This window comes from Rhodococcus sp. IEGM 1307 (assembly GCF_030056915.1).
Lineage (GTDB): Bacteria > Actinomycetota > Actinomycetes > Mycobacteriales > Mycobacteriaceae > Rhodococcus_F > Rhodococcus_F opacus_D.
In genome coordinates this window covers 1-57542 of the sequence record NZ_JASHKW010000014.1, presented here as the reverse complement: position 1 = coordinate 57542, position 57542 = coordinate 1, and the positions used below count along the sequence as shown (strand labels likewise).

Genomic DNA, 57542 nt, shown 5'->3' with positions numbered 1-57542 from the left:
TCGGTCCCGTGACCGGGTTCGTCATCACTTCGAACACCTCCAAAACCCCGGTGCAACCACCCCGCCGGGCGTAGTCAGGTCGTGAGTTCGGGGGCCGGCGATGCTCGCTTCCCTCGAGCATCGCCGGATCCCCGCTATCGAACATCTGTTCGACCTATTCAATATAGCTGGACCCACCGACACGTCGTCAAGAGAAAGGTGAGACCGGTCGACACGAACGCTGACCAGACTCCGCTCGTGGTCGAACTCTCGGCCACCGAGTTCCGCGACCGCCTGCACGAGGCGCTGTCGATCTACGTCGCCGCCATGGGCTATCCCCACGGCACCGAATACCACCGGGCGCCGATGTGGAACGAGCACCTGCAGCGTTCGGGGTGGCGGGGCGTCGGCGCGCTCGTCCCGGCCGGTGACGGATCCACCGACAACGGGGCCGCCCGGCTCGTCGCCGTCGCCTACGGCTACCGCGGGGCGCCCGAACAGTGGTGGCACCAGCAGGTCCGTTCGGGTCTGCGCCACACGGGGTGGACCCGGGACCAGATCGACGTGATCCTCGGCAACTACTTCGAACTCACCGAACTCCACGTCCACCCGGACGCCCAGGGACACCGGCTCGGCGAGACCCTGCTCCTCCGCCTCCTCGAACGCAGGCCCGAACGCGGGGTGCTGCTCTCCACCCCCGAAGTGGCGGACGAGGACAACCGCGCCTGGCGGCTGTATCGCCGCCTCGGCTTCAGAGACGTCCTGCGCCACTTCCGATTCGCCGGGGACAACCGGCCGTTCGCGGTGCTGGGACGCGGGCTTCCCCTGTGATCGACGCGGTGGTGGTGGGGTCGGGACACAACGCCCTCGTGTCGGCGTGTTACCTCGCGCGATCCGGCTGGTCGGTCAAGGTGATCGAACGCGACACCGTGCTCGGCGGCGCGGTGTCCACGGTGGAACGCTTCCCCGGGTACAAGGTCGACCGCGGGTCGTCCGCGCACATCATGGTCCGTCACACGGGGATCGTCGAGGAACTCGATCTCGGTTCGCACGGACTGCGGTACCTCGACTGCGATCCGTGGGCGTTCGCCCCCGCCCCGGCGGGTACGGATCGGCCGGGCATCGTGTTCCGCCGCAGCCTGGATGCGACGTGCCGGTCCATCGAGGAATCCTGCGGCGCCGCGGATGCCGACGCGTACCGCCGGTTCGTGGCGGTGTGGGGTCCGCGCAGCGCACGCGTCATGCGCGCGTTCTCGAACCCGCCGACCGGGCCTGCGCTGCTCTCGTCGTTCTGGGGGCTCGACACGGGCGGCGGCGGCAGCGACCTGTCCCGGCAGTTCCTCGGTTCCGGCGACGCGCTGCTCGACGAGTACTTCGACGACGAGCGTCTCAAGGCCGCCCTCGCATGGTTCGGCGCCCAGTCCGGTCCGCCGATGTCGGAGCCGGGGACGGCGCCGATGGTCGGATTCGCGGCGCTGATGCACACCATTCCGCCCGGCCGTGCCGTCGGCGGCAGCGGAGCCCTGACCGCGGCTCTCGCCGCGAGGCTGCGGGCCGACTCCGGGACCGTCTCGCTCGGCGACTCGGTGGTCTCGTTGAGCCGCGACGGCGACTCCTGGACGACGCGGACGGCGTCCGGGCGGGAGATCCGCTCACGGGCCGTGATCGCGGGCTGTCACGTGCTGACCACACTCGGCCTGCTCGAGCGCGGCGGGTACGACGCGCAGACCCTCCACCGGTGGCGTCGCCGGATCCGCGTCGGCCCGGGGATCGGGATGGTGGTGCGGTTGGCCACCGACGCCCTCCCCGCCTATCCGAGTGCGCCCGACGCCTCGGTCACCCACGGGCTCCAGTTACTGGTCTCGGATCGCGCGCACCTGCGGCTCGCGCACGGCGCGGCGCTCGCCGGGGAACTCCCGCCGCGGCCCGCGGTGCTGGGAATGAGCTTCAGTGGCCTCGACCCCACCATCGCACCCGAGGGCAGGCACCAGGTGACCCTGTGGTCGCAGTGGCAGCCGTACCGGCTGAGCGGCGGCAGGCGCTGGAGCGACCTCGCCGGACCGGAGGCCGATCGGATCGTCGCCGAGATCGACGCGCTGGCACCCGGTTTCGGTCAGTCCGTCCTCGACCGGCACGTGCAGTCGCCGCAGGACCTCGAAGACGAGATGGGGTTGCTCGGCGGCAACGTCATGCACGTGGAGATGTCGCTGGACCAGATGATGATGTGGCGTCCCCTCCCCGAACTGTCCGGGCACCGGGTGCCGGGCGCCGACCGCCTGTACCTCACCGGCGCCTCCACCCACCCGGGCGGCGGGGTGTCCGGCGCGAGCGGTCGCAGCGCCGCACGCATCGCGCTCCACGACGACCGGCGGGGCCTGGGACGCCTGCGACGCCGGCGATGACCTCCCGCCTGCCCCTGATCCTCGCGGGCGCGGCGGTCGCGGCGCAGATCGTCTACCCGCTGGTGCACGGCGGTACCCGCGACGTGGTCACCGTGCTCGTCGTCGCGCTGCTGGCCGCGGCGTCCGTCACCCACGCGGCCGTGACCCGGGGTGCCCGCTGGACGGTGGGTCTGGTGCTCGTCACCGCAGGGCTCGGTCTGTGCTCCGAGGTCGTCGGCACGGCCACCGGCTTCCCCTACGGCTGCTACGACTACAGCGTCGACCGGCTCGGGCCGGCACTCGCGGGGGTGCCTCTGGTGGTGCCGTTCGCGTGGACGGCCGGGTTCTATCCGGTGTGGTGTGTGGCGTCCGTACTCGCGCGCGGTCCGCGTCGACGGCTGACGCGCATCGCGCTGACGACGATCGGGGTGGTCGGCTGGGACCTGTACCTCGACCCGCAGATGGTCGCGGACGGGCAGTGGTGCTGGTGCGTCACCGACGCCGGCCTGCCCGGTATCGAGCACATTCCGCTGACCAACTACGCCGGGTGGTTCGTCGTCGCGGCCGTGATGGCCGTCGCCGTGGACCGCATCGACCGTCGACTGGACGCCGGGACCCGGCACCGTGACGGTGTCCCGATCGGGTTGTTCCTGTGGACGTGGCTCGGTTCGGCGCTGGCCCACTCGGTGTTCCTGGGCGCTCCCGAGTTGCGGTATTCGGCGATCTACGGGTGGTTGGCGATGGGAATCCTGGGAGTTCCGCTGCTCGTGTCGCTGCTTCGGCCGCGCGCCCGGCGACCCGGGACCCACGACACGCACCCTCACGCCTGACACCGATCCACTCCCCTGGCACGATACGACTGTGCAGCCGCCCTCAGTTCCGACCTCGACCCGCTCGCGGAGGGCTTTGTCCCTCGCGGCCCTCGGGCTCCTCCTCGTGCCCCTCCTCGCGGGATGCCTGCGGGTTCAGGTGTCGATGGGGGTGTCCGCCGACGACCGGGTCTCCGGCCAGATCGTGGCCGCCGCCGTGCCGGCGAACGATCAGGACAAGGGCCCGCAACTCACTCCGCCCGACTCGCTGTCGGACAAGGTGCGCGTCCAGGAGTACAAGAAGGACGGGTACGTCGGCAGCCAGGCGTTCTTCAGCGACCTCACGTTCGGCGACGTGCAGCAGCTCGGCACCATGTCGGAGCAGGCCAACGGGAGTTTCCAGATCTCGCTCCAGCGGACCGGCGACCTCGTGACCCTCGACGGGAAGGCCGATCTCAGTTCGGTCCCCGCGCAGGGCACGGACGTGCAGTTCACGATCGCCTTCCCGGCGCGCGTCGCCACCACCAACGGCACCCGCGAGGGCGACTCGATCGTGTCGTGGAAACTTCCCGCCGGCGACACCTCGACGATCCGCGCCGAGGTGCGCTACTCGGACCCGAGCACCCGCAGCTTCGCGGGCTGGGCGGGCATCATGGCCGGCGTGACGCTGGGCGTCGCCGTGATCGTCGGTGCGCTGGCCTGGATGGCCCGCAACAAGGATCCGGTGATCGGCAGCGGTCGCGCACGGGACCACTCGGAGGTGTGACCTCTCGCCCGATCGAGCGGGTCGTCCGGATCGGCTCCCTGATCTCGGTTCTCGGACTCGCCACCACCGTCGTCAACCTGTGCCGCGCCCCGCGCCTCCCCACGGCGGCCCGCCCGGTCACCGAACCCGTCACCGTCTGCATCCCGGCCCGGGACGAACGTGACCGGCTGCCGGACCTGATCGGTGACCTGCGAGAACAGCGAGGCGTCGACGATCTGCGGGTGTTCGTCTACGACGACGCCTCCACGGACGGGACCGCCGACGTCGCGGACGCTGCGAGCGGCGCGGACCCCCGCTTCTCCGTGGTGCGGGGGACCGCGGAACCGCCGCCGGGCTGGGTGGGCAAACCCGCGGCCTGCCATCGGGTGAGTGAGCACGCCTTCGCCCGGGGCCGCGGCGACGGCGGGATACTCGTGTTCCTCGACGCCGATGTGCGGTTGCGTCCGGGTGCCCTGAAGGCCGCCTGCGCCGCACTGCGCGAGTCCGAGGCCGCGCTGGTCTGCCCGTGGCCGTTCCAGCAGGCGGGGTCGGTGACCGAGGCGCTGGTGCAGCCGCTGCTCGCGTGGTCGTGGGCGGCGACGCTGCCGATGCGCGTGGCAGACCGGTCTCGGCGCCCGTCGACGGCGGTGGCCTGCGGGCAGTTCATGGTGTTCGATTCCGCCGCGTACCGCAGAGTCGGGGGTCACCGGGCCGTCGTGGGCAGCGTGACCGAGGACCTCGACATCGCGCGACTGCTCCGCACTCGGGGTCACGCGACCGCACTGGTCGTGGCCGGCCGGTCGGCGTCGTGCCGGATGTACGAGGACGCCGGCGCGCTGCGCCGCGGTTACGACCGCTGGCTGTGGACGGCATTCGGCTCCCGCCTCGGCGCCGCGGCGGTCCTCGGTGCGGCGAGTGTGGCGTACCTCGCGCCGCCGGTCGCGTTCGCGGCCGGACGGGGACGCGTGCGCCGGTGGGGTGCGGTGGGATATCTCGCGGCCACGACGTCGCGGCTGTGCGCCCGGGCACTCGAACGCGGTGGCCGCCTCACCGCCGCCGACGTGGCCGGGGCGGTCGCGCACCCGCTGTCCGTCGCCGCGGTGACGGCACTGACGGTGTCGTCACACCGCAATCACCGCCGCGGGCGCACCCGGTGGAAGGGGCGGAGCCTCAGCTGACCCGCGCCGGGGTGACCGCGGCGGGATCCGCCACACCCGACCCGACCTTGTCGCCGAGCCGGGCCAGCACCTCGCTCGTGGCGCGCGCGAAGTTGAGGGTGATGAAGTGCAGGCCGGGTGCGCCCTCCGCGATGAGGCGTTCGCTCATCTCGGTTGCGACGTCGATGCCGATCTCGCGCACGGCGGCGCGGTTCTCCTCCGGACCGTCCCCGGCAGCCGCGGCGAGACGGTTCTCGAGGTGCGCCGGGAGACGCGACCCCGACAGTTCGAGCACGCGGCGGACCGACCGCAGCGACGTGATCGGCATGATCTCGGGGATGATCGGCTTGGCGCCCTGTTCGGGGTCGTACGCCGACACCCGGTCGCGCAGCCGCAGGTAGTCGTCCACGTCGAAGAACATCTGGGTGATCGAGTACTCGGCGCCTGCCCGCAGCTTCGACACCAGGTACCGGGTGTCGTGCGCGAGATCGGGCGCCCGGTAGTGGCCTTCCGGGAACGACGCGACGCCCACATGGAAGTCGCCGAGGTCGCGAACGAGCCGCACGAGGTCCTCGGCGTACTCGACTCCGTCCGGATGCTTCTCCCACTCGCCCAGCGGGTCACCGGGCGGGTCGCCGCGCAAGACGAGGACGTTGCTGATTCCGCGGTCGGCGTAGGCGCCGACCATCGACCGCAGTTCGTCGACACTGTGCGACACGGCCGTGAGGTGCGCGACCGGCAGGAGTGTGGTCTCCTCGGCGAGCTGCCCGGTGACGCGGACCGTGCGGTCCCGCGTCGACCCGCCCGCACCGTAGGTCATGGACACGAAGGCCGGACCCATCCGCTCGAACTCCCGGACGGCACGCCACAGGCGAGCCTCGGCGGCCTCGTCACGCGGCGGCGAGAACTCGACGGAAAAGGGGACCCGTCCGTCGCTGGACGACCGGATCCGGTCGACGATGGACGGAGTGCGGGTCACCCAACCTTCGCTGGCCCGCCCCCTGACGGAATCGAATGTCACCCGTCCAGCATAGGTAGTGCCCGGGGCAATGCACCCACTGCGTCTGCGCGGGCGGCGGGATCCGGGTATCCGGCCACCCGGGAGGGCGCCCACTATGGTGGTGTCGACGCCTGTCGCCGGTCTCGGCGCGCACGCGAGAATTCGATCCTGGAGGCAACACTGTCCGTTGGAACGCGCCCCGCCGCCCTCGCGGCCGAGGTCGAAAATGCGCTTCGCGACTTCTTCACCAGCCGGCAGGACCTCGTCGACTCCGTGGGTGGTGGTTACCGCGAGGCCGTGACCACGCTCGAAGACTTCGTCCTGCGCGGAGGCAAGCGGGTCCGCCCGGCCTTCGCGTGGACCGGCTGGCTCGGGGCGGGCGGCGACGCGCGCGGCCCCGACGCCGGACCCGTGCTCCGCGCCTGCTCTGCGCTGGAACTGGTTCAGGCCTGCGCGCTGGTCCACGACGACATCATCGACGCCTCCACGACGCGCCGCGGGTTCCCGACCGTCCACGTCGAGTTCGCGGAACAGCACCGCGCCGGGGCGTGGAGCGGTGATTCCGCTCACTTCGGCGAGAGCGTCGCGATCCTCCTCGGCGATCTCGCGCTGGCCTGGGCCGACGACATGATCCGCGACTCCGGCATCACCCCGGACGCGTCGGCCCGCATCTCCCCCATCTGGTCCGCGATGCGCACCGAGGTGCTCGGGGGGCAGTTCCTCGACATCAGCAACGAGGCCCGGGCGGACGAGTCGATCGACGCCGCCATGAAGGTGAATCGGTACAAGACGGCGGCGTACACCATCGAGCGGCCCCTGCACCTCGGCGTGGCGCTCGCAGGCGCCGACGACACCCTGGTTTCGGCGTACCGCCGATTCGGCACCGACATCGGTATCGCCTTCCAGCTCCGCGACGACCTGCTCGGCGTGTTCGGCGATCCGGCCGTGACGGGGAAACCCTCCGGCGACGACCTCCGGGCGGGCAAACGAACCGTCCTCTTCGCGATGTCGCTGCAGCGCGCCGACGCCGAAGACCCCGCGGCGGCCGAACTCCTCCGCGAAGGCATCGGCACCGATCTGTCCGATTCGGACGTGGACACCCTCCGGACCACGATCACGTCGCTCGGCGCGGTCGCGGACGTGGAGAAGCAGATCGAGGAACTCGTCGGGAACGCGCTGTCGACGCTGGCGGCGAGCACCGCCACCGCCGAGGCGAAGCAGCAGCTCACCGAGATGGCCGTCGCCGCGACGCGCCGCGACTACTGAGGGTCCGGGGATGGCCCGCGCGCTCCGGACGGTTCCCGGCCGCACCGATCACGTCGTGGTCGTCGGTGCGGGTCTCGCCGGTCTCTCGGCCGCTCTGCACCTCGCCGGATCGGGCCGGCGGGTCACGGTCCTCGAACGGGAGTCGTCGCCGGGCGGCCGGGTCGGCACCTACCGTGGTCCCGGCTACGACATCGACAACGGTGCCACCGTCCTCACGATGCCCGAACTGGTCGGCGAGGCCCTCGCCGCCGTCGGCGCGGATTTCGCGTCCACCCGGCCGCCGCTCGTCCTGGAGCGGCTGGCGCCGGCGTATCACGCGCGGTTCGCCGATGGTTCCTCGCTGGACGTGCACTCCGATCCCGACGCGATGGTCGCCGAGGTCAGCCGGGTGTGCGGGCCGGAGGAGTCGGCCAGGTACCTGCGGCTGCGGCGCTGGCTCGGCCGGATCTTCGATGCCGAATACCACCGGTTCATGGATGCGAACTTCGACTCGCCGCTGGATCTCGTCTCGTCCCCCGCGGCCGCGCGGGATCTGCTGACGCTCACCGCCCTGGGCGGGTTCGGCAGGCTCGGCGCCCGCGTCGACCGCACGATCACCGATCCGAGACTCCGCCGGATCTTCACGTTCCAGGCCCTGTACGCCGGGGTCGCGCCCGCCGACGCCCTCGCGGTGTACGGCGCGATCGCCCACATGGACACCTCGCTCGGTGTCTACTTCCCCCGCGGCGGGATGCGCTCGATCGCGCTCGCCCTCGCCGATGCCCTCACCACAGCAGGTGGCGAGATCCGGTTCGACACCGAGGTCGCGGCACTCGAGCGAACCGGCGACCGCGTCGGCGCCGTCGTCACGGCGGCGGGTGACCGCATCGACTGCGACGCGCTGGTGCTCACCCCGGACACCGCCGTCGTCGACGCACTGCTCCGCCCGGTGACACGCCGGACCCCCCGGCGGGTGCGGGTGTCGCCGTCCGCCGTGGTCCTGCACGGGACCGTCCCCACCGCGGTCGCGTCGCAGTGGGCCGCCCAACGACACCACACCATCGATTTCGGTCACGCGTGGAAGCGGACGTTCGCGGAGATCACCGCCCGCGCGGGGCGCGGACGGCTGATGACGGACCCGTCGCTGCTGATCACCCGGCCCGCCCTGTCGGATCCGGGCCTCGTCCTGGACCGCTCGGGGATTCCCTCGGAACCGCTGTCGGTGCTGGCGCCCTGCCCGAACCTGCACAGCGCACCGCTGGAGTGGTCGTCGCTGACCGGCCCGTACGTGAACGAACTGCTGCGCGAACTCGAGACGCGCGGGTACCACGGGATCGCGGAGCATTTCACGATCGACCGTGTCGACACCCCCCTCACCTGGCTCGGCAAGGGCATGGCGGCGGGCAGCCCCTTCGCGGCGGCGCACGTGTTCCGGCAGACCGGACCGTTCCGGCGCCCCAACCTGGTCAGAGGCCTGGACAACGTCGTGCTCGCCGGTTCCGGCACCGTTCCGGGCGTCGGAGTTCCGACCGTCCTGCTGTCGGGGAAGCTCGCGGCCGCCCGCATCACCGGGCCCACCGCAGCACGAAGCGCGGAAAGACCCACGGAAGCATCAAGTGCGGGAGGATAGGGCGAGGCGTGGCGGGAACTGGTGCCGGCAGCAATTAAACTGGTTCCTCGACCATGCGATGCGCACGCCGATGAGCGCACCGACCGCAACCGAACTCACCTCGGGGGAGGAATCTGCACTCATGACGTCCTCTGCCCGGCAGGCGACCGTCGCCGCTGCGACGACCACGCCGCAGCGGTCGTGGCCCCAGACCACGGCCGACTTCCTCCGCAGCCCGGAGGGACACGCTGCCATCCTCGGTTTCGTGGGCGCCGTGATGATCACGTTCGGTGGTTTCGGTGCGGGCAGCGTCCGCCGCGAGGACCCACTCCTCGAGGCGATGCACCTGTCGTGGCTCCGGTTCGGTCACGGTCAGATCCTGTCGACGGTCATCGTCTGGGTGGGTGTGGTCGCGATGATCACGGCCTGGGTGCGGTTGGGTCGTGCCACGCTCGGCGGCGACGTCACCCTCCGGCAGTTGCGGATGATCGTCCCGGTGTGGACGGCGCCGCTGCTCCTCGCAGTGCCGATGTTCAGCCGCGACGCCTACTCCTACCTGGCGCAGGGTGCGCTCCTGCGTGACGGGTTCGACCCGTACGCCGTCGGGCCGGTGGTCAACCCGGGAGTCCTCCTCGACAACGTCAGCAACGTGTGGACCACCACCACCGCGCCGTACGGTCCGCTGTTCCTGCTCCTCAGTCAGGGGATCACGGGGCTGACCGGCGACAACGTGATCGCCGGGACGATGCTTCTGCGCGTGACGATGCTGCCCGGACTCGCGCTGATGGTGTGGGGGGTTCCACACCTCGCGCGGCACCTCGGCGGCAATCCGGCGATCGCCCTGTGGCTCGCCGTGCTCAATCCGCTGGTCCTCGTCCACCTCATCGGCGGGGTGCACAACGAGCTGCTGATGGTCGGCCTGATGATCGCCGGCATCGCGCTCGTCCTCGAACGTCGCCATCTCGCCGGGATCGCCCTCGTCGCCGTCGCGGTCGCGATCAAGGCGACCGCAGGCGCCGCGCTGCCCTTCATGGTGTGGATCTGGATGCTCCACGAGAAGGAGAAGGCCGAGGCGGAGGGGCGCACACCCGCGTCGCCGCTCGCGTCGTTCGCGAAGACCGCGGGCGCAGGGTTCGCCGTGTTCGTGGCCATCTTCGCGGCCGCATCCGCCGTCGCCGGTGTCGGACTGGGCTGGATGACCGCGCTGTCCGGTTCGAACAAGATCATCAACTGGTTGTCGCTGCCGACGATCCTCGCCCACATCGTGACCGTCGGAACGTCGTGGTTCGCGGAACTGCGGCTGGGTGAGGTGCTCGCCATCACCCGCCCGATCTGCGCGGTGGCGCTGGTCGCGATCGTGCTGGCGGCCTGGTGGCGCTACCGGAAGACCGAGCGTGACGCGATTCTCGGAATCCTCATCGTCCTGGTCGCGATCGTGATCCTGTCGCCCGCCGCGCTGCCCTGGTACTACTCGTGGCCGATCGCCATCGCAGCCGGCTTCGCGTTGTCGACCCGGACCCTGATGATCCTCGTCGGGTTGTCCACCTGGTTGATGCTGGTCTTCCAGCCCGACGGTTCGATCGGCCTCTACACGTTCCCGCACGTCGTGCTCGCAACGTTCGCCGCGGTCGTCGCGGCCGTGTCGCTCCGCACGGTCGACCCGCTGCGCCTGCGCACACCTCGGCCCGTCGAGGAACAGCGCACCGCCGACCTCGCGGGTGCCGCGTCGTCGCCGCGCGTCGAATGACCGGTTGATGACCGAGCTGGCCGACAGTTACCGGTACTGCGGCGCGGTGACGGCGGAGCACGGTCGCACCTACCATCTCGCGACCCGGCTCCTTCCCGAGCGCCGCCGCGCCGCCGTGCATTCCCTGTACGGGTTCGCCCGCACGGTCGACGACATCGTGGACGTCGATCCCGGCCGGACGGCCGGCGGCTGCGCCGCCGAACTCGATCGGATCGACGCGGCACTGCGACTCGGCTTCACCGACCGGACCGCGGTCGGGCCGGATGCGTGCTCACGGGAGATGCGGCGGGTCCTTCCCGCGTTCCTCGACACCGTCGCGTCTTTCGACATCCCCCACGACTACTTCTTCGCGTTCCTGCAGTCCATGCGGATGGATGTTCCGGGGACTGCCGAGCATCGGTCCGAGTACGGCACCATGACCGAACTCCGGACGTATATGTACGGATCGGCCGTCGTGATCGGGTTGCAGATGCTGCCCGTCCTCGGAACCACCGGGCCCGTCGCCGATGCCGAACCGCACGCTGCGGCTCTCGGTGAGGCGTTCCAGCTGACCAATTTCCTTCGCGACGTCGGCGAGGACCTGGATCGGGGCCGGGTCTATCTCCCGGCCGACGAATTGGCCGCGTTCGGTGTCGACACCGAACTTCTCGCGCACGGTCGCCGCAGCGGCACGACGGACCAGCGGATCGTGCGGGCCCTCGCCCACCTGATCTCGGTCACTCGGTCGGTGTACCGGGACGCGGAACCGGGCATCGCGATGCTGGACCGGCGGGTGCAACCGGGTATCCGGACCGCGTTCGTGCTGTATTCCCGCATTCTCGACGAGATCGAGCGAGGTGGTTACCGGGTGCTCGACCGGCGCGCCACCGTGTCCCGGAGAAACCGGTGGGCGACGGCGCTGCCTCAGTTCGCCCGGCTCGCGGTGCCTGCCCGTGGCCGAGTGTGGTGACCGGCGGTCAGAATCCCATCGCCTGAGCGCGGCGGATCACTTCGCGGGCGAGGTCGCCGTGCAGCGCCTGGACGGGCGTGCCGGGGAGGCTGTCGTCCTCGCGGAACAGCCACTGCAGGATTTCCTCGTCCTTGAATCCGCCGTCGTGGAGCACGGCGACGAGACCGGGCAGCCATTTGACGATCTCGCCGGTCTCGTCGAAGAAGAGTTCGGGAACACCGAGGACGCCGTCGCGTCGGACGGCGATCAACTGCTGGTCGCGCAGAAGCTGCTGCACGCGGGTGACGGCCACACCGAGGTTCTTCGCGACGTCCACCAACTGGAGGAGCGAGACGGAAGGGTCCAGGACATCGTCACAGTAAGGGATGGCACTCACTCCCCTAACGTTATCTGGTCGCCTCCGGCGTGGCGCTACCGGTCGGTGTCGCTGGCTACGATTGAGGGGCGCGTGGCCGGGCTGCGCGCACTGACGGGGGAACGGACACTGTGCACGATGGAGGTCAACGTTTGATCGGCGAGCTGCTCGACCGGCGCTATCGGGTGGATGCCACGATCGCGCGTGGCGGCATGTCCACCGTCTACAGGGGGCTCGACACGCGTCTCGACCGTCCGGTGGCCATCAAGGTGATGGATCCGCAGTTCGCGGCCGATCCGGCGTTCGTCACCCGGTTCGAGTTCGAGGCCCGCTCGGTCGCGCGACTCAAGCACCCCTCCCTGGTCGCGGTCTACGACCAGGGACACGACCGCGAGCACGCGTTCCTGGTGATGGAACTCGTCGACGGCGGAACGCTCCGCGAACTCCTGCGGGAGCGCGGGCCGATGCCGCCGCACGCGGTGGCCGCGGTCGCGGGCCCGGTTCTCGACGCGCTCGCCGTCGCCCACCGGGCCGGTCTCGTGCACCGCGACGTCAAACCCGAGAACATCCTGATCTCCGACGGCGGTGAGGTGAAGATCGCCGATTTCGGTCTGGTGCGGGCCGCCGCCGCGTCGACCACCACGTCGAACAGTGTGATTCTGGGCACGGCGGCGTACCTGTCGCCGGAGCAGGTGACGTCCGGTATCGCGGACACCCGCAGTGACGTCTACTCCACCGGTGTCCTGCTGTTCGAACTTCTCACCGGGCGGACACCGTTCACCGGGGACACGTCGTTGTCCGTCGCGTATCAGCGGATCAATCAGGACGTGCCGCGGCCGGGTTCGTTCATCGCGGGTGTCCCGCCCGAGTTCGACGAACTCGTCGCGGAGGCCACCCACCGGGAACCGTCGCACCGCTTCGCCAACGCCGAGCAGATGGGCTCGGCCCTGCGCAGCATCGCGGCGGCCCTCGATTTGCCCGCCTACCGGGTGCCCGCCCCGCGACGCTCGGCGCAGCACCTGAGCGCTGCGGCCGCCGCGAGCGCGCCGCCCCTGAGCGCGCCGCCGGGCCCCGCCGCGCCGCCCACGGTGCACCTTCCCCCCGCCCCGCCGCTGTCGCCGCCCAGCCCGCTGCCGGCGCAGCCCGGTGTCCAGCACACGCGGGTGGTCACCACGCAGACTCCGCGCCCGCCGATCGACGAACCGTCGTTCGCGGTGGAGGACGAACCCGACGACGGCTACCACTACCCCGACTTCGCCGCCGAACGGCAGCGGTCGCGCCGGACCACGATCGTGTGGCTGCTCGTGATCCTGATGCTCGCCCTCGCGGTGGGTTTCGGTGGCTGGTGGATGGGTTCGGGCCGTTTCACCGCGGTCCCGACCACCGACGGTCTCGATCGCGGTGCGGCGGTGACGGCGATCGAAGCGGCCGGACTGTCGACGGAGATCCGGGGGCAGTACTCCGACACGGCTGCGCTCGACACGGTGCTGGGTACCGATCCCACCGGCGGCTCGCGGATCTCCCGCGACGGCACGGTGGCACTGCTCGTCTCCCTCGGGAGGCCGACGGTCCCGCCGCTGCCCGCGGGTGGTGAGCGCGCCGGAATCGAACAGGAACTGCGGAACCGCACGTTCACCCCGGTCGACGGTGGTCAGGCGTTCAGCGCGAAGGTCCCGATCGGGGCGGTGGCCGCGCTCGACCCGGCACCGGGTACCGAGCTCGCGACCGGGTCCACGGTCAAGCTGATCGTCAGCAAAGGTGCACCGCCGGTAGACGTTCCCGATGTGAAGGGCATGTCGGAGGCCGAGGCGCGCGCCTCACTCGAGGCGGTGGGCATCGTCGTGCAGGACGTCACCACCGACTTCGACCGGAACGTCGCTGCCGGAGACGCGATCGCCACCAGCCCGAAGGCGGGCGCCCGCGTCAATGCGGGCACCAGCGTCACGTTGAGTGTGTCGAACGCGGTCCGAATGCCGTCGATGCTGGGCCGGACCGTCGGATCCGCGCGCGATGAACTGAGCCGTCTCGGACTCGAGGTGAAGGTGCGTCAGGTGACCGACACGGACAGGTCGTTCGTCATCAGCCAGAACCCTGGCGGCGGCGATCTCGTGAAGCCCGGGAGCACGGTCACTCTGGTCTCACTGCCCTGACCCCGCAGGTGCAGGGCAGTGAGTTCCCCTGAATGTGAATTTACGCCCTGCGGTCAGCCGCGGAGCATCTCCGCGACGAGGAACGCCAGTTCCAGCGACTGCTGGGTGTTGAGGCGGGGGTCGCACGCCGTCTCGTAGCGACCGGACAGGTCGAGGTCGGAGATGTCCTGCGCGCCGCCGAGGCATTCGGTGACGTTCTCACCGGTGAGCTCGACGTGGATGCCGCCCGGGTAGGTGCCGAGTCCGTTGTGGACCTCGAAGAATCCCTGGACCTCGTCGACGATGCGGTCGAAGTGGCGGGTCTTGTAGCCGGTGGACGCCTCGTGGGTGTTGCCGTGCATCGGGTCGCACTGCCAGATCACCTGATGACCGGTGGCCTGGACCTTCTCGACGATGGGCGGCAGCAGGTCGCGAACCTTGTTGTTACCCATCCGCGAGATCAGGGTGAGGCGACCCGGCTTGTTGGTGGGGTCGAGCCGCTCGACGTATTCGACCGCCATCTCCGGTGTGGTGCTGGGCCCGATCTTCAGGCCGATCGGGTTCGACACGAGTTCGGCGAATGCGATGTGGGCCCCGTCGAGCTGACGGGTGCGGTCGCCGATCCACAGGAAGTGGGCGGACAGGTCGTACAGCTTCGCGTGGTCGTCGTCGTTGTCGAGGCGCAGCATCGCGCGCTCGTAGTCGAGGACGAGCGCCTCGTGGCTGGCGAAGATCTGCGCGTGGTGCAGGCTGGGATCGGTGACGCCGCAGGCGTTCATGAACTGCAGCCCGCGGTCGATCTCCGCGGCAAGTGCCTCGTACCGGGCCCCGGCCGGCGACGACGCCACGAACTCGCGGTTCCAGTCGTGCACCTTGTGCAGGTCGGCCATGCCCGCGCCGGTGAGCGCGCGGACCAGGTTCATCGCGGCGCTGGCGTTCGCGTACGCCCGCACGAGCCGCGACGGGTCGTGGGCGCGCACGGCCTCGTCGGCGACGAGGGAGTTGATCATGTCGCCGCGGTACGACTGCAGGCCCAGGGCGTCGACGTCCGACGACCGCGGCTTGGCGTACTGACCGGCGATACGGGCGACCTTGACGACGGGCAGGCTCGCCCCGTACGTCAGGACGACGGCCATCTGCAGCAGGGTGCGGATGTTGCCCTTGATGTGCGGCTCGGTGTTGTCGGCGAACGTCTCGGCGCAGTCACCGCCCTGGAGAAGGAACGCCTCGCCGCGAGCGACCTGAGCCAGCTTCTCCTGCAGGGCCACGACCTCGCTGGCCACCGTGATCGGGGGCACGCTCTCGAGGACGGTCCGCATCGCGGCGGCCTGACCCTCGGGCCATTGCGGCTGCTGAGCAGCGGGCTTGGCCAACGCTGCATCGAGGCGGTCACGCATCTCGGTGGGCAGCGGCGGGAGTTCGGGCAAGCGGTCGATCGGCACGTCGACAGTCCAGTTCACCCATACAGGATATTCGCTCGACCGGAGCGATGGCGAGTCAGGTCACCGGAGTGAGCGCGCCGCCTGAACTGCCTCGAACTTCGCCAGGTTGTGCCTGGCGTCGGCGAGCGCGTCGTGCGCGTCACCCGGTGCAGGTGGGAGCGCCGGACTGCCGTGTTCCTCCCAGTACTGGCGGAGTTCCCGCGTGTACCGGGGCAGCGACTGCGGTAGCTCCGTCATGTCCCCCCACAGCTGGCAGAGGGCGACGTGGTCGTAGGCGGCCACCCACGCCCACAGTTCGGGGACGATGCCGGGGCGGGGAATCAGGAACGCGTAGAGGTCGTCGCGAATGCGGGCGCGGCTCTTCCAGAGGGGCGACGACGGCTGCGGCAGCTTCGGCAGCACGTTCCTGCGCACCCATTTGCCCGCCCGGTCGGGATCGAACTCGGTGGACACTGCGTAGAATTCACGTCCGTCCTCTGCGACCACCCCGATCGACACCAGGTCGATCGTGCGACCATCCTCGATGAACTCGCAGTCGTAGAAGTAACGCACGCCCGCAAACTATGCCTCACCCGTTGGCGTCATCCGGATCCACCCCTACCTCGTGAAGGAGGCCTCGGTGCGCGCAACCTCCGACGGTCGACAGTCCGCCGCCCCTGTCGCGGACCCGCTCGACTCCCGGCGGGTGCCTCCGCATCTCCGCGTCGGTGGTCTCGTCGTCCGGGTCCTCGTCCTCGCCGGGCTCGCGGTCGGATTCGCCTACAACCTGCTCGGACTGCCCGGCCTGCGGGACTTCGGCAGCTACTACCGGCTGGATCTCGACGTCTACCGCCTGGGCGGTTCGGTGTTCCTGCACGGCCCGACCCTGTACGGGTCGATGCCTGCCACCCAGATGGGCAACTTCCTGCCGTTCACGTACCCGCCGCTCGCCGCCGTCGTCTTCAGTCCGCTGTCGACGGTGTCGCTGGCGACGGCCGGGATCGTCGTGACGGTGTTGTCGCTGATCGCGCTGTTCGGCGTCCTCGTCGTCACGCTCGACTCGCTGGGCATCGCACCCCGCACCACGCTGGTGTGGACGGCCCTCGGTGCGCTCGCGGTGTCGATGGCCCTCGAACCCGTCTCGTCGACCCTCGACTACGGGCAGATCAACATCCTGCTGATGCTGCTGGTGGCGGCGGACTGCCTGCCGAAGAAGACGCCGTGGCCGCGCGGCGTGCTGATCGGCCTCGCAGCGGCGGTGAAGCTGACGCCTGCCGTGTTCATCCTGTACTTCCTGGTGCGCAAGGACTTTCGCTCGGCCATCGTGACCGGGGTCGGTTTTCTGGCGTTCAGCGCCGTGGGCGCGATCGCGACGTGGAACGACTCCGTCACCTACTGGACGCACACCCTCTTCGATTCCGATCGGATCGGCACCCCGGCGTATCCCGCGAACCAGAGCATCACCGGTGTGCTGGCCCGGCTCGGACTGAGCGACTCGGTGCGCACCCCGATCTGGCTGCTGCTGAGCGTCGTGGTTCTCGCACTCGTGATTCTCGCGATGGTGCGAGCGCTGCGATCCGGCGAGACCGCGCTCGCGCTGGGACTCAACGCCGTCCTCGGACTGCTCGTCTCCCCCGTGTCCTGGTCACACCACTGGGTGTGGTCCGTGCCGGTGATCCTCGTGTTCGGCGTCCTCGCCTACCGTCGCCGGAGCGTCGCCCTGGCGGTCACGGCCGTGGTCGGCGTCGTCGTCGTGAGGCTCGCCGCGCACTGGAAACTCGGGGTGGGACGGTGGAGCGGAACCCACTGGAATCTGTGGGATCAGTTCCTGGCGTCGTCGTACGTGTGGTGGGGACTCGCCGTGGTGCTGGTCGCGATTTTCGCGTTCCGCACCCGTCCCTCCCAGTCCGACGAGGACGATCGGTCGGAGACCTCCGACGATCTCACCGTCCCCGTCGGCTGAGAGGTCGCGGCCGTCAGCTCGCCCGCGTGTCCGGCAGTCGCGTGACGGTGGTGGCGTCGCTCGCAGGCGCCGCATCGGCCACCGAGGCGTCGGCGGCGGGCGCCTTCTTCTTCAGCGTCGCCGCGTAGATGTCGACGTATTCCTGACCCGACAGCTTCATCAGCTTGTACATGACCTCGTCGGTGACGGCCCGCTCGACGAAGCGGTTGCCGCCCATGCCCTCGAAACGCGAGAAGTCGATGGGCTCACCGACGCGGATGGTGACCTTCGCGGGACGCCACACCCGGGAGCCGATCGGGTTGACCTTCTCCGTACCGATCATCGCGACCGGGATGACCTTCACACCGGACTCCAGAGCCATGCGAGCCAGGCCCGTCTTGCCCTTGTAGAGGCGGCCGTCGGGCGACCGGGTGCCCTCCGGGTAGATCCCGAGCAGCTTGCCCTGCGAGAGGACGCGCAACCCGGCGTTCAATGCGTCCTGCGCGGCATCGGCGCCCGTCCGGTCGATCGGCACCTGACCGACCACCGAGAAGAACCAGCGCTGGAAGGCGCCCTTGAGTCCCGTCCCGGTGAAATACTCGCTCTTGGCGAGAAAAGTGATCCTCCGCGGCACACGCAACGGCAGGAAGAACGAATCCAGCACGGCCTGATGGTTACTCGCCAAGATGGCGCCACCCTCCGCCGGGATGTTCTCCGTACCCTCCACGGTCGGCCTACCCAGCCCCCAGAGAACCGGCCCCAAAAACACGTACTTGAAGAGCCAGTACCACATGGCGTCCCTCCCGTTCACAACCCAAGCTTCGTTCGGGTCGACTCTACTTCGGGCGGGTGAGGGTCGCTACACACGGCCGGGAGGCCCGCACAGCATCACACTCTGCGGGTTTACAGCAGTGGGCCGGACGTCAACCCACCCGATCGGGCAGGACAGCCCGGGCGAGTTCCGCCGCTCCGATCATGCCCGCCGCCTCCCCCAGCTGGGTCGGCCGGATGCGGGCCAGCGGCCGGTGCCCGGCCCCCGTCGTCAGAGCCGCGTAGTGCTCGCGGGCCTCGTCGATGAACAGCGGCGAGGAACTCGCGACGCCGCCGGCGATCACGACGAGATCCGGGTCGTACACATCCCCGATGAGCGCCAGGCCGACGCCGAGCCAACGGGCGAACTCCCGCATGGTCTCCAGTGCCAGCGGATCGCCGTCCTGTGCCGCGCCCGCGATCCGCCGGCCCGTCAGCGCACCCGGATCGACCGCCACGTCCCGCGCGAGGACCGTCGACGTCGCCGGATCCGCGGCCAGAAGTTCGATCGCGGTGTCGACGAGGGCCGTCCCGCTGCAGTACCGCTCCCAGCAGCCGTGCTTGCCGCACGCGCACGGCCGTCCGTCCGGGACCACCTGGATGTGGCCGAGTTCGGGTGCGACGCCGTGGCTGCCGCGGTACAGCCGACCGTCCGCGAGGAGTGCCGCCCCGATGCCCGTGCCGATGGCGAGCATCACCACGTTCCGGCCGCCTGCCGCAGCACCGAACCGGTGCTCGGCCCACGCCGCCGCGTTCACGTCGTGCTCGAGGATCACCGGCAGACCGAGACGCTGCCCGAGGTCCCGGCCGACGGGTGCACCCACCCACGGCAGATGCGGCGCGAACCGCACCGTCGTGCGGTCGGGGGTGATGAATCCGGCGACCGCCAGACCCACGGCGGCGACGTCGTGCCGTGCGGACAGCTCCCGGACCGCCCGGTCCAGGCCGTTCTCGAGCGCCTTCGCCGACGCCGGGGTCGGCGACTGGAGCGAGTCGAGCACCTCACCGGCCGAGTCGACCACCGACGCACGGATGCTCGTTCCACCCACGTCGATGCCGATGGTCAGCGCCGCGCTGCCGCCACGTTCGCTGCCCGTGCCTGTGCTCATGGAGATGATTGTGCCCATGCCGGATCGCCGACGTGCACGAGTCCGGCGATCCGGCCCGCGCGGGGCACGCTCAATGCTTGATGGTGACCGTGATCGGCTCGAACGCCGAGCCGCCGTCCGCTTCGGACGTTCCGCCGCCGGGGCCGGGTTCCGGAGCGTCGGGACCGCCGGGGCCCGGGGTGTCGTGAACGGCGTGTTCGTCGAGGACCTGCCGCAGCACCGCGATCAGCACGGACGCCTGGCCGGCGAGCAGGGTCACGAGATCGTGCTGCTCGCCGCGGATCAGAGCCGCGAGTGCGCACACCGGGCACCACGTGCATCCCGACCACTGCCCGGTTCCGGGGGGCGCGTCCTCGGCGCCCGCCTGGGCGTGCGGCGCCGCCGCACGCTGGAGAAGCGGCTCGAGACGGTCCAGGGCGGTCTCGGCGAGTGTCCGCAGCTCCGCCACCAGCTGCGCGTGGTCGTCGTTCATACCGGCCACACCTGCGGGTCGGGCGTGAAGCGCACGACCAGATCACTTCCGTCGAGTTCTGCGCCCGCGACGACGCACCGGCGCAGGACCGAGGCGAGGCGGACCCGGCGGCGCACCCCTTCAGCTCCCACGACCAAGTCGTCCTCCACTCGACCCAACGTGAGGGTCGACGGGTTCACGAGCGGCAGATACATCCGCATCGTGTACACAGAATCCACACCGGCCCCCGATTCCAGCCCCACCCGCACCGCAGGTGGGTTCTTCCCCAGCACCGCAACCGCGTCCGTGTCGTCGGCATACAACTCCCGGGCGATTCCGCCGAGATCGGCCCACCCTACCGGCTCCGTCACCGACCGGGTCACCGAGAGGATCACGGTGGTGCCCGCGGAGGCGGTCAGCTCGGCAAGGACCCGTTGCTGCAGGGCTCGCCGCCTGATCAACCATGCCACACCGGGATCGTCGTGTCCTGCCGGCGAATCGAAGTGCGGCAGAAGGTTGTTCACGAGGATGGCGTCGACGCGCAGGCCGGACAGCGCGGCGACCGCCACGGTGCGCCGGGTCTCCGTCAGCACCACCCGCTCCGGTGTCGTCACCAGTCGCACAGTGGTTTTCGCCCGGTTCGCGAGCATCTCCCGGACCTCGCCGACCGCGGCGACGACCTGTTCGATCAGCGTCACCAGCATCACGAGGCGGGGATCGGAACCCAGGAGCGCGGCGATGCGGCGGTGCTGCGGCCACACCCGCTCGATGTACTCGAGAGCCATCGCGGGCGCGGCGAGCGTCCGCAGGCAGTCCGCGGTGGGCGGGCAGTCCACCACGACGGCGTCGTAGTCGCCCTCGGTGGCGAACCGGACGACCTCACGCAGCCCGAGCACGTCCTGCACGCCGGGAAGCCCGGTCAGCTCCTCCGGTTCGAGCGCGGACAGCTGGGCGCCGTGGTCGTGTGTTCCGGCGGCCGCGAGAACCGCTGTCAGACTCCGGAATCTGTTCTCGAGCAACGTGAGGGTGTCGAGTTCGAGGACGTCGAGGGTGTCGGTCACGGACACGAGGTCCCGGGCGGCGGCGATCCCGATGACGTCGGCGAGAGAGTGCGCCTGGTCGAGCGAGACGAGCAGAGTCCGGTGTCCGGCCTCTGCGGCCGCCTGTGCCGTCGCGGCCGCGAGCGTCGTCTTTCCGACGCCCCCCTTCCCGACGAAGAACTGGACCCGGGCAGGTCCGGCACGACCTTCGCTACTCAGCCTTCCACCCGCTTCTTGAGTTCCTTGAGCGCGGTGTCGGTGATCGCCTTCTCCGCCTTGCGCTTGAACAGGCCGATCATCGGGATGGTGAGGTCGACGGTGAGCTCGTACGTGACGGTGGTGCCGCCGCCCGGCTCGTCCTCCAGAACGTACGAACCGAACTGCGACTTCTGGATCTCACCGGACTCGAGTTCCCAGCTGACCGATTTGCCGTCGGGCGCCCAGTCGTAGCGGAGTACGTACGTGTCCTTGACCATGCCGGCGTCGAGCACGAACCGCACCCGGTCGGCCCGGCCGCCCTTGCCGGGTTCCATGACCTCGACGGACTTCGCGGCGGTCACCCACGCCGGGTACGCGTCGAAGTCGGCGATCACATCCATCACCCGGGCGGGCGGCGCCTCGATACTGATCGACCTCTTGGTCCTCTCGGGCATGGAGTGAACGCTTCCTTTCGCCTGGCCGACCCGCTCGTCGATCGCGGGGCCACGCCGTTACCGGTTTCGTATGTCTGTGTTGTGCCCGACTATCACACACGATCTCGGCGCTCTGACACAATGCCGACCCTGCCGCGGCGGGCGGATCCGCCTCAGGACGGCGGTTCTCCCGCAGCGCGACCTGCCTCGAGTTCCTTCTTCACTTCGAAGGACATCACTTTGCCCTCGACGCGCCTGCGACGGTTCAGTGCGGCCAGATCGGGGGTGCCCTCGCTGAGGGCCGGTTCGGCGTGGAGGAAGTAGTGGACGATCGCTCCGTCCAGCACCGGCTCGAGCCACACTTCCATGGTTCCGGTGAGCGGTCCGGCCACCGTCCACCGGATGCCCTTCTCGGCCCGGTCCTCGCGGACGGCGAGGGTGAGATCGGGCCACCACCGGCGCCAGCGGGCCGGCGGGGCGATCGCCGCCGCGACCTGCTGCGGTGGGGCCGCGATGAACGTCTGGTCTGCGACCTGAATTCTGCTCACGGCGACTAGCTTCACATACCGCCGTGAGCGGTGGCCGCGGGGTTCCGCGGCACCGCGCGGACAGGGCTCTGACCACCCTTCTTCGGCCAGGAAGCAGACCTGGCCGGGGAAGGTCTAAAGTTGGGAACGCAATCCTACTCGTCAGTATCTTCAGTGTCGGAGGTTTTCGTGCCCGAGTTCAGCGCGCCACAGTCGTTCACGATCGCGGAGGACGCGTCCGCGGTCGACTCGGTGTTCGCCCACGCCGCGGCCGACCCGACGCTGGTCGTGTACAAGCGCAAGATCGGCGGATGCTGGACCGACGTCACGGCCGCCGAATTCGCGGCACAGGTCACCGCAGTCGCCAAGGGTCTCATCGCCCTCGGCGTCCAGCAGGGCGACCGGGTGGCACTGATGTCGGCAACCCGCTACGAGTGGCCCCTCGTCGACTTCGCGATCTGGGCAGCGGGCGGCGTCACCGTCCCGATCTACGAGACATCCTCCGCCGAGCAGGTCCGGTGGATCCTCGAGGACTCCGCCGCGATCGATCTCGTCGTCGAGAACGCGACACACGCGGCCACCGTGAAGGCCGTCGCCGCCGAGGCGACCGCGCTGCGCGGCGTCTACCAGATCGAGGCGTCCGACGGCGGCCGCGGCGTCGTCGAGGAACTGACCGCACTGGGCGCCGACGTTCCCGACGCCGATGTCCGGGCCCGCGTCGCCGCGCTGAAGTCGAGCGATCCGGCCACCCTCATCTACACCTCCGGCACCACCGGCAGGCCCAAGGGCTGCCAGCTCACCCATTCCAACCTCATCGCCGAGTCCAAGGGCATCCTCGATTCCAGCCTCGGCACCCTGCTGAAGACGCCCGGCGTCAGCACCCTCATGTTCCTGCCGATGGCGCATGTGCTGGCGCGCGCCGTCAGCATCGCGTCGTTCGACGCCGGCGCCGCACTCGGACACACCAGCGACATCCCGAACCTCGTCCCCACGTTCGGCGAGTTCCGCCCCGATTTCATCCTGTCGGTGCCGCGGGTGTTCGAGAAGGTGTACAACAGCGCCCGCGCCAAGGCCCACGGCGAGGGCAAGGGCAAGATCTTCGACGCCGCCGCCGAGACGGCCATCGCCTGGAGCGAGGCTCAGGACAAGGGCGGGCCGGGACTGGTCCTCAAGGCCAAGCACGCACTGTTCGACAAGCTGGTGTTCTCGAAGCTGCGGGCCGCGCTCGGCGGCAAATGCCAGCTGGCGATCTCGGGCGGCGCCCCGCTCGGCGCCCGCCTCGGCCACTTCTTCCGCGGCATCGGCATCACGATCTACGAGGGCTACGGCCTCACCGAGACGTCCGCGGCGTTCGCGGTCAACACGATCGGCGAGCAGAAGGTCGGCTCGGTCGGCAAGCCGTTGGCGGGCAATTCCGTTCGCATCGCCGACGACGGTGAGATCCTGCTGTCGGGGCCGGTCGTCTTCAGCGGGTACTGGCGCAACGAGAACGCGACCGCCGACGCGATCGAGAACGGCTGGTTCCACACCGGCGACCTCGGGTCGGTCGACACGGACGGGTACATCACCATCACCGGCCGCAAGAAGGAGATCATCGTCACAGCGGGCGGCAAGAACGTCTCCCCCGCCCAGCTCGAGGATCACCTGCGTGCGCACCCGCTGATCAGCCAGGCCATCGTCGTCGGAGACCAGCAGCCGTTCATCGGCGCGCTGATCACCATCGACGCCGACGCACTGCCCGCGTGGAACGAGCGCAACGGCAAGCCCGCAGGGACGACGGTCGCAGATCTGCTCACCGACGCCGACCTCACGGCCGAGATCGACGAGGCCGTCGCGGAGGCCAACAAGCTCGTGTCACACGCGGAGGCCATCAAGAAGTTCCGGGTCCTGCCCGTCGACTTCACCGAGGAAACCGGCGAGCTCACGCCGACGATGAAGCTCAAGCGCAACGTCGTGCACGACAGCTTCGCCGACGACATCGCAGCCATCTACGCGAAATAGTGCCCTCCGGGCTCGTGAGTACTTGTTAACCGCCCGCGGTTGACAAGTACTCACGGGCGGTCACGCAAGCAGTGCCTGCAGCTTGGCGGCGAGCACGTCCCATCGCCACTGCGCCTTGACCCATTCGCGGCCGGCCGCACCCATCGCGGCCGCGCGGTCGCGATCCGACAGCACCGAGATCACCGATCGCGCCACCTCGGCCACCGACGTGCCGTCCACGACCATCCCGGTTTCGTTCTGCCGCACCGTTTCCGGGGCGCCACCGGACTGTCCGGCGATGACCGGCACACCGGTGGCCGACGCCTCGAGGAAGACGATGCCGAGGCCTTCGACGTCGAGTCCCGCGCCCCTCGTGCGGCACGGCATCGCGAACACGTCGGCGATCGTGTGGTGCGCCGCCAGCTCCGCGGACGGCACCGTGCCCGTGAACACGACGTGGTCCTCCACCCCGACCGAGCGCGCGAGCGAGCGTAGACGGTCCTCGTAGGGGCCGCCGCCGACGATCACGAGCACGGCGCCGTCGATGTGCTCGCGGATGCCCGGGAGCGCCTTGATCAGGATGTCCTGGCCCTTGCGCGGCACGAGACGGGACAGGCACAGGACCGTCGGCCGCTCCCCCAGCCCGTACCGGGACCGCAGTTCGGCCCGCGCGCCGCTGTCCGGGGTGAACAGGTCGGTGTCGACTCCGGGCGGCAGGTGTTCGAGCGCGGCACTCGCGCCGAACGCGGACGCGAATCGGCCCCTCGTGTACCGGCTGACGTACGTGACGACGTCGGTCCGGTCACCGATCCGTCCGAGGGCCTGGCGGGCGGCGGGGAGCATCGACCAGCCGACCTCGTGCCCGTGGGTACTGGCGACCACCCGTTCCGCCCCGGCGCGGCGCAGCGTCGAACTCAGCAGCGCGAGCGGGGCCGCTGCGCCGAACCAGACGCCCGTGCAGTCGTGTTCGGCGAGCAGCTTGGCGGCCCGGCGGGCGACGAACGGCGTGGGCACCATCAACGTGGTGGGGTGCCGGACGACCTGAAACGGTTGCCGCGCATCGAACTTGATATGCGAGTCGCCGCGCCAGCGCGGGGCGTAGACGACTAGGTCGTCGGCGGGCAGGTGCTTGGCGAAGGTGTGCAGGTACGACTGGATTCCACCGGGTCGCGGCGGAAAATCGTTCGTCACCAACAGGGTTCGGCGCATGTGATCACCGTAGGCGGTGGACCGTGCGCAGGCGACGCAGGGTCACCCCAGGTGAGCGCCCACCCAGTCGGTCCAGCGGTCGCGGAACTGATCGGCGTCGACGCCGAGGACGTCGGACAGCCGTCCGTCGACCGTCTCCGGGTCCGCCTCGCCCACGGCCAGCGTCCGGTACAGTTCCGTCAGCCTCGATTCGCCGTACTGCTCCGCGACGAAGGCGTTGATCGACCATGCCGTCTCGTAGGCGACCGAGCCGCGTTCGCCGTATCCGGAGAAGTCGGTGTCCTCGGGGAACTCGGTCGGCGGACCCTCGGCGCCCACCTGCGCGGTCAGTGCCGGCGCGATCTGCCGTTCGGCCTCGCCGGTACCCCGGTATGCCGCGTATTCCGCGTAGCCCTCCAGCACCCACATCGGTGAGCGGTCCACCGTCTCGGCGCGCGCCGCCACGTGGATCAGCTCGTGCCGCAGGATCGCCCGCCGGGTGACCTCGGTCAGCCGGTCCTCGGACGCGGGGCTGAACACGATCCGCTGTCCGGTGACCGTGGCGGCGTCGGGGTCGACGGCGTCCGAGATGGCGACGGCGGCGATGTCGCGTCCATCGTGATTCGGGCCGACGAGCGCCGTGAACTCGTCCTGCGATCCCGCGACCCACACGAGCGCGCGGCCCGCCCAGTTCGAACCCCACAGCTGGGTGGCGTTGACGACGGCGGCGGGGAGTTCGTCCGCCAGCCGGTCGACCATGGTGGCGTTCTCGGGATGTCCGAGCACCACCGACGTTTGCCCGTCACCGGTGTCGACGCGACGCGACACGACGGGTCCGAAATCCCACGGTCCGCGCCAGGTCCGCCGGTCGCCGTCCACGGTGGCGCTGTCGCTGACCAGTGCCCAGCGCTCGCCGCGCCGGGCGACGACGAGAGCCACCGGTTTGCGGGTGGGGCTCTCGTCCGCGATCGCGTAGCGGAGCTGCACGGCGGGGGCCCACACCTCGTCGGCCCCGAGCGCGTCGCCGAGGCTCGACGGCACCGCTGTCTGGGCGCCCTCGGCGATCTCGTAGCCCCAGTCCGAGAACTCGACCCCGGCAACGTTGCCCGCCCGCCGCGTCTCGGCGGCCAGGAATCCCGGTGCCGCCGCCTGATCCATCAGACCGGACAACCGGGCCGCGTCGTTCGTCCGCACAGCCGACGCCCAGGTGTCGAGGAGCGTCTGGACGGCTGTCGCACGCGCGTCGGCGTCGGCCTGCGCGGTACCGACGGCTCCGTCCGTGCCCCGCTCGGTCCGGGAGAACCCGGTCAGCGCGAGGACGACGACGACGGCGAGGACGAGTCCGGCCAGTGCGGCCAGCTCCCACGGGCGCGCCTGACGGCGCGAGGTCGGATCCGTTGCGGGAGACGGGTCTGAAGCGGGCACGCCGGTGAGTGTATGAGCACGCCCGGCCGCCGCTGTCGGACGGTCGCCGTCAGTAGCGGCGCGCCCCGTAGAAGGGGAACTTCGCCATCGACTCGATCTTCACCGGCACACCGAACGTCGAGGCGTGGAGAATGTTGCCGTTTCCTGCATAGAGGCCGACGTGGGACGCGTCGTTGTAGAAGAGGACGACGTCGCCGGGCTGCAGGGCGTCGCGGGACACCGGGGTGCCGCCGCTGGCCTGCGCCTGACTGGACCTCGGCAGCGTCTTGCCGATCTGCTTGTACGCCCACACGACCAGTCCCGAGCAGTCGAATTCGTCCGGACCGGTGGCGCCCCACACGTAGGGGTCGCCGATACGGGTCATGCCTGCCTGCAGCGCGCTCGTGCCCGAGCCGGGGGTGAGATGCGCGAGGATCGTGTTCGGGTCGAAGCCGGGCGGGAAGGGCGTGCCCGCCAGCTGGTCGCGTTCGGCGCCGGTGAGATCTCCGAATGCCTTGATCACGTCGGCGATCTGCGCCTGCAGGTCGCTCTGCTTGCGTTGCAGATCGTCGCTCACCGCTTTGGCCTGCTCGGTCGCGGACCGTGCGGCATCGGCGGACTTCTTCGACGCCTCGGCGGCCTTCGTGGCTTCCGACGTGGCCGACTGGAACTGCGCGACCTGATTGCGGGTGTCGTTGGAGATGGCGTCCAGGGCGGACATCTGGTCCAGGAGCTGCTGCGGCGAATCGCTCACCATTACGGCGAAGAGGCGATTGGTCCGTGCGCCCTGGTAGTTGGCGGTGGCGAGCTTGTTCACCACGGGCTGGAAGACGGCGACGCGCGCGTTGGCGGCGTCGAGCACACCCTGGTCCGTTGCGAGCTGCGCGTCGGCGTCGCGTTGCGCCGACTGCTTGGCCGCGAGATCGATCTGCGCGTTGTGGAGTGCCTCCGACGTCTGCTCGGACTGCCGGGACAGGTCACCGAGCTTCGTCAGCGCGTCGGTCGGGTTGGTGGTCACCGGGTCTGCGCCGGCCTGGATCGCCGGCAGCGACACGAGGGCCACCGACAGCACGCCGGCGGTCAGCACGCTGCCCAGGGAGCGCTTCATCTTGTGTGAGGCCACGGAAATGCAGTTCTCCGATCGTCGCTCTCCACCAGCCGGGCCGGGTGTCCGAGGCGCGGCTCAGGGATTTCCTCGGCCGATGCGACCGTGGAGTGCCGAAGAGGTGGTGACCCGCGTTGCCGCCCGGTTGGCGCGACAAGACTTCGCAAGGTCTCGGATAGGTTACGGAACGGCATACGTTTGTGTCCACCTATGTCACGAATGGGGTGGCGGGGACCACCCGACGGGTGAACGACACGCTGTCTGCCTGGGGCGCAACGACATCGAGGGTGGGTTCGAATCGTGATTCGAACCCACCCTCGGTGGTCGTGCGAGATCCTACGAAGCTACCCCGTGCATCCCCGCCCTCGACTCGGTGGATGCCTCGCCTCGCGTGTGGATCAGTAGCGGCGTGCGCCGTCGAAAGGCATGGACGCGATGGGCGCCAACTTGACGGGCTGACCCTCGGTGGAGGCGTGGATCACGTTGCCGTTGCCGGCGTAGATGCCCGAGTGCGATCCGCCGTAGAAGGAGACGACGTCGCCGGGGCGGAGATCGGACTGCGAGACGGGAGCGCCTGCCGCCGCCTGCGCGTAGCTGGTGCGCGGCAGGTTCAGTCCGGCCTGCTTGAACGCCCACTGCACCAGACCGGAGCAGTCGAACGAGTTGGGGCCGGCGGCGCCGTAGACGTACGGCGAGCCGAGCTTGGTCTGTGCGGCCTGAACGGCCTTGTCACCTGCGGTGCCGGCCGGCGCCGGGGGCGCGGGCAGGTTCGGGACACCGGGGATCTGCGGGATGACGACACCCGGGATCTCGAAGGTTCCGACTCCGGGGATGGTGACGGGATCTGCGGCCGCGGGGGCCGCGGTCGCGGTGAGCGCTCCGACTGCGAGCGCGCCGGCGACGACTGCCCGTCGCACATTCCGCTTGGAAACTTGTGACGCCACGAAAGGGGTACTCCGTTTCTTCCATTCATCCGCCGACCGAGTTAGCTGACGGGTTCGGGCTGGGAAGATCAGCCCTACCCACCGGTGCGTGAGGACGTCCCGGCGGGATTCACCCCAGTAGAAACTTGGGTTCCCGGTACGACCGCTCTCGCGAGTGGCCGATTAGGCGGTGACTAGCGATGCTGCCCCGGTGTTGGGGCTGCGAGACTCCGCTAGGTCTCAGGAAGGTTACGAAATGGAATACCCCGATGTCGACCGGAACACGCGGAAAGTGTCCGTTTGGGCCGATTCCGGCTTTGCGGGCGCGCGATACCCACATTCGGTAACGACCGGATAACAGGCGGTTTGTTTCCGATCTCGTTTCGACAGCGGGAGTGGGCATTTCGCGAAGCCTGACGACTCCCCGATTTTCTCCCGGTCAGCGTTTCTGCTGTTCAACCGGGGTGCCGCGGACCGCACCCGCGACACGCGCCCGACCCGCCGGTACCGGTCCCCGCCCCGTCCGAACACCTCGTTTTCGGCCGCGCGCCCGACCCTCGCACCGCCCGTGACCGCCGCCCGAGACGGTCAGTGTGATCCTCGTCTCTCCGGGCTCTCCGGGCGGTTCTGTCGGTGCCCGTCCATACGCTCTGAGCCGTGAGCGTCCCCGGTGTACCCGAACAGCTGAGATTCGACGAGCTCGACACCCCACTGCGGGACACCACGTTCGTGGTGGTCGACCTCGAGACCACCGGAGCGCGGCCGGGCGAGGACGCCATCACCGAGATCGGCGCCGTGAAGATCCGCGGTGGCGAGGTGATCGCCGAAATGGCCACTCTCGTCGACCCGGGACGGTCCATCCCCCCGCACATCGTGGAGATCACCGGCATCACCACCGCCATGGTGATCGACGCCCCGCGGATCGAGCGAGTGCTGCCGGCGTTCCTGGAGTTCGCACGCGGCGCGGTGCTCGTCGCGCACAACGCCCCGTTCGACACGGGCTTCCTCAAGGCCGCCGCGTCCGCCACCGACACCCCTTGGCCCAAGTTCACCGTGCTCTGCACCGTCAAACTGGCCCGGCGCGTCCTCAGCCGCGACGAAGCGCCGTCCGTCAAGCTGTCGTCGCTGGCCCGGCTGTTCGACGTCGGGACCACTCCGACCCACCGGGCACTCGACGACGCCCGGGCCACCGTCGACGTCCTGCACGCCCTCATCGCGAGGGTCGGCAATCAAGGGGTGCACAGTCTCACCGAGCTCGTCGACTACCTTCCCGACGTCTCCTCGCACCAGCGGGCGAAACGGACGCTCGCCAGCCATCTCCCCCACGCTCCGGGCGTGTACCTGTTCCGCGGACCGTCCGACGAGGTCCTGTACGTCGGCACGGCGACCGATCTGCGCCGGCGGGTGCGCAACTACTTCACCGGCTCGGAGACGCGTGGCCGGATGAAGGAGATGGTGGCCTTGACCACCCGGATCGACCACGTCGAGTGCGCGCATGCACTCGAGGCGGGTGTGCGCGAGCTCCGGCTGCTCGCCGCGCACACGCCGCCGTACAACCGGAGGTCCAAATACCCGAAACGCGGGTGGTGGATCACGCTCACCGTCGAGGCCTTCCCCCGACTGTCGGTGGTGCGCACCCCGACCGCCGACTCGCTCGGTCCGTTCCGGTCCCGCTCGACCGCCGTCGACGTCGCCGACGTCCTCGCCGAGTACTGCATTCTCCGCACCTGCACGAGCCGCATCCCGAAGGGAAGGGAGCACGGTCCGCAGTGCCCACCCCGCGAGCTCGGAGGCTGCCCGGCGTCCGTCCACGACCGCGCCACGGAGGACGCCTACCGTCCCGGGCCGGCACTCTTCCGGCAGTTCCTGCGCGGCCTGGACGACGCCCCACTGCAGCGCATGCGCGCACGGGTGGAGGAGCTGGCCGCCGGCGAGTTGTTCGAGAACGCCGCACGGCTGCGTGATCGCACCGCGGAGGTCGTGCTCGCGTTGCGGAGGATGCAGCGCCTTGCCGCCCTCACCGCGCTCGATCAGCTCGTGGCCGCCCGCCCGGCCGCGACCGGCGGCTGGGAGTTCGCGGTGATCCGTTCCGGGCGTCTCGCGTCCGCGGGCTGCGCCCGGCGCGGAATTCACCCGATGCCGGTGGTCGATGCACTCGTCCTCACCGCCGAAACCGTCGTTCCCGACGCAACTCCGCTCCGCGGCGCGTCCCCCGAGGAAGCCGGCCTGCTCGCGCGCTGGCTCGACCAGGAGGACACCCGCATCGTCAGCGCCTCCTCGGGCTGGTGCGAGCCCGCACGGGGCGCCGGATCCTGGTCCGAGTGGTGCGCACTGGCGCGAGCGGGCAGCGCGTCGACACGGGACGCCGAGACCCGACCACCCGTGCCGGGTTCTGCCGACCACCGCTTAGGCTGGCGATCATGATCAACGCCATCGTCCTGATCCACGCCGAAGCCCACCGCATCCCGGAGACCGCTCAGGCCGTCGCCGACATCGAGGGCGTCGACAAGGTCTATTCCTGCGCAGGCGACGTCGACCTGATCGCGATCGTGCGGGTCCGGGACCACGCGAAGATCGCGGAGGTCGTCACCGAGGGAATCAACAAGGTGGACGGCGTCTCCCGGACGGCGACGCACATCGCGTTCCAGTCCTACTCCAGCGCCGACGTGGAAGCGGGCTTCTCGATCGGCGAGTAGCTCCGCCGACTATTTGCTGGTGGCCAGTCCCGACGTGAGTTCGGCCCACCGTGCGAGCAGCGTCGCGGCCGCTCCACTGTCGATCGACTGCGCCGCCGCCGAGAGTCCGTCCGACAGCGCGTCTTCGAGCGTGCGGCCGCCGAGTCCCCGGAACGCGGCGATCGCCGCCGCGGCGTTGAGGAGGACCGCGTCGCGTACGGGTCCGGTCTCACCGGCGAGGAGTCGCCGTGCCACCGCCGCGTTCACCTCGGCATCGCCGCCGCGCAGTTCGTCGAGCGACACCCGCGCGATCCCGATGTCCCGGGGGTCGAGCTGACGGGTGGTCACCGCCCCGTCCGCCACGATGTGCACGGTCGACGTGGTCGACGTCGTCAACTCGTCCAGGCCGTCGTCACCGCGCACCACGAGCGCCGAGTTGCCGCGCTGCGCGAGCACACCGGCCACCACCGAGATCAGGCCCGGGAACGCGCAGCCGATGAGGCCGGCCCGCGGACGGGCCGGATTGGTGAGCGGTCCGAGCACGTTGAAGACGGTCGGGATGCCGATCTCCTTGCGCGGCGCGCCCGCGAACCGCAGGGCGGGATGGAACACCGGCGCGAAGCAGAAACCGATGCCGACCTCCCGGACGCAGCGGGCCACCTCGTCGGGGCCGAGATTGATCTTCACCCCGAGTGCCTCGAGAACGTCCGCGCCGCCGCTCTTGGACGATGCGGCCCGGTTTCCGTGTTTGACGACGCGAATGCCGGACGCCGCGACCACGAGTGACGCCATCGTGGAGATGTTCACGGTGTTGGATCGGTCACCACCGGTGCCGACTATGTCGACGACGTCGTCGTCGACGGGGACCTTGCGCGCGTGCCCGAGCATCGAGTCCGCGAGTCCGCGCAACTCCTCCGGTGTCTCGCCCTTCATCTTGAGGGCGACGCCGAACGCCGCGATCTGCGCGGACGTGGCGTTGTCGGACATGATCTCGTCCATCGCCCATCTCGCCTCGTCCACCGACAGGTCACGTCCGTCGGTGAGCGTGCCGAGGACCGACGGCCACGTGCGTGCCGGCCGCACACCGTCGTTCGTCCCCTGAGCAGTCGGGCTCTGCATCGTCGTGTCCCCTTGTACTAGTGGCGGATCCGGTCCTGGCAGCCTAGTCACCGGGCGGATCGGACTCGCGCGCCGGTTGCGTCGCGTCCCAGCCGTCGACCGAGCCACCGAGCCGCTGCGCCAGCCCGGCCATTCTCGACCGTTCCTGAGAACAGTGCAGCGCATCGAGGATCTGGACCCGCTGCAGCACGAGTCCGACCGTCGCACCGTCCTCGGCCGGGGATGCCGGACCGTCCGGATCCTGCGGTCGGTAACCGTCCTGCGCGGCGATCGACACGGCGTCGGCCACGGACGAGGCGGGCAGCCGCAGATGGTGCCGCAGCACCGCTTCCGCGCCGGCGTCCCACCGCGGATTCTCGGCGGCGGCGCGGTCGAGCGCGGTCGAGCACGCCTCCACGTCGTCGAAGCTCGAGGCGACGACCACGAGGTCGGGACGATCCTGATCGAGAGGGGCCGGTTGCCGACTGCCGAACAGCCTCCGCAGCCACCCCGTACTGTTGTCACGAGAGCGCATGACTCCACCCTTTCACGGTCCGCCACCAGGGCTGTCAGCAGGGAGAATCGGACAAGCGGGGCGCGTCGACGCGCCGAGGGTGGACCCGGGTAGTCGTCTCTTACGACGAAGCGTCATACTTCTGTCTGTGACGAGCGCAGTAGGGACTTCAGGATCAGCAATCACCCAACGCGTGCACTCGCTGAACCGACCTAACATGGTCAGCGTTGGCACCATCGTGTGGTTGTCAAGTGAGCTCATGTTCTTCGCAGGGCTCTTCGCCATGTACTTCGTGGCGCGAGCACAGGCGAATGGGAACTGGCCGCCGGAGCCGACCGAGCTGAATCTGTTCCTCGCCGTACCGGTGACGCTGGTGCTGATCGCCTCGTCGTTCACCTGCCAGATGGGTGTGTTCGCGGCCGAGCGCGGCGACGTCTTCGGCCTCCGCCGGTGGTACCTCCTGACGCTGGCGATGGGCACCTTCTTCGTCCTCGGCCAGGCCTACGAGTACATCCACCTCGTCGAGCACGGCACCTCGATCTCCAGCAGCGTGTACGGCTCGGTGTTCTACATGACCACCGGCTTCCACGGCATGCACGTGATCGGCGGCCTCATCGCGTTCGTCTTCCTGATCGCACGCACCAAGGTCAGCAAGTTCACGCCCGCCCAGGCCACCGCCGCCATCGTCGTCTCGTACTACTGGCACTTCGTCGACATCGTGTGGATCGGCCTGTTCGCCACGATCTATTTCATCCGTTGATCAGCTGAACGCCCCAGGCAGCCCCCTGACGTCCAGTCCGTCCCGACATACCAAAGGGATACAGATGAGTTCATCCCCCCCTCCCGCATCCGATACCACAGCGTCTGCCGCGAAGGCACGCCGCCAGCGGAAGCTCCGCAGGCGCGTCACGGGCGCCCTGGTCCTGATGATGGGACTGGTCAGCGCCGGTTTCCTCGCGTCCGCGTTGACGCCGACCCCGCAGGTGGCCACCGCCACCGACGATCAGGCAGCACTGATCCGCGAGGGCAAGCAGTTGTACGACACGTCGTGCATCACGTGCCACGGCGCGAACCTGCAGGGTGTGCAGGATCGCGGACCGAGCCTGATCGGTGTCGGCGAGGCAGCCGTGTACTTCCAGGTGTCGTCGGGACGCATGCCGGCCTCGCGCAACGAGGCCCAGGTGGAGCGCAAGCCCGTCAAGTTCGACGCCGAGCAGACGGACGCCATCGGCGCGTACGTCCAGGCCAACGGTGGCGGCCCCACCGTCATCCGCGACGAGAACGGCGAGATCGCCCAGTCGTCGCTGCGCGGCGGCGACATCGGACGCGGCAGCGAGCTCTTCCGCCTCAACTGCGCGTCCTGCCACAACTTCACCGGGCGTGGCGGTGCGCTCTCGTCCGGTAAGTACGCGCCGGTCCTCGACCCGGCCAGCGAGCAGCAGATCTACGCCGCGATGGTCACCGGCCCGCAGAACATGCCCAAGTTCTCGGACCGTCAGCTGACCCTCGAGGAGAAGAAGGACATCATCGCCTACATCAAGTCGTCAGGCGAGACGAAGCAGCCCGGCGGCTACGGACTCGGCGGCATCGGTCCCGCCTCCGAGGGCTTGGCCATGTGGGTCATCGGAATCATCGCTGTCGTCGGTGCAGCACTGTGGATCGGAGCAAGGTCATGAGCGACGCTGGCCAGCCGGGCGGCGCCACGCCAAAGAAGTACACGGATGCAGAACTCGAGAACCTGAGCCGCGACGAACTGGTCGAGCTCGGCACCAACCTCGACCACGTCGATGTCGCGTTCCGCCGCAACCGCTGGGCGGTTCCGGGGACGAAGGCCGAGAAGCGCGCCGAGCGGTCGGTCGCCTTCTGGTTCGCTCTCTCCGGCATCTCGGCGATCGCGTTCATCGCGATCTACCTCTTCTGGCCCTGGGAGTACGCAGGCGCCGGCGAGGAGCACTACTCGGCCTACAGCCTGTACACGCCGCTGATCGGCCTCACCATGGGTCTGGCCATCCTCGGCCTCGGTGTCGGAGCGGTGCAGTTCACCAAGAAGTTCATCCCCGAAGAGGTGTCCATCCAGGACCGCCACGACGGTGGATCGTCCGAGGTCGATCGCAAGACGATCGTCGCGGAACTCGGCGACTCGTTCGACACGTCGACGCTGGGACGCCGCAAGCTCCTCAAGCGCACCCTCATCTTCGGCGGCGGTGCCCTCGGCATCATGTCCGTCATGCCCCTCGGTGGTCTGGTCAAGAACCCGTGGGCCAAGCGCGACGACTCCCCGCTGTGGGTGTCGGGATGGACGCCCCGCTACGCGGGCGAGACCATCTACCTGCGCCGCGACACCGGTCGCCCCGAGGACGTCGTCCTCGTCCGCCCGGAAGACCTGGACGCCGGCGCCATGGAAACGGTGTTCCCGTTCCGTGAGTCCGACCGCGGCGACCACGACGCGCTGCTCGAGGCGCTGCGCGGCATCCGCAACGCGACCATGCTCATCCGCCTCCGCACAGAGGACACGGCGCGGGTCACCAAGCGCAAGGGCCAGGAGAGCTTCAACTACGGCGACTACTTCGCCTTCTCGAAGATCTGCACCCACCTCGGCTGCCCCACCTCCCTGTACGAACAGCAGACCAACCGAATCCTCTGCCCGTGCCACCAGTCGCAGTTCGACGCGCTGACCTACGGAAAGCCGATTTTCGGTCCGGCCGCTCGTGCACTTCCGCAGTTGCCTATTACAGTGAACGAAGAGGGTTTCCTAGTCACAACGGGTGACTACATCGAAGCTCTCGGCCCGGCATTTTGGGAGCGTCGACCGTGACCGACAACAAACCGTCCAAACTGAGCGCGATGGCCACCGGCCAGGCCGAAGCGATGGACTCGCGCTACCACCTCGCAGCGGGAATGCGGCGGCAGATCAACAAGGTCTTCCCCACCCACTGGTCGTTCCTGCTCGGCGAGATCGCGCTGTACAGCTTCGTCATCCTGCTGATCTCCGGTGTCTACCTGACCCTGTTCTTCGACCCGTCGATGGCGCACGTCGTCTACAACGGTGCGTACGAGCCGCTGCGCGGCGTCACGATGTCCCGCGCGTACGAGACCACGCTGAACATCTCGTTCGAGGTTCGCGGCGGTCTGTTCGTCCGTCAGATCCACCACTGGGCGGCGCTGATGTTCGCGGCGTCGATCGTCGTGCACCTGATGCGCATCTTCTTCACCGGCGCCTTCCGGCGTCCGCGTGAGGCCAACTGGGTCATCGGCTGCCTGCTGCTGATCCTGGCGATGTTCGAGGGATTCTTCGGCTACACGATCCCCGACGACCTGCTGTCCGGCACGGGCCTGCGCGCCGCGTTCTCCGGCATCACGCTGAGCATCCCGATCGCGGGCACCTGGATGCACTGGCTGATCTTCGGCGGCGACTTCCCCGGCGACCTGATCATCCCCCGCCTGTACGTCGCGCACGTCCTGCTGTTCCCGGGCATCATCCTCGCCCTGATCGCCGGTCACCTCGCGCTCGTCTGGTACCAGAAGCACACGCAGTTCCCCGGCCCCGGCCGCACGGAGAACAACGTCGTGGGTGTGCGCATCCTCCCGGTGTTCGCCGTCAAGTCGGGTGCGTTCTTCGCGATCACGTTCGGTGTGCTCGCCGTGATGGGTGGCGTGCTGCAGATCAACCCGGTCTGGACCATCGGCCCCTACAACCCGTCGCAGGTGTCGGCAGGTTCGCAGCCCGACATCTACATGATGTGGACGGACGGCCTGGCCCGCCTGTGGCCGGCGTGGGACATCTACCTGTTCGACCGCTACACCATTCCGTCGGTGTTCGCCGTGGCGTTGATCATGGGTCTGGTGTTCACGGTGCTGATCGCCTACCCGTGGATCGAGAAGCGTCTGACCAAGGACGACGCTCACCACAACCTGCTGCAGCGTCCGCGTGACGTTCCGGTGCGTACCGCGATCGGTGCGATGGCGATTGCGTTCTACGCCGTCCTGACGATCTCCTGCATCAACGACATCATCGCGTACCACCTGAGCATCTCGTTGAACGCGATGACGTGGATCGGCCGCATCGGCATGGTGTTGCTGCCTCCGATCGCCTTCTTCGTGGCCTACCGGTTCTGCCTGGGTCTCCAGCGCAGCGACCGTGAGGTTCTCGAGCACGGCATCGAGACCGGCATCATCAAGCGGATGCCGAACGGTCAGTACATCGAGATCCACCAGCCGCTCGGCCCGGTCGACGGCCACGGTCATCCGATCCCGCTCGAGTACCAGGGTGCGACCGTCCCGAAGAAGATGAACAAGCTCGGTTCCGCCGGCAAGCCCGGTTCCGGCAGCCTCGTCACGGCCGACCCGGTCGAGGAGAGCCTGGCTCTCGAGCACGCCCTGCACCACGGCGAGCACGAGCAGCTCACGATGCTGCGGGAGTACCAGGACCGCGCCCACGGCAACGGTTCGTCGGCTTCCGGCAACGGATCGTCCGGCAACGGCGAGGCCCACTAGCCTCACCTCCGCAACCGAGCAGAGCCCCGAACCACGTCCGGTTCGGGGCTCTGCTCGTCTGTGGGCGTGCCCGCTCCCCTCCCCCGCGGCTGTGCGCGGAACACGAGCGCGACCGCCCCGAGTCCCAGAAGTAGACCGAGTACGGTGAGGATTCCGAACGGCTCGCCGAACATCACGGTCCCCCAGATCGCCGTCACCGGTGCCATCAGGAACATCAGGGCATTGACCCGGGTGACTCCACTCCGACGCAGCACGAGCCAGTACAGGCCGTAGCCGCCGAACGTGGACAGGCCGATCAGCCAGGCCACCGACCACCAGAACGATGCCGTCGGCGGTGGCGACACCTGTCCGGCGCACGCGGCGAGGGCGGTGAAGAGCACGGCACTGGTCGCGCAGTGCACGGTCATGGACACGACGGGGTCGGTGTCGGTCGGTGAGCGACTCTCCAGGAAGGTCGCGGCCACCAGCGACAGCATCCCGGCGAACGGCACGAGATACGCCCACCACGACACGCCGGACGCAGCGGTGGCGTCGCCTGCGGTGACGATCACGACCCCCGCCAGTCCGAGCAGCAGCCCCCACCACTGCCGGGGCGCGACGTACTGACCCAGCAGCGGGCCGGCCAGCACGGCGACGACCAGGGGCTGGGTGCCGTCGATCAGTGCCGTGGTGCCGGTCGAGACGCCGAGTCCGATCGCCTGGTAGACGGTCAGCAGATATCCGGTCTGCGACAGCGCGCCGACCGTCACCTGACGGCCGAGCGCACGGGACCCGAGTCCCCGCCACCGTGCGCGTCCGAACAGGGCGGCCGCCAGGGCCAGTGCGACGGCGAGCGGCAGGAACCGCCAGGTCAGTACGGTCAGAGGGGCCGCGTCCCCGGCGCCGAGTTTGGCCCCGATGAAGCCGGAGCTCCAGCACAGGACGAACATCACGGCGAGAAGCGCATTCACGTTTGACCACCACCTAAGTAAACAGATCGGTATACCTCTTCAACCTATACCGATCTGTATACTTTTGTCATGGAATCTGTCCCGTCACCGCGACGCGTGGTGCTGACACCGGGAGCGAGGCGGGCGCTGGACGCGGCCGGCCGCCTCTTCTACGAGCGGGGAATCCACGCGGTCGGCGTGGATCTCATCGCCACCGAGGCCGGTGTCACGAAGAAGACGCTCTACGACCGTTTCGGTTCGAAGGAACAGATCGTCGTCGAGTACCTCGCCGACCGGGACGAACGGTGGCGGGCGTTTCTCGCCGGCCATCTCGACACCGCCGGCGACTCCCCCGGACGGCGCCTGACGGCGATCTTCGACGCATCCCGGGAGTGGACCGCGGAGAACAGCGCGAAGGGGTGCAGCATGGTCAACGCGCACGCGGAGATCAGCGACCCGGCACATCCGGCGTACGCCGTCATCGTCGGTCAGAAGCGGTGGATGCTCGACCTGTTCGCCGGCGTGTGCCGGGACGCGTCGGTGCGCGACCCGGAGACACTCGCACGCACCGTCATGCTGCTCCACGAAGGGGCACTGGTCTCACACGGGTTGCAGGTGTTCCCCGAGGCGGTGCAACTCGCATCCGATCAGGCGTCGGCGCTCCTCGCCGCGGCGGCAGGCCCGGCCCGTTAGTGACGGCAAAGCGGAGGCGCCGAATCCCGGTGGGATTCGGCGCCTCCGCTGTCCGACTGTGGGTGGAACTAGTGCTTCTCGGGCCCGACGTAGTACTCGAAGACGAGACCCGCAGCGGCCGCGAGAACCGCAATCACGGCGACCACGATCATCCACGGCTGGAAGAACGCCATCGCGACTGCGACGAAGGCGGCAGAAGCGGCGAGCAGGATCGGCCAGTAGCTACCGGGGCTGAAGAATCCCAGGTCGCCTGCGCCGTCGGCGATCTCCGCGTCCTCGTAGTCCTCGGGACGGGTGTCGAGTCGACGGGCAACGAACCGGAAGTACGTTCCGATGATCAGCGTCAGTCCCGCCGACAGGCAGATGCCCGTCAGACCCGCCCACTCGATACCGGTTCGTGAAACGGCGGTGAAGACGCCGTAGACGATCGCGACGAGAATGAAGAATACCGTCAGGATCTCGAAGAGCTTGGCTTCGATCTTCATATCAGCACTTGTCCTTGGTCAGTGAGGTATCAGCAGCAGGTTCAGTTACCTTCGACACCGCTCGCCTGCTTGTAGCCGCGATCGGTGGTGAAGGGAGACGTCGACGTCGCAACCGGGGACTCGCCGATGGCCTGCAGAGCCTCCGCCGTGGTCAGATCCCGGCCGCCTTCGCTCGCCGGCTTGCGCAGCTCGATGTACTGCGCGAACTTGTCGGGGCTCACGGCGCGAACCTCGAAGTTCATCATCGCGTGGAACGTGCCGCACATCTCAGCGCAGCGCCCGACGAAGGCACCTTCCTTCTCGATCTCACTGATCTGGAAGACGTTGTCGGAGTGGTTCTCCTTCGGGTTCGGGTTCACGTCGCGCTTGAACAGGAACTCCGGCACCCAGAAGGCGTGGATGACGTCGGCCGAGGCCAGTTCGAACTGGATCCGCTTGCCGGTCGGCAGAACGAGGATCGGGATCTCGTTGCTCGAGCCGATCGTCTCGATCTTGTCGTAGTGCAGGTAGGACAGGTCCTGGGGGGTCTTGCCGTGGATCGGCCCGGGCTGGGCGTGCTCACCCTCGGCCTCCGCCTCGGACGCCGGCGCGGACTCGACCGCAGCCTGCGCTTCCTGATCGACGCCGTCGTACTTGCCGCCACCCTCGCCGAGGTCGATGGAGCGGTAGCCGAACTTCCAGTTCCACTGGTACGCAGTGACATCCACCACCACGTTGGGGTTGTCCTCCTTCTCGAGGACATGGTTCTGCACGACCACCGTGAAGTAGAACAGCACGGCAATGATGACGAACGGAACCGCGGTGTACGCCAGCTCGAGCGGCACGTTGTATGCCGTCTGCCGCGGGAACTCGGGTGAGTCCTTCTTCTTACGGTGGAAGATCACCGCCCAGAAGGTGAGTCCCCACACCAGCACACCCATGACGAGGGCGGCGATGACCGACCAGGTCCACAGTTCACGCATGCGGTGCGCCTGCGGGGTTACGCCCGAAGGCCACCCGAAACGAAGCACCTCGTTGTCGATTGAACAACCCGACAGCAGCAAGGCAGCAATGCCCAAAGATACTGCCAACCCTGCCCGCCGAAGGATCCGACCTTGCGCCACGTTCACGCCTTCCTGATCGCCGCAAATTCCACTAGGGCACACCCGATGGGAAGGCCCAATTACTACGCAGCGTAGACCAAAGGCGGCGGCTCTCCATCCTCGGGTCGGGCGACGTGTCGCTGCCGGTGCCGCGGCGGTGTCGCTGTTCGAGCCGGGGCACCGTCACCGGCGGCCCGAACCGGACGCTCCGGGAATCTGCGGCATACTTTCCGGCAGAGATCCCTGACCACTCCACCTCGTGGAGCCTTCCAAGATTCTGAATTGAGGTACCGGACGCTGTGTGCGGACTGCTCGGGCTACTGACCTCTGGAGAAACCAGCGACAACGCCGTCTCACAGGTCGACCAGGCAATGCACTGCCTGCGGCACCGTGGGCCGGACGAGCACGGGACCTGGCACGACGACCACCTGGTCTTCGGGTTCAATCGGCTGTCGATCATCGACATCGAACACTCCCACCAGCCTTTGCGGTGGGGTCCGGCGGAGAATCCGGAACGCTACGCGCTGACGTTCAACGGCGAGATCTACAACTACCTCGAGGTTCGGGCCGAACTCGCCGAGCAGTTCGGTGCGCAGTTCGTCACAGAGGGTGACAGCGAGTCCATCGTCGCCGCGTTCCACTACTGGGGCGAGGACGCCGTCCGTCGTCTGCGCGGCATGTTCGCGTTCGCGATCTGGGACACGGAGACGCGGGAGCTGTTCATCGCGCGCGATCCGTTCGGGATCAAGCCGCTCTTCCTGGCGACAGGCACCGGCGGCACCGCATTCGGTAGCGAGAAGAAGAGTCTGCTGGAGCTGGCGAGCCTGATCGGCATCGGCACCGCACTCGATCCGCGGGCCGTCGAGCATTACACCGTCCTTCAGTACGTGCCGGAGCCGGAAACCCTCCACAAGCAGATCCGCCGCCTCGAGTCCGGTTGCTTCGCACGTGTGCGCCCGGGCGAAGAACCCGTGATCACCCGCTATTTCGCGCCCACGTTCCCGGTGCGTCCGTTCGCCGCGGGCACCGAGCAGGCCCGCTACCGCGAGATCGCCGAGGCGCTCGAGGATTCGGTCGCCAAGCACATGCGCGCCGACGTCACGGTCGGGTCCTTCCTGTCGGGCGGCATCGACTCGACGGCAATCGCGGCGCTCGCGATGCGCCACAACCCGAACCTGATCACGTTCACCACCGGTTTCGAGCGCGAGGGCTACTCCGAGGTCGACGTCGCAGCCGAATCCGCCGAAGCGATCGGCGCGCGCCACGTGGTGAAGGTGGTGAGCCCGTCCGAGTTCGCCGCCGCCATCCCCGAGATCGTGTGGTACCTCGACGATCCGGTTGCCGATCCCGCACTGGTTCCGCTGTGGTTCGTGGCCAAGGAGGCGCGCAAGCACGTCAAGGTCGTGCTGTCCGGTGAGGGCGCCGACGAGCTGTTCGGCGGGTACACCATCTACCGCGAGCCGATTTCGCTCAAGCCGTTCGAGTACCTGCCCAAGGGCCTGCGGCGGGCCGCCGGGAAGCTGTCCGAGCGCATCCCCGAGGGCACCCGGGGAAAGAGCCTGCTCAACCGCGGTTCACTGACCCTGGAAGAGCGGTACTACGGCAACGCGCGCAGCTTCAACGACGCACAGTTGCGCGCCGTCCTGCGCGACTTCCGGCCGGAGTGGACGCACCGCGACGTCACCGACCCGATCTACGCGCAGTCGCAGGGGTGGGATCCGGTGGCCCGGATGCAGCACCTGGACCTGTTCACGTGGTTGCGCGGCGACATCCTCGTCAAGGCCGACAAGATGACCATGGCCAACTCGCTCGAACTGCGGGTGCCGTTCCTCGATCCCGAGGTCTTCAAGGTGGCGTCGCAGGTGCCGTTGGATCAGAAGATCACCAAGAGCACCACCAAGTACGCGCTGCGTCAGGCACTGGAGGGCATCGTGCCCGGGCACGTGCTCCATCGGGCGAAGCTGGGCTTCCCGGTGCCGCTGCGGCACTGGCTGCGCGGCACGGAACTGTTCGATTGGGCACATGAGCAGATCGCGGCGTCGGGCACCGATCACCTGCTCGACAAGGCCGCGATCACGAAGATGCTGAACGACCACCGGGACGGCGTGTCCGACCACAGCCGTCGCCTGTGGACCGTGCTGATCTTCATGGTCTGGCACGGCATCTTCGTCGAGAACCGCATCGTTCCGGAGATCGCCGAGCCGGCGTACCCGGTCTCGCTGTAGGCGCTTCGCGCCCGTGCGCCTTTTTGGTAGTTGGCGCTACCAAAAAGGCGCACGGGCGGCGGAGCCGCCTGTTACGGCAGGACGGCAGCGATCTCGTCGGCCGCGGTGGATCCGTAGGCGTCTGCGAGGCGCTTGACGGCCTCGTCGCGGTCGAACGTCCATTCCTGGGTTCCGACGGTCTCCAGTACGAGCACGGCCACGAGCGACCCCAGCTGTGCGGAGCGCTCGAAACTCAGGCCCGCGCTGTGCGCGAGGAGGAATCCGGCCCGGAATCCGTCACCGACACCGGTCGGGTCGACCTTCGCCTTCTCGGGGACGACGGCGACGCGGGTCCAGTTGCCCTCGGAATCGGCGATCTCGACGCCCTTGGAACCGAGCGTCGTGACGCGGACACCGACCTGAGCGCGGATCTCCTCTTCGGACAGTCCGGTCTTCTGCTGCAGCAGTCCCCATTCGTACTCGTTCGTGAACAGGTATTTTGCGCCGTGGATCAGCGCCGCCGCCTCCTCGCCGTTCAGTCGGGCGAGTTGCTGCGACGGGTCGGCGGCGAAGGGGATGCCCTGCCGGCGGCATTCCTCGGTGTGGCGGATCATCGCCTCGGGGTCGTTGGCGCCGATGAGGACCAGCTCGAGCGGTTCGGCGTCCTGCGCGATCCCCGAAAGCTGGATCTCGCGGGCCTCACTCATCGCACCGGGGTAGAACGAGGCGATCTGCGCCATGTCCTCGTCGGTGGTGCACACGAAACGCGCGGTGTGCGCGGTGGTCGAGATCCGGACGGCGGTGCAGTCGACGCCGTTGCTCTCGAGCCACCGGCGGTAGTCCGCGAAGTCGGCTCCGACAGCCCCGACCAGCAGCGGAGATCCACCGAGGACGCCCATGGCGTAGGCGATGTTGCCGCCCACTCCCCCGCGCCGGACTACGAGGTCGTCGACCAGGAAGCTCAACGAGATGTGGCTGAGCTGATCGGCGAGCAGTTGCTCGGCGAACCGGCCCGGAAACCGCATCAGGTGGTCGGTGGCGATGGAACCGGTTACCGCAATTGTCACGGGCGGATGCCTTTCGATGAGTTCGGTCGGGATTTCTCACCGTACCCCGGAGTACCACCATGATCGGTCGGCAGCACGGGACCCGGGTACGTGGAGATCGGGCACGAAAAAAGTCTGACGCGGCAGCCGGTCGGCGCCGCGTCAGACTTGTCGATTCAGTTGTACTTCGGCCTGGGACTCAGTTGAAGGAGTCGCCGCAGGCGCACGAACCGGTCGCGTTGGGGTTGTCGATGGTGAAACCCTGCTTCTCGATGGTGTCGACGAAGTCGATCGAGGCACCCTCGACGTACGGCGCGCTCATCCGGTCCACCGCGAGGGCGACGCCACCGAAGTCCACGATCAGGTCGCCGTCCAGGTTCCGGTCGTCGAAGAACAGCTGGTAACGCAGTCCTGCGCAGCCGCCGGGTTGCACGGCGATACGCAGTGCGAGGTCGTCGCGACCTTCCTGATCGAGCAGCGCCTTCGCCTTGGCGGACGCGGCTTCGGTCATCTTGACGCCGTGGACGGCGGTCTCGTTCTGCACAGTCATGGGCTCTCCCTGTAGTTCGTAACAAACCCGTGAACGCTTCAACGGTACTCCGCGCCCGACTTATTCCCGGGTTCCATTCCCTGCGGCAGCGTCCGCAGATCGATCCACGTCCATGGTATCCGACGTCACGGATTCGGGTTACTACCCTGCGGCCACACCTTCCCACCCCCGGGCTGCGGCCGCCGCGAGGTCTCTCAGCTGCGCGTATGCGTCCGACATCGCGAGTTCGGTCGATCCCGCGTGATCGACCAGGGACAATGCGTCGTCGATGCCCGCGCTGTCGAGGTCCGCGGCGTCGAGGAGGACCTGCCCGGCAAGGACGAGCGTCGCGATCGACCGCCGGCGGGCGGCAGCGGCGAGCGCGATCACGAGTTTCCCGCGCAGCGACTGCTGGTCGAGGCGGCCTTCGCCGGTGATCACGAGCTGGGCGGAGGCGAGTTGGCGGTCCTGCCGGGTGCGCTGAGCGACCACCTGAGCACCGGATTCGCGGGTCGCGCCGAGGGCGAGCAGCGCGGCGCCGATGCCACCGGCGGCGCCGGCTCCGGCCTCGGCGGCGACCTCCCGGGCCGTCACCCGCTGCAGTTGCCCCGCCCACGCGGCGTTCCGGTCCTCGAGGAAGGCGACGGTGTCGGGGTCGGCACCCTTCTGCGGTCCGAACACGCGAGCGGCGCCGTGCTCGCCGAGCAACGGGTGCTCGACGTCGGACGCGGCGACCAGTTCCACCGAACGCAGGCGGGCGACGGCGGCGTCCGCGCTCCCGAACCCCTGCGCGAGGGCTTCGACGAGGCCGCGGCCGCCGTCGGTGCAGCTGCTGCCGCCGAGACCGACGACGATTCTGCGCGCTCCGGCGTCGAGGGCCGCCACGACGAGTTGACCGACGCCTCGACTGTGTGCGTCGCGGGCGGTGCGGGGCGTCGGCGGTCCGCCCAGCAGTCCGAGTCCGCAGGCCTGGGCGGATTCGAGGTAGGCGTCGGTGCCGTCGAGGAGCCAGCGGGCGGTGACGTCGGCGCCGAGCGGCCCTTCCACGACCGCGGTGCGGACGGTGCCGCCCGCCGCGGCGATCACGTCCACGAATCCGGGGCCGCCGTCGGACTGCGGCGCTTCGATCAGCTGGTCGTCCGGGCGCACGGCCGACCATCCCGCCGCGATCGCGGCGGTCGCCTCGACGGCGGTCAGCGTTTCACCGAAGGAGTCCGGTGCGATCATCACTCGCATCGGCGAAGTGTATGGCGACGGGCGCGACCCGGCATTTCGATGTGAGGGCGGTTTTCCTCCCGGTGCCGTCTTCCCATACTCTGGAAGGGTGAAATTGCTACGCCGCGGTGATTCGGACAATTCAGACAAGCGGGACGTCGAGGTCGCCGAGTCGTCCACAGCCTCGGAGGCGGAGTCCGCCGAACAGGCGGGCAAGGGCCGCCCGACCCCCAAGCGACGCGACGCCGAGGCGAGGCGCCGCGGGCCGGTCGCGCCCGCGCCCCTGACGGCGAAAGAGGCACGCGCCCGTAAGAAGGCCACCCGCGGCAGCAAGGAAGAGCGCAAGGTCGCCGCGGCGGAGCGACGCGCCACCGCCGCCGAGCGACGCGCCCGCATGCTCGCCGGCGAGGACAAGTACCTCCTCCCCCGCGACAAGGGCCCGGTCCGCGCGTACGTCCGGGACATCGTCGACGCCCGGCGCAACCTCGTCGGCCTGTTCATGCCGCTGGCCCTGGTTCTCATCATGGCCATGTTCGTCAGCCCGGCGCTGCAGGCGATCGTGACGCTTGCCATGCTCATCATGATGATGTTCATGGCCATCGAGGGCGTCTGGCTGGGCCGCAAGATCAACAATCAGGTGCGGGAGCGCTTCCCGGACACCCCCGACGGCGGTTTCAAGCTCGGGTGGTATGCGTTCGTGCGTGCGTCGCAGATCCGCAAGCTGCGCGCCCCTAAGCCGCGGGTGCGCCCCGGCGACGCCATCTGACGGTCAGTTGTGGGGCGCGCGGTGCGTCTCGGCGAGCAGCCGCCCCAGTTCGGCGTCGCGGTCGTACGACAGGTCGGTCATGGGATCAGCCGGTCGGAAGAAGTTGTCGCGGTAGCTTTTCCGCAGTCGCGGCGGGAGTGGACCCAGGTGCCGACCGGCGTACATCACGGCCGCATGCAGCACGAGGAGAAGTGCAACGAGGACGAGGAATTCGGTCATGGCTGAAATTTTCCGCCCATTCACTTCCCGCCAACAGTGGCGGAATTGACGTTCTTCGTCAAAATACTGCCACTCCCGTGGGTTGGTAGCGTTTCCCTCCGTGCCCACCGCCGATTCCCCGGACCGCCCGAGCCGTCCGAACCAGACGTCGCGAACATTGGTGCTCGGCGGTGCACGCTCCGGAAAATCCGCTCACGCCGAGGAACTGACGCAGGCCCTGGCCGGGGCGGGTCGGGTGCGCTACGTCGCCACCAGTCACCGCGACCCCGACGACCACGACTGGGAACACCGCATCGCTCAGCACCGCGATCGACGTCCCGGCAGCTGGCTCACCGTGGAAACCGCGCACCGGCTCGACCTCGCCGACCAGCTGCGTTCTCCCACCGAGGCCGCGGCCACCCTCGTCGACGATCTCGGCACCTGGCTCACCGTCGAACTCGACGGCGCCGCAGCCTGGGAATCGCCGCGGGGCACCATCACCTCACGCACGGACGAACTCGTCGCGAGCGTCCGCGACTACCGCGGCGCACTCGTGCTGGTGACTCCCGAGGTGGGTCTCGGTGTCATTCCCGAGACCCGGTCCGGTCGCCTGTTCCGCGACGAGATCGGCGCCCTCAACGCGCGACTCGCCCAGGTCTGCGATCGCGTCGTCCTCGTCGTCGCCGGGCTGACCATGATCTTGAAAGATGATCCCGCACGTGAGTCGCGCGGGCCAGAAGTGTCCACTCGAGCGAGAGGCCAAGCGTGACCAGCGAGTCCGTGAGCACCGACCCCGGTCGGTTCGAACCCGTCACCCCACCCGACGAAGGGGTGCGCGCACAGGCCGAAGCCCGTCAGCTGCAGCTCACCAAACCGGCCAGCTCGCTCGGACGCCTCGAGACGCTCGCGTGCTGGGCCGCGGCCTGCCAGGGCGTCTGCCCGCCCGTCCCCTTCGCGCGGGCGCGGGTGGTGGTGTTCGCCGGTGACCACGGGGTGGCCCGGACCGGCGTCTCGGCGTATCCGCCCGAGGTGACGGCCCAGATGGTCGCCAACTTCGTCGGCGGCGGGGCAGCCGTCAACGCTCTCGCGAACCGGGCAGGCGCCAGCGTGCGCGTCGTCGACCTGTCCGTGGACGCCGACACGGATCCGTCGGTGTCCGCGTTCAAAATCCGCCGCTCGTCGGGGGCGATCGACCGCGAGGACGCGCTCACCCACGAGGAGACACTGCAGGCCATCGAGGCCGGACGGTCCATCGCCGACTCCGAGATCGATTCCGGCGCAGACCTGTTGATCGCCGGCGACATGGGAATCGGCAACACCACACCGGCCACCGTTCTCATCGCCGCGCTGACGGACACCGAACCGGTGGCGGCGGTCGGCCGGGGCACCGGTGTCGACGACGCCGGCTGGATCCGGAAGACGGCAGCGATCCGCGACGCGATGCGCCGGGCCCGGCCGGTGGTCCGGGACACGGTGGCGCTCCTGCGGACGGTGTCGGGCGCCGACCTCGCCGCGATGGCCGGCTTCCTCGCCCAGGCCTCCGCCCGCAAGACCCCGGTGATTCTCGACGGCGTCGTCGTGACCGCGGCCGCCATGGTCGCGGAGGAACTCGCGCACGGCGCCCGCGCGTGGTGGCTGGCCGGTCACCGTTCCACGGAACCGGCACACACGATCGCGCTGAAGCATCTGCAACTCGACCCTCTCCTCGAACTCGACATGCGGCTCGGCGAGGGATCCGGCGCCGTCACCGCACTGCCGATCCTGCAGGGCGCCGTCGCCACGCTCGCGGAGATGGCGACGTTCGCTGAGGCCGGCGTCAGCACCCGCGACGCCGAGGACGGCGACGGCACCGAGACCGGCTCCGCCGCCGATACCGCGGGCTGACCGTGTCGGGCGTGCTGCTCGCGTTCTCATGGCTGACAGTTCTTCCCCTGCACGGACCGGATTCCGTGGACCGCGTGTCGGGTCGCCGCGCGATCCGGGCGGCGCCGGTGACCGGGATCGCGCTGGGAGTCCTGGCCGCGGGGCTGCTGTGGGCACTCGTGTCCGCCGGTCTCGACCCCGCCCTCGCCGGCCTGATGACGGTGGGTGCACACGCTCTCGCCACCCGGGGCATGCACATCGACGGTCTGTCCGACACGGTCGACGGGCTCGGCTGTTACGGGCCGCCGGAGCGGGCGCGGGCCGTGATGCACAGCGGCGGTGCGGGCCCGTTCGGGGTGTGCGCCCTGGTGATCTGCCTGGGCGCGCAGGGACTGGCGTTCGGATCTCTCGCCGCCGCAGGACAATTCGCGTGCGTCGCCGTCGCCGTGGCGGCTGGGCGGGTGGCGGTCGTCTTCGCCTGCCGGCGCGGAATTCCCGCGTCGTCGACGGAAGGTTTCGGCGCACTGGTCGCCGAAACCCAGTCACCGTGGACCGGCATCGCCTGGACCGTTCCGCTCCTTGCGGCGGCCGCGTGGTGCACCTCGCCGTGGTGGCAGGGACCGGTCGTCGTGGCGGTTGCGCTGACGCTCACCGCGTTGCTGGTGGCCCACTGCGTCCGGCGATTCGCCGGCCTGAACGGCGACGTTCTCGGCGCCGCGCTCGAGATCACCGTCACCGTCGCGGCGATCGGTCTCACTTTCTGAGCGACCGCCGGAACCGAGCTCAGCGCAGTTTGGTCATCCACCCGTGGGTGTCGGCGAACGTTCCCCGCTGAATGCCGGTCAAAGTGTCGCGCAGGGCCATGGTGACCTCGCCGGGGTCGCCGTCGGCGATCGTGAATTCACCCTCGGCCGATTTGACCCGGCCGACGGGTGTGATGACCGCCGCCGTACCGCACGCGAACACCTCGGTGATCTCGCCCGACTTGGTCTTGGTGCGCCATTCGTCGGTGCTGATCCGACGCTCCTCCACCGCGAACCCGGCGTCGGTCGCGAGGGTCAGCAGCGAGTTGCGGGTGATACCCGGCAGCAGCGAACCGGACAGGGACGGCGTCACGAGGCGGGCATCGGAACCGGAGCCGAACACGAAGAAGAGGTTCATGCCGCCCATCTCCTCCACGTACGACCGCTCGATCGCGTCGAGCCACACCACTTGGTCGCATCCCTCGTCGGCGGCCTGCGCCTGCGCGAGAAGCGAAGCCGCGTAGTTGCCCGCGAACTTGGCGGCGCCGGTGCCACCGGGTGCGGCGCGCACGTACTCCGTCGACAGCCACACGCTGACCGGCTTCACACCACGCGGGAAGTAGGCGCCTGCGGGCGAGGCGATCAGCAGGTAGCGGTACTCGTCGGCCGGACGCACCCCGAGTCCGGCCTCGGTGGAGAACATGAACGGGCGGAGGTACAGCGCGTCCTCACCACCGGCGGCGGGCACCCATTCGTGGTCCAGCTCGAGCAGTTCGGTGATCGACTTGACGAACAACTCCTCCGGCAGTTCCGGCATCGCGAGACGGCGAGCCGACGTCGCGAGTCGTTCGGCGTTCGCCTCGAGGCGGAACGTCGAGATGCCGCCGTCGGGCTGCCGGTACGCCTTCAGCCCCTCGAAGATGGCCTGTCCGTAGTGCAGCACCATCGCGGCGGGGTCGAGCTGAAGCGGCCCGTACGGTTCCACCTTGGCGTCGTGCCAGCCGAGCTCCGTGGAGTAGGTGATCGACACCATGTGGTCCGTGAAGTACCGGCCGAATCCGGGCGCCGCCAGTATCTCTCGCCGTACCTCGTCGGAGGTGAGGGCGGGATGCGGGACGCGAACGAACTCGGTGACACCTGTCATGCCCGTGATCTTATCGAACGCCTTCCGCCGCCCCACGGCCGACAGGTCGTCCGCGACAGGCGCTTACTTGGTGTTGATCTCCACGAACGGCGGAGACACCACCTCGGCGCGCAGCGAGCGCCCCCGGACGTCCACGGCGATCTCGTCACCCGCCGATACGCCGGCTCCGGAGTCGAGCAATGCCAATGCGATCCCGGCCTTGAGCGTGGGCGAGAACGTGCCCGACGTGGTCTCGCCGATCGACTCGCCGTCGCGCAGCACGGTCTGACCGGCTCGGAGTACCCCGCGGTCCAGTGCCTTGATGCCCCACAGCTTGCGCGCCGGGCCGGACTCCTTCTCGTCGGTGAGCGTCTCCTTGCCCCAGAACTTCGGCTTCTTCCACCCGATCGCCCAGCCGCATCGCGCCTCGAGCGGGGAGATCTCCAGGGACAGTTCGTGACCGTGCAATGGGTATCCCATCTCGGTGCGCAGCGTGTCCCGGGCACCGAGACCGGCGACCTGGCCGCCGTGCGCGCGGACCTGCTCGACCGCGGCCCGGAACAGCGTCTCGCTGTCCTCCCAGCGCGGCAGCAGTTCGAATCCGATCTCACCGGTGTACCCGCTGCGGCAGACGCGGACGGGAACCCCGTCCCAGGTGGCGTCCGCGAAGGCCATGTACTCGATGTCCGTCGGCAGGCCGAGCGCGGTGAGCACCTCGGCCGACTTCGGACCCTGGACGGCGATCACACCGAAGTCCCGGTGCTGGTTCTCCACCGTGACACCCTCGGGCGCCGTGGCGGCCAGTGCCGCGACCACGTCCGCGGTGTTGGCCGCGTTGGGGACGAGGAACACCTCGTCGGGGCTCACGAAGTAGGCGATCAGGTCGTCGATCACGCCGCCCGACGGCGTGCAGCACAGCGTGTACTGCGCCTTGCCGGGCCCGATCTTGTCGAGATCGTTGGTCAGCGCCGAGTTGACGAAGGCGGCGGCGCCGCTGCCCCGCACGAGGGCCTTGCCGAGGTGGCTGACGTCGAACACCCCTACCGACTCGCGCACCGCGGTGTGCTCGGCGACGACACCGGCGTACGAGACGGGCATCTCCCAGCCGCCGAAGGGAGCGAACGTGGCCCCGAGTTCGACGTGAACGGCGTGGACGGGACCCTGCGACAACTGCTCCTCGGTCATGGGCCTCAACTTATCCGACCCCAGGGCGCACCGGGTAGGCGACGGCGGACGAGCACTACCATCGGGACGGACGTCGACCATCCGACACCACCCGATCCCGAACCGCTGCAGGAGAGACACCGTGAGCACTCACACAGCCCGACCCCTCGGACCACAACTCGCCCTCGCCGGCACCGTCGGCAAGCGGGTGGACGTGCTGGTGATCGGGCTGACGTCGACCTCGGACGGCCCCGAAATCGCGCTCGGCGACGGCCTCGTCGACGAATCGGTGCTGGCCGGTCTGCTCGACACACTCGTCGCTGTGGGGGCCTCCGGCAAGGCGGAGGAGACGACCCGCATCCCCGCACCCGACACGCTTCCGGTCGACAGCGTGCTCGCCATCGGACTCGGTTCCGCCGAGAAGCTCGACTCCGAGCAGATCCGCAAGTCCGCGGGCGCCGCGGCGCGATCGCTCAGCGGCGTCGGCACCGTCGCGACCACCCTGTCGGTACTCGATCTCGGTGCGGCAGCCGAAGGTTTCGCCCTCGGCGCGTACCGCTTCAACGAATTCAAGTCCGCGAAATCCGCCCCCGGCCCCGACGCACAGCCCGTCTCGCGGGTGGAGCTGCTGGTCTCGTCTCCGCGCGCGAAGGAGGCGAAGGAGACCCTCACACGGTCCGCGGCGATCGCCGACGCCGTCGCCACCGCCCGCGAATTCGTCAACACTCCCCCGAGCCACCTGTTCCCCGCCGAATTCGCCGACCGCGCAAAGACTCTCGGCACCGACGCCGGACTGAAGGTCGAGGTCCTCGACGAGAAGGCGCTCGAGAAGAACGGGTACGGCGGCATCCTCGGGGTGGGCAAGGGCTCCTCCCGGCTGCCGCGACTCGTCCGATTGACCTATTCGGCCAAGAAGCGGAACGCCCCCAAGGTCGCGCTCGTCGGCAAGGGCATCACGTTCGACACCGGCGGCATCTCCATCAAGCCCGCCGCAGGCATGGAGAACATGACGTCCGATATGGGCGGCGCCGCAGCCGTTGTCGCCACCGTGGTCCTCGCCGCCAAGCTCGGACTGCCCGTCGACGTCACCGCCACCGTGCCGATGGCCGAGAACATGCCGTCGTCCACCGCGCAGCGCCCCGGCGACGTCCTCACCCAGTACGGCGGAACCACGGTGGAGGTCATCAACACCGACGCGGAGGGACGCCTCGTCCTCGCCGACGCCATCGTCCGCGCATGCGAGGACGACCCCGACTACCTCATCGACACCGCGACCCTCACCGGCGCGCAGATGGTGGCGCTGGGCAACCGGACGCCCGGTGTCATGGGCACCGACGAGTTCCGCGACCGCGTCGCCGCCATCTCCCAGGAGATCGGCGAGAACGCGTGGGCCATGCCGATGCCCGCCGAACTGCGCTCGGACCTCGATTCGAAGGTCGCCGACCTCGCCAACGTCACCAACCATCGCTGGGGCGGCATGCTCGCGGCGGCCCTGTACCTGAAGGAGTTCGTCGCCGACGGCGTCCAGTGGGCACACATCGACGTCGCCGGACCGGCCTACAACTCGTCGGGACCGTGGGGATACACCGGCCGCGGCGGCACCGGCGTGCCCGTGCGCACCATGATCTCGGTGATCGAGGACATCGCCGCCAACGGATAGGCGCTCCGCGCCCGTGCGCCTTTCTGGTTGCTCCGGCTACCAGAAAGGCGCACGGGCCCGAAGGGCCTACAGGTCGCGCTCGCGTTCCCGCTTCCGCTCGATGCGGCGCCGCGCGTCGTGGTCACGCATCCGCTGCGGGTAGCCGGTCTTGCGGACGTCGTACACGGGGATGCGGAGATCCTCGCCGAGTTTGCGGGCGCCACGTTCACCGCCCACCCGGCGCCGGGTCCACTCGCCGTCCGCCGCGACGAGCACGACAGTGACTTCCGTCACTGTCGTCCGAGGTTCCACGTAGCCCTCCACACCGAGGTGCGTGCGAGTCCAGTTCGCGAGATATGCGACGTCCTCCGGGGACGCCTGAGATCGGCCGGACCGAGGCCGCGAGAATCGGTCGAACAAGCCCACGTCGAGCCTCCTCGAGTGCGTGCGCCGGACGATGCCTGCGACTGTCCTCCAAGTTTGCCAGCGAACGCCCGGTTTCCGCCGCACACGAAAACTACTGGCCGGTAGCGATTACGTCGCGACACACCGGAGTCCCCGACGGGTGCCCCTCGGCGGACACGCCCGCCGGATCAATGGAAAGATGTGGAGCGCCGACACAGCGAGTGGGTGACGACGAATCGGAATTACCTGCAAGTAGACGCAAGACACGTGCATCTCGAAGCACAATGGTTCACGACCACAAGTCGACAAAATTCAACAACCCGAACACAACTGTCGAGGAGTCAAAAGACATGGCCTTCTCCGTCCAGATGCCAGCGCTTGGTGAGAGTGTCACCGAGGGAACTGTCACGCGGTGGCTCAAGCAGGAAGGAGACACGGTCGAAGTTGACGAACCCTTGCTCGAAGTCTCCACGGACAAGGTGGACACGGAAATCCCGTCTCCCGTGGCCGGCGTTCTCAGCAAGATCGTTGCTCAGGAAGACGACACCGTGGAAATCGGTGGCGAGCTTGCCGTGATCGGCGACGCCGGTGAGGCTCCTGCCTCCGACTCCGCTCCCGCACCCGCCGCCGAAGAGCCCGCCGCCGAGCCGGCTCCCGCCGCGGAGGCGCCTGCCGCCGAGCCTGCGCCCGCAGCATCCGGCAACGGTTCCGCCGAGGGCACCGCCGTGAAGATGCCCGAATTGGGCGAGTCCGTCACCGAGGGCACCGTCACCCGCTGGCTCAAGGCCGTCGGCGACGAGGTCGCCGTGGACGAGCCGCTCGTCGAGGTATCCACCGACAAGGTCGACACGGAGATCCCGTCCCCCGTCGCCGGTACGCTCCTCGAGATCAGCGCCGAGGAAGACGACACCGTCTCCGTCGGCGGTCAGCTCGCCGTCATCGGTTCAGGTGCGCCCGCCGCCAAGCCGGCCGCGGAACCGAAGCCCGAGCCGACCCCCGAGCCCGCGAAGCCCGCTCCGGCCCCCGAACCCGCGAAGCCCGAACCCGCGAAGAGTGCCCCGGCACCGGCAGCATCCGCGCCGGCTCCCGCAGCCGCCGCACCCGCTCCCGCGGCCACGTCCGGAGACAGCACCCCGTACGTCACCCCGCTGGTGCGCAAGCTCGCTGCGGACAACAGCGTCGACCTGTCCTCGGTGACGGGCACCGGAGTCGGTGGCCGCATCCGCAAGCAGGACGTCCTCGCCGCCGCCGAGGCCAAGAAGGCACCGGCCGCCGCTGCCGCGCCTGCTGCCGCACCGGCCGCCGCCGCTGCTCCCGCAGCCGCCTCCGCCGGGGTCCGCCCCGAACTGGCGCACCTGCGCGGAACCACGCAGAAGGCCAACCGGATTCGCCAGATCACCGCCACGAAGACGCGGGAGTCGCTGCAGTCCACGGCGCAGCTCACCCAGACCTTCGAGGTCGACGTCACCAAGATCGCGGCCCTGCGCGCGCAGGCCAAGAACACCTTCCTCGAGCGCGAGGGCGTCAAGCTCACGTTCCTCCCGTTCTTCGCGAAGGCCGTCGTCGAGGCGCTGAAGTCGCACCCGAACATCAACGCCAGCTACGACGAGGCGAACAAGCAGATCACCTACTACGACGCCGAGCACCTGGGCATCGCGGTCGACACCGACCAGGGCCTGCTGTCCCCCGTGATCCACAACGCCGGCGACCTGTCGCTGGCCGGACTGGCCCGCGCCATCGCGGACATCGCCAAGCGCGCCCGCTCCGGTGGGCTCAAGCCGGACGAGCTGTCGGGTGGAACGTTCACGATCACGAACATCGGCAGCCAGGGCGCCCTGTTCGACACCCCGATCCTCGTGCCCCCGCAGGCCGCGATGCTCGGAACCGGTGCGATCGTCAAGCGTCCCGTGGTCGTGACCGACGAGTCCGGCAGTGAAAGCATCGGCGTCCGCTCGATGTGCTACCTGCCACTCACCTACGATCACCGCCTCGTCGACGGTGCCGACGCCGGCCGCTTCTTGACCACCATCAAGCAGCGTCTGGAGCAGGGAGCGTTCGAGGCCGACCTCGGCCTCTGATCGTCACCGGACTTCGAGCCGAACGTAGTTTCGCAGGGGCACCATTTCCAGCAGGGATGGTGCCCCTGCGCTGTGAAGGAGGCTGTTGCACATGCGAGTGGTCATCGCCGGTTCCTCCGGGCTGATTGGCACCGCTCTCGTCTCGTCTCTCCGCGGCGACGGTCACGACGTCGTCCGCCTCGTCCGCCGGTCGTCCGCGGGTCCCGACGAGTCGCGCTGGGATCCGCAGAAGGACCGGATCGACACGGGGATCCTCGCGGACGCCGACGCGGTCGTGAATCTGTGCGGCGTCGGGGTCGGCGACAAACGCTGGACCGGGGCGTACAAGCAACTGATCCGGGACAGCCGCATCGCCGCCACCGACGTCCTGGCCGAGGGTGTCGCCGAGGCCGGGGTGCCCGTGTTCGTGAATGCGAGCGCGGTCGGCTACTACGGCGACACCGGCGACCGGGTCGTCGACGAGACCTCGCCCTCCGGGACAGGTTTCCTCGCGGACACCTGCCGCGACTGGGAGGCCGCGACCGCCCCCGCCCGCACCTCGAAGACCCGGACGGTTCTGCTGCGGAGCGGCATCGTCCTCTCCCCCCACGGCGGCCTGCTCGGCAGGCTGAAGACCCTGTACTCGTTCGGGCTCGGCGGCCGGCTCGGCAACGGACGCCAGTACCTGTCGTGGATCTCGTTGGAGGACGAGGTCGATGCGATCAAGTTCGTCCTCGCCCGCGACGACGTCGCCGGACCCGTGAACGTCACCGGCCCGGCGCCCGTCACCAACGCCCAGTTCAACGGCGCCGTCGCGCGGACGCTGCACCGCCCCGCGCCGTGGATCGTTCCCGGGTTCGCGCTCAGCGCGCTGGTCGGAGAGTTCGCGCAGGAAGGCGTTCTGGCCGGACAGCGCGCGATACCCACGGTGCTCGAGAATGCGGGATTCCGGTTCCGGCACAACACCATCGGGGAAGGGCTCGACGCCGCCCTCATGCGGTGAACCCAGGTCGTGGTGGTGCCTCGGCGGCCCCGGCGTAACCTCTAGCGCATGAGCAGCGCGACACAATCCGCCCGTTTCAGCCCCTCCCCGATTTCCGTCGAACACCTCGGCACGATCGGGTACGTCGACGCCTGGGATCGACAGCGCGAGCTGGCGGCCGAACGCGCCGAGAACGCGGGCACCGACACGCTGCTCCTGCTCGAACACCCGGCCGTCTACACCGCGGGGCGCCGGACCGAACCCGAGGACCGTCCGACCGACGGCACTCCCGTCATCGACGTCGACCGCGGCGGGAAGATCACCTGGCACGGTCCGGGACAGCTGGTGGGCTACCCGATCGTCAAGCTGGCCGAACCGGTCGACGTCGTGCGGTACGTACGACGGCTCGAGCAGGCGCTGATCACCGTGTGCACCGACCTCGGCATCGACTGCGGCCGGGTGGACGGTCGCTCCGGTGTGTGGCTGCCTGCGTCCCTCGACAACGGGCAGTGGCTGCCCGAGCGCAAGGTGGCGGCCATCGGGGTGCGGGTACAGCGTGGTGTCGCACTGCACGGCTTCTCGCTCAACTGCAATTCCGTTCTCACGGGGTTCGACGCGATCATCCCGTGCGGTATCCGCGACGCCGGGGTCACGTCGCTGTCGCGGGAACTGGGCCGCGACGTCACGGTCGAGGAGGTCACGCCCGCAGTCACGGCGGCTGTCGTCGCCGCGCTCGACGGCGAACTTCCGGTGACCGAACACGACATCGAGCGGGTGACGTTCGACTCCGCCGCCGCCGGCCCGACGTCCTCCGCGCCCACCTTCACTACTGTTCAGTACGGTTGACGACCGCTCCCCGGCCCGCCGGGTGCGACGGGCCGGGCGTACCATCGACCGCGTGACTGTGGCCCCAGAAGGACGCAAATTGCTCCGCCTCGAGATCCGAAATGCGGAGACTCCGATCGAACGCAAACCGAACTGGATCAAGACGAGAGCGAAGA

The 57542-nt window shown here is 69.1% G+C and carries 54 protein-coding genes, 1 pseudogene and 1 riboswitch; of the genes and pseudogenes, 29 read left to right on the top strand and 26 right to left on the bottom strand.

The window, feature by feature from the left end:
• Positions 1–198 precede the first annotated feature (198 nt).
• Genes QM841_RS25595 through QM841_RS25575 form a run of 5 tightly spaced genes read left to right on the top strand, consistent with a single transcriptional unit; the run spans position 199 to position 5092 of the window.
• Positions 199–810 carry a GNAT family N-acetyltransferase gene (locus QM841_RS25595; RefSeq protein ID WP_280782568.1) on the top strand — a complete coding sequence of 204 codons (612 nt, stop codon included), beginning with the start codon at positions 199–201 and terminating at the stop codon, positions 808–810.
• Complete coding sequence (locus QM841_RS25590; RefSeq protein WP_283334258.1) at positions 807–2381, top strand: phytoene desaturase family protein; 1575 nt, start codon at positions 807–809, stop codon at positions 2379–2381. The genes QM841_RS25595 and QM841_RS25590 overlap by 4 nt, the downstream gene beginning before the upstream one ends.
• Positions 2378–3190, top strand: coding sequence for a carotenoid biosynthesis protein (locus QM841_RS25585; RefSeq protein ID WP_283334257.1), 813 nt, complete (start codon positions 2378–2380; stop codon positions 3188–3190). Before QM841_RS25590 ends, QM841_RS25585 begins: the two co-directional genes overlap by 4 nt.
• 31 nt (positions 3191–3221) lie before the next feature.
• Positions 3222–3935 (top strand): LppM family (lipo)protein, encoded by a 714-nt coding sequence (locus QM841_RS25580; protein ID WP_280782570.1) that lies wholly within the window; start codon positions 3222–3224, stop codon positions 3933–3935.
• Complete coding sequence (locus QM841_RS25575) at positions 3932–5092, top strand: glycosyltransferase family 2 protein (protein WP_283334256.1); 1161 nt, start codon at positions 3932–3934, stop codon at positions 5090–5092. Before QM841_RS25580 ends, QM841_RS25575 begins: the two co-directional genes overlap by 4 nt.
• On the opposite strand, the gene metF is transcribed toward QM841_RS25575, so the two are convergent.
• Entirely contained in the window at positions 5085–6050 is a 966-nt protein-coding gene (metF, locus tag QM841_RS25570) for a methylenetetrahydrofolate reductase [NAD(P)H] (RefSeq protein ID WP_283334255.1), read from the bottom strand. The genes QM841_RS25575 and metF overlap by 8 nt on opposite strands.
• A 189-nt stretch (positions 6051–6239) precedes the next feature.
• Between metF and QM841_RS25565 the strand changes: the two genes are divergently transcribed.
• The 4 genes from QM841_RS25565 to QM841_RS25550 all read left to right on the top strand — a co-directional run bounded on the left by QM841_RS25565 (position 6240) and on the right by QM841_RS25550 (position 11621).
• Positions 6240–7337: a polyprenyl synthetase family protein gene (locus tag QM841_RS25565; RefSeq protein WP_283334334.1), complete on the top strand. Its 1098-nt coding sequence runs from the start codon at positions 6240–6242 to the stop codon at positions 7335–7337.
• 10 nt (positions 7338–7347) lie between these two features.
• Positions 7348–8946: a phytoene desaturase family protein gene (crtI, locus tag QM841_RS25560; RefSeq protein WP_283334254.1), complete on the top strand. Its 1599-nt coding sequence runs from the start codon at positions 7348–7350 to the stop codon at positions 8944–8946.
• Between the two features lie 121 nt (positions 8947–9067).
• Positions 9068–10672: an alpha-(1->6)-mannopyranosyltransferase A gene (locus QM841_RS25555; protein ID WP_283334333.1), complete on the top strand. Its 1605-nt coding sequence runs from the start codon at positions 9068–9070 to the stop codon at positions 10670–10672.
• 7 nt (positions 10673–10679) lie between these two features.
• Complete coding sequence (locus QM841_RS25550) at positions 10680–11621, top strand: phytoene/squalene synthase family protein (RefSeq protein ID WP_283334253.1); 942 nt, start codon at positions 10680–10682, stop codon at positions 11619–11621.
• 7 nt (positions 11622–11628) lie between these two features.
• Here the strand turns inward: QM841_RS25550 and QM841_RS25545 are convergent, their stop codons facing one another.
• Positions 11629–11997 (bottom strand): Rv2175c family DNA-binding protein, encoded by a 369-nt coding sequence (locus QM841_RS25545; RefSeq protein WP_105413630.1) that lies wholly within the window; start codon positions 11995–11997, stop codon positions 11629–11631.
• 110 nt (positions 11998–12107) lie between these two features.
• Here QM841_RS25545 and pknB point away from each other — a divergent pair, with 110 nt between their 5' ends.
• Positions 12108–14126, top strand: coding sequence for a Stk1 family PASTA domain-containing Ser/Thr kinase (pknB, locus tag QM841_RS25540; protein ID WP_283334252.1), 2019 nt, complete (start codon positions 12108–12110; stop codon positions 14124–14126).
• 53 nt (positions 14127–14179) lie between these two features.
• Here the strand turns inward: pknB and QM841_RS25535 are convergent, their stop codons facing one another.
• Positions 14180–15565: a class II 3-deoxy-7-phosphoheptulonate synthase gene (locus QM841_RS25535; RefSeq protein WP_283334251.1), complete on the bottom strand. Its 1386-nt coding sequence runs from the start codon at positions 15563–15565 to the stop codon at positions 14180–14182.
• Positions 15566–15607: 42 nt separating this feature from the next.
• Positions 15608–16099 (bottom strand): polyadenylate-specific 3'-exoribonuclease AS, encoded by a 492-nt coding sequence (locus tag QM841_RS25530; protein WP_011594241.1) that lies wholly within the window; start codon positions 16097–16099, stop codon positions 15608–15610.
• Positions 16100–16166: 67 nt separating this feature from the next.
• On the opposite strand from QM841_RS25530, the gene QM841_RS25525 reads away from it, so the two are divergent.
• Complete coding sequence (locus QM841_RS25525; RefSeq protein ID WP_283334250.1) at positions 16167–17489, top strand: glycosyltransferase 87 family protein; 1323 nt, start codon at positions 16167–16169, stop codon at positions 17487–17489.
• A 13-nt stretch (positions 17490–17502) separates the two neighbouring features.
• Here QM841_RS25525 and QM841_RS25520 read toward each other — a convergent pair whose 3' ends face one another.
• From QM841_RS25520 to QM841_RS25495, 6 genes are all read right to left on the bottom strand, one after another.
• A complete protein-coding gene (locus QM841_RS25520) occupies positions 17503–18261 on the bottom strand; it encodes a lysophospholipid acyltransferase family protein (RefSeq protein ID WP_283334249.1) in 759 nt (252 codons plus the stop codon).
• Positions 18262–18391: 130 nt separating this feature from the next.
• The gene (locus QM841_RS25515; RefSeq protein WP_280782580.1) at positions 18392–19405 is read right to left on the bottom strand and encodes an ROK family protein; all 1014 of its coding nucleotides are present in this window, start codon (positions 19403–19405) and stop codon (positions 18392–18394) included.
• A 52-nt stretch (positions 19406–19457) separates the two neighbouring features.
• Positions 19458–19859, bottom strand: coding sequence for a hypothetical protein (locus QM841_RS25510; protein ID WP_283334248.1), 402 nt, complete (start codon positions 19857–19859; stop codon positions 19458–19460).
• Positions 19856–21097 (bottom strand): ArsA family ATPase, encoded by a 1242-nt coding sequence (locus QM841_RS25505; RefSeq protein ID WP_283334332.1) that lies wholly within the window; start codon positions 21095–21097, stop codon positions 19856–19858. The genes QM841_RS25510 and QM841_RS25505 overlap by 4 nt, the downstream gene beginning before the upstream one ends.
• A complete protein-coding gene (locus QM841_RS25500; protein WP_009473765.1) occupies positions 21094–21531 on the bottom strand; it encodes an SRPBCC family protein in 438 nt (145 codons plus the stop codon). The genes QM841_RS25505 and QM841_RS25500 overlap by 4 nt, the downstream gene beginning before the upstream one ends.
• A 152-nt stretch (positions 21532–21683) precedes the next feature.
• Positions 21684–22058 (bottom strand): polyketide cyclase / dehydrase and lipid transport, encoded by a 375-nt coding sequence (locus QM841_RS25495; protein WP_283334247.1) that lies wholly within the window; start codon positions 22056–22058, stop codon positions 21684–21686.
• A gap of 168 nt (positions 22059–22226) precedes the next feature.
• Here QM841_RS25495 and QM841_RS25490 point away from each other — a divergent pair, with 168 nt between their 5' ends.
• Complete coding sequence (locus QM841_RS25490) at positions 22227–24038, top strand: AMP-dependent synthetase/ligase (RefSeq protein WP_283334246.1); 1812 nt, start codon at positions 22227–22229, stop codon at positions 24036–24038.
• A gap of 60 nt (positions 24039–24098) precedes the next feature.
• On the opposite strand, the gene QM841_RS25485 is transcribed toward QM841_RS25490, so the two are convergent.
• From QM841_RS25485 to QM841_RS25470, 4 genes are all read right to left on the bottom strand, one after another.
• A complete protein-coding gene (locus tag QM841_RS25485; protein ID WP_283334245.1) occupies positions 24099–25226 on the bottom strand; it encodes a glycosyltransferase family 4 protein in 1128 nt (375 codons plus the stop codon).
• A gap of 42 nt (positions 25227–25268) precedes the next feature.
• Entirely contained in the window at positions 25269–26630 is a 1362-nt protein-coding gene (locus tag QM841_RS25480; protein WP_283334244.1) for a peptidase MA family metallohydrolase, read from the bottom strand.
• Positions 26631–26679: 49 nt separating this feature from the next.
• Positions 26680–27732, bottom strand: a complete 1053-nt coding sequence (locus QM841_RS25475) for a C40 family peptidase (protein WP_280782585.1) — start codon at positions 27730–27732, stop codon at positions 26680–26682.
• Positions 27733–28112: 380 nt separating this feature from the next.
• Positions 28113–28658, bottom strand: coding sequence for an NlpC/P60 family protein (locus QM841_RS25470; RefSeq protein WP_198601990.1), 546 nt, complete (start codon positions 28656–28658; stop codon positions 28113–28115).
• Between the two features lie 14 nt (positions 28659–28672).
• Positions 28673–28837, bottom strand: a riboswitch (cyclic di-AMP (ydaO/yuaA leader).
• 457 nt (positions 28838–29294) lie between these two features.
• On the opposite strand from QM841_RS25470, the gene QM841_RS25465 reads away from it, so the two are divergent.
• Complete coding sequence (locus QM841_RS25465) at positions 29295–31061, top strand: DEDD exonuclease domain-containing protein (protein ID WP_283334243.1); 1767 nt, start codon at positions 29295–29297, stop codon at positions 31059–31061.
• Entirely contained in the window at positions 31058–31333 is a 276-nt protein-coding gene (locus QM841_RS25460; RefSeq protein ID WP_005247708.1) for an Lrp/AsnC family transcriptional regulator, read from the top strand. Before QM841_RS25465 ends, QM841_RS25460 begins: the two co-directional genes overlap by 4 nt.
• Positions 31334–31342: 9 nt before the next feature.
• Here QM841_RS25460 and trpD read toward each other — a convergent pair whose 3' ends face one another.
• A complete protein-coding gene (gene trpD, locus QM841_RS25455; RefSeq protein ID WP_280782587.1) occupies positions 31343–32431 on the bottom strand; it encodes an anthranilate phosphoribosyltransferase in 1089 nt (362 codons plus the stop codon).
• 43 nt (positions 32432–32474) lie between these two features.
• The gene (locus QM841_RS25450) at positions 32475–32945 is read right to left on the bottom strand and encodes a hypothetical protein (RefSeq protein WP_283334242.1); all 471 of its coding nucleotides are present in this window, start codon (positions 32943–32945) and stop codon (positions 32475–32477) included.
• 127 nt (positions 32946–33072) lie between these two features.
• Here QM841_RS25450 and ctaE point away from each other — a divergent pair, with 127 nt between their 5' ends.
• From ctaE to qcrB, 4 genes are all read left to right on the top strand, one after another.
• A complete protein-coding gene (gene ctaE, locus QM841_RS25445) occupies positions 33073–33684 on the top strand; it encodes an aa3-type cytochrome oxidase subunit III (RefSeq protein ID WP_005260123.1) in 612 nt (203 codons plus the stop codon).
• A gap of 64 nt (positions 33685–33748) precedes the next feature.
• Entirely contained in the window at positions 33749–34600 is an 852-nt protein-coding gene (qcrC, locus tag QM841_RS25440; protein WP_105413619.1) for a cytochrome bc1 complex diheme cytochrome c subunit, read from the top strand.
• Entirely contained in the window at positions 34597–35739 is a 1143-nt protein-coding gene (qcrA, locus tag QM841_RS25435; protein WP_105413618.1) for a cytochrome bc1 complex Rieske iron-sulfur subunit, read from the top strand. Before qcrC ends, qcrA begins: the two co-directional genes overlap by 4 nt.
• A 29-nt stretch (positions 35740–35768) precedes the next feature.
• The gene (gene qcrB, locus QM841_RS25430; protein WP_105413747.1) at positions 35769–37418 is read left to right on the top strand and encodes a cytochrome bc1 complex cytochrome b subunit; all 1650 of its coding nucleotides are present in this window, start codon (positions 35769–35771) and stop codon (positions 37416–37418) included.
• 2 nt (positions 37419–37420) lie between these two features.
• On the opposite strand, the gene QM841_RS25425 is transcribed toward qcrB, so the two are convergent.
• Positions 37421–38368 carry a DMT family transporter gene (locus QM841_RS25425; protein ID WP_283334241.1) on the bottom strand — a complete coding sequence of 316 codons (948 nt, stop codon included), beginning with the start codon at positions 38366–38368 and terminating at the stop codon, positions 37421–37423.
• Positions 38369–38437: 69 nt separating this feature from the next.
• Here QM841_RS25425 and QM841_RS25420 point away from each other — a divergent pair, with 69 nt between their 5' ends.
• Positions 38438–39040 carry a TetR/AcrR family transcriptional regulator gene (locus QM841_RS25420; protein WP_283334240.1) on the top strand — a complete coding sequence of 201 codons (603 nt, stop codon included), beginning with the start codon at positions 38438–38440 and terminating at the stop codon, positions 39038–39040.
• 68 nt (positions 39041–39108) lie between these two features.
• Here QM841_RS25420 and QM841_RS25415 read toward each other — a convergent pair whose 3' ends face one another.
• Entirely contained in the window at positions 39109–39525 is a 417-nt protein-coding gene (locus tag QM841_RS25415; protein WP_005573189.1) for a cytochrome c oxidase subunit 4, read from the bottom strand.
• Between the two features lie 41 nt (positions 39526–39566).
• Positions 39567–40634 carry an aa3-type cytochrome oxidase subunit II gene (gene ctaC, locus QM841_RS25410; RefSeq protein ID WP_043824202.1) on the bottom strand — a complete coding sequence of 356 codons (1068 nt, stop codon included), beginning with the start codon at positions 40632–40634 and terminating at the stop codon, positions 39567–39569.
• 272 nt (positions 40635–40906) lie between these two features.
• Between ctaC and asnB the strand changes: the two genes are divergently transcribed.
• On the top strand, positions 40907–42832 hold the full coding sequence (gene asnB / locus QM841_RS25405; protein ID WP_283334239.1) for an asparagine synthase (glutamine-hydrolyzing): 1926 nt from the start codon (positions 40907–40909) through the stop codon (positions 42830–42832).
• Between the two features lie 71 nt (positions 42833–42903).
• Here asnB and QM841_RS25400 read toward each other — a convergent pair whose 3' ends face one another.
• The 3 genes from QM841_RS25400 to QM841_RS25390 form a co-directional block, all read right to left on the bottom strand.
• On the bottom strand, positions 42904–43878 hold the full coding sequence (locus QM841_RS25400) for a carbohydrate kinase family protein (RefSeq protein ID WP_283334238.1): 975 nt from the start codon (positions 43876–43878) through the stop codon (positions 42904–42906).
• Between the two features lie 178 nt (positions 43879–44056).
• Positions 44057–44407, bottom strand: a complete 351-nt coding sequence (locus tag QM841_RS25395; protein WP_005247725.1) for an iron-sulfur cluster assembly accessory protein — start codon at positions 44405–44407, stop codon at positions 44057–44059.
• Between the two features lie 141 nt (positions 44408–44548).
• A complete protein-coding gene (locus QM841_RS25390) occupies positions 44549–45622 on the bottom strand; it encodes a glycerate kinase family protein (RefSeq protein ID WP_280782594.1) in 1074 nt (357 codons plus the stop codon).
• An 88-nt stretch (positions 45623–45710) separates the two neighbouring features.
• Here QM841_RS25390 and QM841_RS25385 point away from each other — a divergent pair, with 88 nt between their 5' ends.
• Positions 45711–46367 (top strand): DUF3043 domain-containing protein, encoded by a 657-nt coding sequence (locus QM841_RS25385; protein ID WP_280782595.1) that lies wholly within the window; start codon positions 45711–45713, stop codon positions 46365–46367.
• Between the two features lie 3 nt (positions 46368–46370).
• Here QM841_RS25385 and QM841_RS25380 read toward each other — a convergent pair whose 3' ends face one another.
• Positions 46371–46586: a hypothetical protein gene (locus tag QM841_RS25380; protein WP_280782596.1), complete on the bottom strand. Its 216-nt coding sequence runs from the start codon at positions 46584–46586 to the stop codon at positions 46371–46373.
• A gap of 100 nt (positions 46587–46686) precedes the next feature.
• Between QM841_RS25380 and cobU the strand changes: the two genes are divergently transcribed.
• Genes cobU through QM841_RS25365 form a run of 3 tightly spaced genes read left to right on the top strand, consistent with a single transcriptional unit; the run spans position 46687 to position 49192 of the window.
• A complete protein-coding gene (gene cobU / locus QM841_RS25375; RefSeq protein ID WP_283334237.1) occupies positions 46687–47334 on the top strand; it encodes a bifunctional adenosylcobinamide kinase/adenosylcobinamide-phosphate guanylyltransferase in 648 nt (215 codons plus the stop codon).
• On the top strand, positions 47331–48449 hold the full coding sequence (gene cobT / locus QM841_RS25370; RefSeq protein ID WP_283334236.1) for a nicotinate-nucleotide--dimethylbenzimidazole phosphoribosyltransferase: 1119 nt from the start codon (positions 47331–47333) through the stop codon (positions 48447–48449). The genes cobU and cobT overlap by 4 nt, the downstream gene beginning before the upstream one ends.
• 2 nt (positions 48450–48451) lie before the next feature.
• Positions 48452–49192 carry an adenosylcobinamide-GDP ribazoletransferase gene (locus QM841_RS25365; RefSeq protein ID WP_283334235.1) on the top strand — a complete coding sequence of 247 codons (741 nt, stop codon included), beginning with the start codon at positions 48452–48454 and terminating at the stop codon, positions 49190–49192.
• Positions 49193–49211: 19 nt separating this feature from the next.
• Here the strand turns inward: QM841_RS25365 and QM841_RS25360 are convergent, their stop codons facing one another.
• Entirely contained in the window at positions 49212–50315 is a 1104-nt protein-coding gene (locus QM841_RS25360) for a branched-chain amino acid aminotransferase (protein ID WP_283334234.1), read from the bottom strand.
• A 63-nt stretch (positions 50316–50378) separates the two neighbouring features.
• Positions 50379–51479, bottom strand: coding sequence for a glycine cleavage system aminomethyltransferase GcvT (gene gcvT / locus QM841_RS25355; protein ID WP_283334233.1), 1101 nt, complete (start codon positions 51477–51479; stop codon positions 50379–50381).
• A gap of 121 nt (positions 51480–51600) precedes the next feature.
• Between gcvT and QM841_RS25350 the strand changes: the two genes are divergently transcribed.
• Complete coding sequence (locus QM841_RS25350) at positions 51601–53118, top strand: leucyl aminopeptidase (RefSeq protein ID WP_283334232.1); 1518 nt, start codon at positions 51601–51603, stop codon at positions 53116–53118.
• 66 nt (positions 53119–53184) lie between these two features.
• On the opposite strand, the gene QM841_RS25345 is transcribed toward QM841_RS25350, so the two are convergent.
• The gene (locus QM841_RS25345; RefSeq protein WP_283334231.1) at positions 53185–53523 is read right to left on the bottom strand and encodes an oxidoreductase; all 339 of its coding nucleotides are present in this window, start codon (positions 53521–53523) and stop codon (positions 53185–53187) included.
• Between the two features lie 329 nt (positions 53524–53852).
• On the opposite strand from QM841_RS25345, the gene sucB reads away from it, so the two are divergent.
• The 4 genes and pseudogenes from sucB to QM841_RS25325 all read left to right on the top strand — a co-directional run.
• The gene (gene sucB / locus QM841_RS25340; protein WP_283334230.1) at positions 53853–55580 is read left to right on the top strand and encodes a 2-oxoglutarate dehydrogenase, E2 component, dihydrolipoamide succinyltransferase; all 1728 of its coding nucleotides are present in this window, start codon (positions 53853–53855) and stop codon (positions 55578–55580) included.
• A gap of 91 nt (positions 55581–55671) precedes the next feature.
• The gene (locus QM841_RS25335; protein ID WP_283334229.1) at positions 55672–56562 is read left to right on the top strand and encodes a TIGR01777 family oxidoreductase; all 891 of its coding nucleotides are present in this window, start codon (positions 55672–55674) and stop codon (positions 56560–56562) included.
• A gap of 48 nt (positions 56563–56610) precedes the next feature.
• Positions 56611–57387 (top strand): lipoyl(octanoyl) transferase LipB, encoded by a 777-nt coding sequence (lipB, locus tag QM841_RS25330; RefSeq protein WP_283334228.1) that lies wholly within the window; start codon positions 56611–56613, stop codon positions 57385–57387.
• Between the two features lie 22 nt (positions 57388–57409).
• Positions 57410–57542: pseudogene (locus tag QM841_RS25325) on the top strand (lipoyl synthase); the annotation flags it as partial.

Excerpts from the sequence above, each read along its gene's own strand:
- QM841_RS25390 (WP_280782594.1), bottom strand. The coding sequence starts at position 45,622 with ATGCGAGTGATGATCGCACCGGACTCCTTCGGTGAAACGCTGACCGCC.
- sucB (WP_283334230.1), top strand. The coding sequence starts at position 53,853 with ATGGCCTTCTCCGTCCAGATGCCAGCGCTTGGTGAGAGTGTCACCGAG.
- QM841_RS25335 (WP_283334229.1), top strand. The coding sequence starts at position 55,672 with ATGCGAGTGGTCATCGCCGGTTCCTCCGGGCTGATTGGCACCGCTCTC.
- QM841_RS25360 (WP_283334234.1), bottom strand. The coding sequence starts at position 50,315 with ATGACAGGTGTCACCGAGTTCGTTCGCGTCCCGCATCCCGCCCTCACC.
- QM841_RS25515 (WP_280782580.1), bottom strand. The coding sequence starts at position 19,405 with ATGGGCACAATCATCTCCATGAGCACAGGCACGGGCAGCGAACGTGGC.
- qcrC (WP_105413619.1), top strand. The coding sequence starts at position 33,749 with ATGAGTTCATCCCCCCCTCCCGCATCCGATACCACAGCGTCTGCCGCG.
- QM841_RS25420 (WP_283334240.1), top strand. The coding sequence starts at position 38,438 with ATGGAATCTGTCCCGTCACCGCGACGCGTGGTGCTGACACCGGGAGCG.
- QM841_RS25415 (WP_005573189.1), bottom strand. The coding sequence starts at position 39,525 with ATGAAGATCGAAGCCAAGCTCTTCGAGATCCTGACGGTATTCTTCATT.
- lipB (WP_283334228.1), top strand. The coding sequence starts at position 56,611 with ATGAGCAGCGCGACACAATCCGCCCGTTTCAGCCCCTCCCCGATTTCC.
- QM841_RS25555 (WP_283334333.1), top strand. The coding sequence starts at position 9,068 with ATGACGTCCTCTGCCCGGCAGGCGACCGTCGCCGCTGCGACGACCACG.
- trpD (WP_280782587.1), bottom strand. The coding sequence starts at position 32,431 with ATGCAGAGCCCGACTGCTCAGGGGACGAACGACGGTGTGCGGCCGGCA.
- QM841_RS25460 (WP_005247708.1), top strand. The coding sequence starts at position 31,058 with ATGATCAACGCCATCGTCCTGATCCACGCCGAAGCCCACCGCATCCCG.
- QM841_RS25500 (WP_009473765.1), bottom strand. The coding sequence starts at position 21,531 with ATGCCCGAGAGGACCAAGAGGTCGATCAGTATCGAGGCGCCGCCCGCC.
- QM841_RS25550 (WP_283334253.1), top strand. The coding sequence starts at position 10,680 with ATGACCGAGCTGGCCGACAGTTACCGGTACTGCGGCGCGGTGACGGCG.
- qcrB (WP_105413747.1), top strand. The coding sequence starts at position 35,769 with ATGGCCACCGGCCAGGCCGAAGCGATGGACTCGCGCTACCACCTCGCA.
- QM841_RS25585 (WP_283334257.1), top strand. The coding sequence starts at position 2,378 with ATGACCTCCCGCCTGCCCCTGATCCTCGCGGGCGCGGCGGTCGCGGCG.
- crtI (WP_283334254.1), top strand. The coding sequence starts at position 7,348 with ATGGCCCGCGCGCTCCGGACGGTTCCCGGCCGCACCGATCACGTCGTG.
- QM841_RS25485 (WP_283334245.1), bottom strand. The coding sequence starts at position 25,226 with ATGCGCCGAACCCTGTTGGTGACGAACGATTTTCCGCCGCGACCCGGT.
- QM841_RS25510 (WP_283334248.1), bottom strand. The coding sequence starts at position 19,859 with ATGAACGACGACCACGCGCAGCTGGTGGCGGAGCTGCGGACACTCGCC.
- QM841_RS25450 (WP_283334242.1), bottom strand. The coding sequence starts at position 32,945 with ATGCGCTCTCGTGACAACAGTACGGGGTGGCTGCGGAGGCTGTTCGGC.
- QM841_RS25380 (WP_280782596.1), bottom strand. The coding sequence starts at position 46,586 with ATGACCGAATTCCTCGTCCTCGTTGCACTTCTCCTCGTGCTGCATGCG.
- QM841_RS25520 (WP_283334249.1), bottom strand. The coding sequence starts at position 18,261 with ATGTGGTACTGGCTCTTCAAGTACGTGTTTTTGGGGCCGGTTCTCTGG.
- gcvT (WP_283334233.1), bottom strand. The coding sequence starts at position 51,479 with ATGACCGAGGAGCAGTTGTCGCAGGGTCCCGTCCACGCCGTTCACGTC.
- qcrA (WP_105413618.1), top strand. The coding sequence starts at position 34,597 with ATGAGCGACGCTGGCCAGCCGGGCGGCGCCACGCCAAAGAAGTACACG.
- QM841_RS25395 (WP_005247725.1), bottom strand. The coding sequence starts at position 44,407 with ATGACTGTGCAGAACGAGACCGCCGTCCACGGCGTCAAGATGACCGAA.